Annotated in this window: 52 protein-coding genes and 1 pseudogene (1 of these 53 cut by a window edge); 36 read left to right on the top strand and 17 right to left on the bottom strand. The window is 66.8% G+C overall.

All coding sequences use genetic code 11. The features are described from left to right. A protein-coding gene (locus SB764_RS29675) for an MFS family transporter (protein ID WP_065059453.1) crosses the window boundary here: on the top strand, window positions 1–544 show its final stretch. The gene continues 761 nt to the left of window position 1, outside the view; the window shows 544 of its 1305 coding nt (coding positions 762–1305); its start codon lies beyond the left edge, outside the window; its stop codon occupies window positions 542–544. Between the two features lie 89 nt (window positions 545–633). On the opposite strand, the pseudogene SB764_RS29670 reads toward SB764_RS29675, so the two are convergent. Beyond that, a pseudogene (locus SB764_RS29670) lies at window positions 634–2104 on the bottom strand (PLP-dependent aminotransferase family protein). 173 nt (window positions 2105–2277) lie between these two features. Between SB764_RS29670 and SB764_RS29665 the strand changes: the two are divergent. From SB764_RS29665 to SB764_RS29650, 4 genes are all read left to right on the top strand, one after another. After that, window positions 2278–3192 (top strand): DMT family transporter, encoded by a 915-nt coding sequence (locus tag SB764_RS29665; protein ID WP_110328421.1) that lies wholly within the window; start codon window positions 2278–2280, stop codon window positions 3190–3192. A 94-nt stretch (window positions 3193–3286) separates the two neighbouring features. Next, window positions 3287–3886 carry an N-acetyltransferase family protein gene (locus SB764_RS29660; RefSeq protein ID WP_331715106.1) on the top strand — a complete coding sequence of 200 codons (600 nt, stop codon included), beginning with the start codon at window positions 3287–3289 and terminating at the stop codon, window positions 3884–3886. A 147-nt stretch (window positions 3887–4033) separates the two neighbouring features. Continuing rightward, window positions 4034–4858, top strand: a complete 825-nt coding sequence (gene tam / locus SB764_RS29655) for a trans-aconitate 2-methyltransferase (protein ID WP_183716622.1) — start codon at window positions 4034–4036, stop codon at window positions 4856–4858. Window positions 4859–5039: 181 nt separating this feature from the next. After that, window positions 5040–5936 (top strand): mechanosensitive ion channel family protein, encoded by an 897-nt coding sequence (locus SB764_RS29650; RefSeq protein ID WP_065059448.1) that lies wholly within the window; start codon window positions 5040–5042, stop codon window positions 5934–5936. A 36-nt stretch (window positions 5937–5972) separates the two neighbouring features. Here SB764_RS29650 and SB764_RS29645 read toward each other — a convergent pair whose 3' ends face one another. Continuing rightward, entirely contained in the window at window positions 5973–6524 is a 552-nt protein-coding gene (locus SB764_RS29645) for a putative glycolipid-binding domain-containing protein (RefSeq protein WP_410865851.1), read from the bottom strand. 236 nt (window positions 6525–6760) lie between these two features. Between SB764_RS29645 and SB764_RS29640 the strand changes: the two genes are divergently transcribed. The 11 genes from SB764_RS29640 (at window position 6761) to arsH (ending at window position 15351) form a co-directional block, all read left to right on the top strand. After that, the gene (locus SB764_RS29640) at window positions 6761–7747 is read left to right on the top strand and encodes an urea transporter (RefSeq protein ID WP_410865850.1); all 987 of its coding nucleotides are present in this window, start codon (window positions 6761–6763) and stop codon (window positions 7745–7747) included. A gap of 10 nt (window positions 7748–7757) precedes the next feature. Beyond that, complete coding sequence (locus SB764_RS29635; RefSeq protein ID WP_183039409.1) at window positions 7758–8534, top strand: class II aldolase/adducin family protein; 777 nt, start codon at window positions 7758–7760, stop codon at window positions 8532–8534. A 58-nt stretch (window positions 8535–8592) separates the two neighbouring features. Next, window positions 8593–8781, top strand: a complete 189-nt coding sequence (locus SB764_RS29630; RefSeq protein ID WP_065059444.1) for a 4-oxalocrotonate tautomerase — start codon at window positions 8593–8595, stop codon at window positions 8779–8781. Window positions 8782–9084: 303 nt separating this feature from the next. Next, window positions 9085–10536 carry a cytochrome ubiquinol oxidase subunit I gene (locus SB764_RS29625; RefSeq protein WP_410865849.1) on the top strand — a complete coding sequence of 484 codons (1452 nt, stop codon included), beginning with the start codon at window positions 9085–9087 and terminating at the stop codon, window positions 10534–10536. Between the two features lie 62 nt (window positions 10537–10598). Continuing rightward, complete coding sequence (cydB, locus tag SB764_RS29620) at window positions 10599–11603, top strand: cytochrome d ubiquinol oxidase subunit II (protein WP_065059442.1); 1005 nt, start codon at window positions 10599–10601, stop codon at window positions 11601–11603. Then, window positions 11578–11769, top strand: coding sequence for a hypothetical protein (locus SB764_RS29615; RefSeq protein WP_321866914.1), 192 nt, complete (start codon window positions 11578–11580; stop codon window positions 11767–11769). The genes cydB and SB764_RS29615 overlap by 26 nt, the downstream gene beginning before the upstream one ends. A 69-nt stretch (window positions 11770–11838) precedes the next feature. Further along, window positions 11839–12627 carry a hypothetical protein gene (locus SB764_RS29610; protein WP_074986694.1) on the top strand — a complete coding sequence of 263 codons (789 nt, stop codon included), beginning with the start codon at window positions 11839–11841 and terminating at the stop codon, window positions 12625–12627. Window positions 12628–12734: 107 nt separating this feature from the next. Further along, complete coding sequence (locus SB764_RS29605) at window positions 12735–13058, top strand: ArsR/SmtB family transcription factor (protein ID WP_065059439.1); 324 nt, start codon at window positions 12735–12737, stop codon at window positions 13056–13058. 52 nt (window positions 13059–13110) lie between these two features. Beyond that, window positions 13111–14181 (top strand): ACR3 family arsenite efflux transporter, encoded by a 1071-nt coding sequence (arsB, locus tag SB764_RS29600; RefSeq protein WP_065059438.1) that lies wholly within the window; start codon window positions 13111–13113, stop codon window positions 14179–14181. Window positions 14182–14201: 20 nt separating this feature from the next. Next, complete coding sequence (gene arsC, locus SB764_RS29595; protein ID WP_065059606.1) at window positions 14202–14636, top strand: arsenate reductase (glutaredoxin); 435 nt, start codon at window positions 14202–14204, stop codon at window positions 14634–14636. Next, window positions 14602–15351, top strand: a complete 750-nt coding sequence (arsH, locus tag SB764_RS29590; protein ID WP_410865883.1) for an arsenical resistance protein ArsH — start codon at window positions 14602–14604, stop codon at window positions 15349–15351. Before arsC ends, arsH begins: the two co-directional genes overlap by 35 nt. Before the next feature lie 51 nt (window positions 15352–15402). On the opposite strand, the gene SB764_RS29585 is transcribed toward arsH, so the two are convergent. Both SB764_RS29585 and SB764_RS29580 read right to left on the bottom strand, forming a co-directional pair. Beyond that, a complete protein-coding gene (locus SB764_RS29585; RefSeq protein ID WP_410865882.1) occupies window positions 15403–16080 on the bottom strand; it encodes a methyltransferase family protein in 678 nt (225 codons plus the stop codon). Between the two features lie 42 nt (window positions 16081–16122). Next, entirely contained in the window at window positions 16123–16998 is an 876-nt protein-coding gene (locus SB764_RS29580; RefSeq protein ID WP_410865848.1) for an arylamine N-acetyltransferase family protein, read from the bottom strand. 399 nt (window positions 16999–17397) lie between these two features. Here SB764_RS29580 and SB764_RS29575 point away from each other — a divergent pair, with 399 nt between their 5' ends. The 6 genes from SB764_RS29575 to SB764_RS29550 all read left to right on the top strand — a co-directional run bounded on the left by SB764_RS29575 (window position 17398) and on the right by SB764_RS29550 (window position 25337). Then, window positions 17398–18870 carry a carbohydrate porin gene (locus SB764_RS29575; RefSeq protein WP_065059435.1) on the top strand — a complete coding sequence of 491 codons (1473 nt, stop codon included), beginning with the start codon at window positions 17398–17400 and terminating at the stop codon, window positions 18868–18870. Window positions 18871–18970: 100 nt separating this feature from the next. Beyond that, window positions 18971–20137: a hypothetical protein gene (locus SB764_RS29570; protein ID WP_065059434.1), complete on the top strand. Its 1167-nt coding sequence runs from the start codon at window positions 18971–18973 to the stop codon at window positions 20135–20137. Window positions 20138–20139: 2 nt separating this feature from the next. Beyond that, window positions 20140–21447 (top strand): iron uptake transporter deferrochelatase/peroxidase subunit, encoded by a 1308-nt coding sequence (efeB, locus tag SB764_RS29565; protein WP_183039412.1) that lies wholly within the window; start codon window positions 20140–20142, stop codon window positions 21445–21447. A gap of 115 nt (window positions 21448–21562) precedes the next feature. Next, window positions 21563–22582 (top strand): iron ABC transporter substrate-binding protein, encoded by a 1020-nt coding sequence (locus SB764_RS29560; protein ID WP_065059432.1) that lies wholly within the window; start codon window positions 21563–21565, stop codon window positions 22580–22582. A 53-nt stretch (window positions 22583–22635) separates the two neighbouring features. Beyond that, window positions 22636–24273 carry an ABC transporter permease gene (locus SB764_RS29555; protein WP_410865881.1) on the top strand — a complete coding sequence of 546 codons (1638 nt, stop codon included), beginning with the start codon at window positions 22636–22638 and terminating at the stop codon, window positions 24271–24273. Beyond that, entirely contained in the window at window positions 24270–25337 is a 1068-nt protein-coding gene (locus SB764_RS29550) for an ABC transporter ATP-binding protein (protein WP_410865847.1), read from the top strand. Before SB764_RS29555 ends, SB764_RS29550 begins: the two co-directional genes overlap by 4 nt. Here the strand turns inward: SB764_RS29550 and SB764_RS29545 are convergent. After that, the gene (locus SB764_RS29545) at window positions 25325–26194 is read right to left on the bottom strand and encodes a LysR substrate-binding domain-containing protein (RefSeq protein ID WP_065059429.1); all 870 of its coding nucleotides are present in this window, start codon (window positions 26192–26194) and stop codon (window positions 25325–25327) included. The two genes, SB764_RS29550 and SB764_RS29545, sit on opposite strands and share 13 nt — an antisense overlap. A gap of 115 nt (window positions 26195–26309) precedes the next feature. On the opposite strand from SB764_RS29545, the gene SB764_RS29540 reads away from it, so the two are divergent. After that, window positions 26310–27254 (top strand): DMT family transporter, encoded by a 945-nt coding sequence (locus SB764_RS29540; protein WP_183039414.1) that lies wholly within the window; start codon window positions 26310–26312, stop codon window positions 27252–27254. 18 nt (window positions 27255–27272) lie between these two features. Here the strand turns inward: SB764_RS29540 and SB764_RS29535 are convergent, their stop codons facing one another. Beyond that, window positions 27273–28571 carry an MFS transporter gene (locus SB764_RS29535; protein WP_074986699.1) on the bottom strand — a complete coding sequence of 433 codons (1299 nt, stop codon included), beginning with the start codon at window positions 28569–28571 and terminating at the stop codon, window positions 27273–27275. A gap of 202 nt (window positions 28572–28773) precedes the next feature. Between SB764_RS29535 and SB764_RS29530 the strand changes: the two genes are divergently transcribed. Genes SB764_RS29530 through mdcH form a run of 8 tightly spaced genes read left to right on the top strand, consistent with a single transcriptional unit; the run spans window position 28774 to window position 35896 of the window. Next, window positions 28774–29598, top strand: coding sequence for a GntR family transcriptional regulator (locus SB764_RS29530; protein WP_410865880.1), 825 nt, complete (start codon window positions 28774–28776; stop codon window positions 29596–29598). Further along, complete coding sequence (gene mdcA, locus SB764_RS29525; protein WP_183039415.1) at window positions 29582–31264, top strand: malonate decarboxylase subunit alpha; 1683 nt, start codon at window positions 29582–29584, stop codon at window positions 31262–31264. Before SB764_RS29530 ends, mdcA begins: the two co-directional genes overlap by 17 nt. A 5-nt stretch (window positions 31265–31269) precedes the next feature. Further along, entirely contained in the window at window positions 31270–32247 is a 978-nt protein-coding gene (locus SB764_RS29520; RefSeq protein ID WP_321866912.1) for a triphosphoribosyl-dephospho-CoA synthase, read from the top strand. Continuing rightward, window positions 32235–32561: a malonate decarboxylase subunit delta gene (locus SB764_RS29515; protein WP_110328430.1), complete on the top strand. Its 327-nt coding sequence runs from the start codon at window positions 32235–32237 to the stop codon at window positions 32559–32561. The genes SB764_RS29520 and SB764_RS29515 overlap by 13 nt, the downstream gene beginning before the upstream one ends. A 2-nt stretch (window positions 32562–32563) precedes the next feature. Further along, window positions 32564–33439, top strand: a complete 876-nt coding sequence (locus SB764_RS29510) for a biotin-independent malonate decarboxylase subunit beta (protein WP_124261498.1) — start codon at window positions 32564–32566, stop codon at window positions 33437–33439. Then, on the top strand, window positions 33436–34260 hold the full coding sequence (gene mdcE / locus SB764_RS29505; protein ID WP_074986704.1) for a biotin-independent malonate decarboxylase subunit gamma: 825 nt from the start codon (window positions 33436–33438) through the stop codon (window positions 34258–34260). The genes SB764_RS29510 and mdcE overlap by 4 nt, the downstream gene beginning before the upstream one ends. Then, a complete protein-coding gene (locus SB764_RS29500; RefSeq protein ID WP_410865879.1) occupies window positions 34260–34964 on the top strand; it encodes a malonate decarboxylase holo-ACP synthase in 705 nt (234 codons plus the stop codon). The genes mdcE and SB764_RS29500 overlap by 1 nt, the downstream gene beginning before the upstream one ends. Then, window positions 34961–35896 carry a malonate decarboxylase subunit epsilon gene (gene mdcH, locus SB764_RS29495; protein WP_065059602.1) on the top strand — a complete coding sequence of 312 codons (936 nt, stop codon included), beginning with the start codon at window positions 34961–34963 and terminating at the stop codon, window positions 35894–35896. The genes SB764_RS29500 and mdcH overlap by 4 nt, the downstream gene beginning before the upstream one ends. Window positions 35897–36045: 149 nt before the next feature. Here mdcH and SB764_RS29490 read toward each other — a convergent pair whose 3' ends face one another. Both SB764_RS29490 and SB764_RS29485 read right to left on the bottom strand, forming a co-directional pair. Further along, the gene (locus tag SB764_RS29490) at window positions 36046–36660 is read right to left on the bottom strand and encodes an alpha-ketoglutarate-dependent dioxygenase AlkB family protein (RefSeq protein ID WP_065059421.1); all 615 of its coding nucleotides are present in this window, start codon (window positions 36658–36660) and stop codon (window positions 36046–36048) included. 95 nt (window positions 36661–36755) lie between these two features. Continuing rightward, window positions 36756–37079 (bottom strand): hypothetical protein, encoded by a 324-nt coding sequence (locus SB764_RS29485; protein WP_065059420.1) that lies wholly within the window; start codon window positions 37077–37079, stop codon window positions 36756–36758. Between the two features lie 432 nt (window positions 37080–37511). On the opposite strand from SB764_RS29485, the gene SB764_RS29480 reads away from it, so the two are divergent. Beyond that, on the top strand, window positions 37512–38675 hold the full coding sequence (locus SB764_RS29480) for a metallophosphoesterase (RefSeq protein WP_074986706.1): 1164 nt from the start codon (window positions 37512–37514) through the stop codon (window positions 38673–38675). Between the two features lie 138 nt (window positions 38676–38813). Continuing rightward, window positions 38814–39905: an AI-2E family transporter gene (locus SB764_RS29475; RefSeq protein ID WP_110328436.1), complete on the top strand. Its 1092-nt coding sequence runs from the start codon at window positions 38814–38816 to the stop codon at window positions 39903–39905. Window positions 39906–39960: 55 nt separating this feature from the next. On the opposite strand, the gene SB764_RS29470 is transcribed toward SB764_RS29475, so the two are convergent. The 6 genes from SB764_RS29470 to SB764_RS29445 all read right to left on the bottom strand — a co-directional run bounded on the left by SB764_RS29470 (window position 39961) and on the right by SB764_RS29445 (window position 49486). Next, window positions 39961–41421 (bottom strand): heavy metal sensor histidine kinase, encoded by a 1461-nt coding sequence (locus tag SB764_RS29470; RefSeq protein WP_080180691.1) that lies wholly within the window; start codon window positions 41419–41421, stop codon window positions 39961–39963. Then, a complete protein-coding gene (locus tag SB764_RS29465; RefSeq protein WP_065059417.1) occupies window positions 41418–42107 on the bottom strand; it encodes a heavy metal response regulator transcription factor in 690 nt (229 codons plus the stop codon). The genes SB764_RS29470 and SB764_RS29465 overlap by 4 nt, the downstream gene beginning before the upstream one ends. 91 nt (window positions 42108–42198) lie before the next feature. After that, complete coding sequence (locus tag SB764_RS29460) at window positions 42199–43674, bottom strand: efflux transporter outer membrane subunit (RefSeq protein ID WP_410865878.1); 1476 nt, start codon at window positions 43672–43674, stop codon at window positions 42199–42201. 38 nt (window positions 43675–43712) lie between these two features. After that, window positions 43713–44984, bottom strand: a complete 1272-nt coding sequence (locus tag SB764_RS29455) for an efflux RND transporter periplasmic adaptor subunit (protein WP_321902642.1) — start codon at window positions 44982–44984, stop codon at window positions 43713–43715. A 39-nt stretch (window positions 44985–45023) separates the two neighbouring features. Beyond that, window positions 45024–48221, bottom strand: coding sequence for an efflux RND transporter permease subunit (locus tag SB764_RS29450; RefSeq protein ID WP_336753801.1), 3198 nt, complete (start codon window positions 48219–48221; stop codon window positions 45024–45026). A gap of 257 nt (window positions 48222–48478) precedes the next feature. Next, window positions 48479–49486, bottom strand: a complete 1008-nt coding sequence (locus SB764_RS29445; protein WP_065059414.1) for a LysR family transcriptional regulator — start codon at window positions 49484–49486, stop codon at window positions 48479–48481. Between the two features lie 225 nt (window positions 49487–49711). On the opposite strand from SB764_RS29445, the gene SB764_RS29440 reads away from it, so the two are divergent. Continuing rightward, window positions 49712–50419, top strand: a complete 708-nt coding sequence (locus SB764_RS29440; protein ID WP_074986712.1) for an MgtC/SapB family protein — start codon at window positions 49712–49714, stop codon at window positions 50417–50419. Between the two features lie 197 nt (window positions 50420–50616). Further along, the gene (locus tag SB764_RS29435; RefSeq protein WP_065059412.1) at window positions 50617–50868 is read left to right on the top strand and encodes a GlsB/YeaQ/YmgE family stress response membrane protein; all 252 of its coding nucleotides are present in this window, start codon (window positions 50617–50619) and stop codon (window positions 50866–50868) included. Between the two features lie 107 nt (window positions 50869–50975). Here the strand turns inward: SB764_RS29435 and SB764_RS29430 are convergent, their stop codons facing one another. The 3 genes from SB764_RS29430 to SB764_RS29420 all read right to left on the bottom strand — a co-directional run bounded on the left by SB764_RS29430 (window position 50976) and on the right by SB764_RS29420 (window position 55297). Beyond that, window positions 50976–52502, bottom strand: coding sequence for an acetyl-CoA hydrolase/transferase family protein (locus SB764_RS29430; RefSeq protein WP_065059411.1), 1527 nt, complete (start codon window positions 52500–52502; stop codon window positions 50976–50978). A gap of 184 nt (window positions 52503–52686) precedes the next feature. Then, window positions 52687–52905, bottom strand: a complete 219-nt coding sequence (locus tag SB764_RS29425; protein ID WP_065059410.1) for a hypothetical protein — start codon at window positions 52903–52905, stop codon at window positions 52687–52689. A gap of 166 nt (window positions 52906–53071) precedes the next feature. Next, complete coding sequence (locus SB764_RS29420; protein ID WP_410865846.1) at window positions 53072–55297, bottom strand: FUSC family protein; 2226 nt, start codon at window positions 55295–55297, stop codon at window positions 53072–53074. Between the two features lie 257 nt (window positions 55298–55554). On the opposite strand from SB764_RS29420, the gene SB764_RS29415 reads away from it, so the two are divergent. Continuing rightward, window positions 55555–56556 carry a LysR family transcriptional regulator gene (locus SB764_RS29415; protein WP_065059408.1) on the top strand — a complete coding sequence of 334 codons (1002 nt, stop codon included), beginning with the start codon at window positions 55555–55557 and terminating at the stop codon, window positions 56554–56556. The last annotated feature ends 130 nt before the right edge of the window (window positions 56557–56686 follow it).

The raw sequence follows: 56686 nt of genomic DNA, 5'->3' as shown, positions 1-56686 counted from the left end.
GCTGATCTTCTACACGTTCACCACCTACATGCAGAAGTACCTGGTGAACACGGCGGGCATGCACGCGAAGACCGCCAGCAACGTGATGACGGGCGCGCTGTTCGTCTACATGCTGCTGCAACCGGTGTTCGGCGCGTTCTCCGACAAGATCGGCCGCCGCAACTCGATGCTGCTGTTCGGCGTGTTCTCGGTGCTCTGCACGGTGCCGCTCATGCACGCGCTCAAGGACGTGACGAACCCGTACGCGGCGTTCGCGATGATCGTGATCGCACTGGCGATCGTGAGCTTCTATACGTCGATCAGCGGTCTCATCAAGGCGGAAATGTTCCCGCCCGAAGTGCGTGCGATGGGCGTGGGCCTCTCGTATGCGGTGGCCAACGCGATCTTCGGCGGCTCGGCGGAATACGTCGCGCTGTGGTTCAAGTCGATCGGCAGCGAAAGCACGTTCTACTGGTACGTGACCGTGCTCTGCGCGATTTCGCTGCTCGTTTCGTGGCGCATGCGCGACCCGAGCAAGGAAGGGTATCTGCGTCACGAGCCGTGATCGCAACGTCATGCTGTGACGTCATGCAGCGAGGCATGACCTGATGTCATGACGAACGGCGCACGCCTCAAGCGTGCGCCGTTTTCGTTTCAGTCCACGCGCTCCCACGCCGATGGCGCGGCGGCCCGCTCCATCGCGCGCTGCAAGGTCTCGTAGACTTTGGGCCGGTTGCACTGCGACGCATTGAACCGTAGATACTCGCCCGCGCTGCGCGTCGCGCTGAACACGTTGCCCGGCGCGAGCACCACGCCGTCGGCGAGCGCCTCGCGCGCGACCTGCGCCGCATCGAGCCCGTCGGGCAAACGCGCCCACAACAGCATGCCCGCTTGCGGCCGCGTCCACACCGTGAGACCCGCCGCCGCGAGCCGGCGCAGCGTGTCGCCCATCGCGTCGGCGAGCCGCGTGCGCAAGCCTTCCAGATAGCGCCGATACGTGCCGTCCACGAGCAGACGGTGCACCAGATCGGCCGTCAGGTCGCCGTTGCCGAACGCCACCGCGAGCTTCAGATCGACAATCGGTTCGATCCAGTCCGCGCGCGCCGCGATATAGCCGCAGCGCGCGGCCGCCGTCATCGTCTTCGAAAAGCTGCCGATGGCGATCACGCGCGCGAGCCCGTCGAAAGCCGCGAGACGCGGCGCGGAATCGGTCTCGAAGTCGGCGAAGATGTCGTCTTCGATGATGGTGAGCCGATTCTCCTCGGCGAGCTTGAGCAGACGATGCGCGACCGCGGGCGCGAGCGTCGCGCCGGTCGGATTGTGGATCGCCGAGTTCGTCACGTACAGACGCGGCCGATGCTCGACGAGCGCGCGCTCGAACGCGGCCAGATCGGGACCGTTGGGCGTGTACGGCACGCCGACGACCTTCGCGCCATGCACGCGCAGCATCGCCTGAAAGTTGAAATAGCACGGGTCGTCGACGAGCACGGTGTCGCCGGGTTCGAGCAGGAAGCGGCACAGCAGGTCGAGCGCCTGGCTGCCGCTGTCGGTGAGCGCGATCTGGCCAGGCTCGGCGCCGATGCCGTGCTGCGCGAGCCGCCACGACAGATGCTGGCGCAGCGCCGGATGGCCGAGCGGCGTGGCGTAATCGGTCAGTTGCGCACGCGGATCGCGCGCCATCGCGCGCAGCGCGCGGCGCACCGCGTCCTGCGGCAGCCACGAAGCGGGCAGCCAGCCGCAGCCGGGACGCAACGCGCGCGCGTCGGTTTCGAGCGACTGGCGCGTGAGCCAGAGCGGATCGATTTCGCGATCCAGACGCGGTTGCGGCTGCGCGCCCGCGAGACCGCGCTCGCCCACGGCACCACTCGCCCACGGCACCACCCGCCCCGCCCGCCACGAAAAATCCCGAGCCGCGCCGCGCCACCAGCGCGCCTTCGGCCACGAGGCGCTCATAGGCCTCGACCACCGTCGATTTCGACACGCCGGACTGCTCGCTCATCGTGCGGATGGACGGCACGCGCGCACCCGCCGCCAGCGCCCGCGACGCGATGCGCTCGCGCACGATCCGCATGACCTGTTCGACACGCGTGAGCGCGCCGTCCGCTGTCCGCCGTGCGTCTTCCATCTGTCCTCCGCTGTCCACCGGCTGTCCCCTCGCGGTTCTCAACTGTACTGATCCGTACTCAGTACAGTTCATCGAAATTGTACTGATGCATAGCTTACCGGTTCGGGGGCGCGCGCGCATGATCGGCCGGATGGCTCAGGCACTTCGGCCAGGGCCGCCACGCTCTCTCCCGCATGCGCAAAACCCTCGACTCCACTACCGACGGCTGGCTCTGCGGCCTCGCCGGCGTGCTCATCTTCAGCGGCTCGCTGCCCGCCACGCGTGTGGCCGTGCTTGGCCTCGATCCGCTCTTTCTCACCGGCGGGCGCGCCACGCTCGCGGGCGTGCTCGGCGCGTTGCTGCTGATGCTGTTTCGCGCGGCGCGCCCGCAGCGCGCCGAAGTCTGGCCGCTCGTGATCGTGGCGCTCGGCGTGGTGGTGGGTTTTCCGCTGCTCACGGCGCTCGCGCTGCGCCATGTGAGTTCGGCGCACGCGATCGTCTTCATCGGGCTGCTGCCGCTCGCCACCGCGATCTTCGGCGTGATGCGCGCGGGCGAGCGCCCGCAGCCCGCGTTCTGGCTGTTCTCCGCGATCGGCAGCGGCGCGGTGGTTGCGTTCGCGCTGCGTCACGGCGCCGACGCCTCGCCGATCGGCGACGCGCTGATGCTCGCCGCAATCGTGGTCTGCGGCCTCGGCTACGCGGAGGGCGCGCGGCTCTCCCGGCGTCTCGGCGGCTGGCAGGTGATCTGCTGGGCGCTGGTGATTTCGCTGCCCGTGATGGCGCCGCTCGCCGCGTGGCGTCTGCCGGCCTCGTTCGCGGCAGTCGGCGCGGCGTCGTGGTGGGGATTCGCTTACGTCTCGCTGTTCAGCATGTTGATCGGCTTCGTGTTCTGGTATCGCGGACTCGCGCTCGGCGGCATCGCGGGCGTCGGCCAGTTGCAGTTGCTGCAGCCGTTCTTCGGCTTCCTGCTCGCCGCGCTGCTGCTTCACGAAGCGGTGCCGCCCGCGATGCTCGCCGTGACGGCCGTGGTGATCGGCTGCGTGGCCGGCGCGCGCCGCTTCGGACGCGGCCCCGCGCCGCAACGCACGGCGCAGGCGCAGCGCGGTTGACGCCGATTCGCGCGATCAACGCATCGATGCGCATCGCGTCGGGCGTCGTGCACCCTTTCTGACGCACTTCATTTCGACGCGCGCGCAAGGCATAGTGGAGGGATCGGCTGCCGCCGCGCGGCCCCCAACCCGAGCCCTTCGCCGCCCGCTCATGAACGCACCGCACGCCACCGCGCCCTCGCTGCGCGACGCCACGCCCGACGACTTCGCTTCCATTGCCGCGATCTACGCGCACCACGTGCTGCACGGCGCGGCCTCGTTCGAGGAAACGCCGCCTTCGCTCGACGAACTCCTGCGCCGCCACGCCGCCGTACGCGAACAGGGCCTGCCCTGGATCGTCGCCGAGATCGACGGCCAGGTCGCCGGCTATTGCTACGCCACGCCTTATCGCCCGCGCGCGGCGTATCGCTTCACTGTGGAAGATTCGATCTATATCGACGAAGCATTTCGCGGACGCGGCCTCGGCCGCGTGCTGCTCGACGCGCTGATCTCGCGCTGCGAGCAAGGTCCGTGGCGGCAGATGATCGCCGTGATCGCCGATCCGAAAGGCGGCTCGCTCGCGCTGCACACGAGCCTGGGTTTCGAACTCGTCGGCACGCTGCGCGCGGTGGGATTCAAGCACGGCGCGTGGCGCGACACCACGCTGATGCAGCGCGCGCTGAACGCGGGCGCAGCCAGTCCGCCCGACGCGTGATCGCCAATCATACGGATACCGAACTATTGAAATGCAGACCGCGTGACGCCGAGCGTTTGCGCCCGAGTGGATCCCATTTACTGATCGACCGTCCGCACCCAGAATAGGCGTATCCGGCTTGCACCATCCACGCGACAGGAGACGCCCATGCTGAACAACGCAGCGGACAAGACCACCACGCGCGACGGCTACGCGAAGCAATACGTGCAGTTCGAGGACGAGCGCACACGGCCCGTGCGCGACCTGCTCGCCGCCGTGCCGATCGCGCCCGAGCAAACGATTCGCACGGCCATCGATATCGGCTGCGGCCCGGCGAATTCCACCGGCATCCTGATGGCCCGCGTGCCCGGCGCGCAGGTGAGCGGCCTCGACGCGTCGGCGGACATGCTCGACGCGGCGCGCAAACGTCTGCCAAAACTGCAATTCGAACTCGCCGATATCGCCGAATGGAGCGCACGCGGCAGCGATGCGCCGCGTTACGACCTGATGCTCGCGAACGCCGTGCTGCAATGGCTGCCCGATCACGACACGCTGTTTCCGCGTCTCGTGCAGCGTCTCGCGCCCGGCGGCCATCTTGCGATCCAGATGCCCGACAATCTCGACGAACCCGCGCACACGCTGCTGCGCGAGATCGCCGCCGAAGCGCCGTGGGCGAGCCACCTCGCCGGCGTGGCGCGCACCGAGCGCTTCGACGCGCGCCATTACTACGCGCTGCTCAAGCCGCTGTGCGCGCGCGTGGATGTCTGGCGCACGACTTACTACCATCCGCTCGCGGGCGGAGCGGACGCCGTGGTCGAATGGTTCAAGGGCAGCGCGATGCGTCCGTTTCTCGCCGCGCTACGCAGCGACGACGAGCGCGCCGCGTTCACCGCGCGTTATCGCGAGGCCATCGCGCACGCGTATCCGGCGCTCGATGACGGCGTCGTGCTGCTGCCGTTCCCGCGCCTCTTCATCGTCGCGACGCGAGGCTGACGCGCGCACGCGGCCACCGCGCTGGCGTACCGTCCGCCGCACAATCCACAACGTTCACGAACGTAAAACGCAGCGATCAAATAAAGGTCAACGCGCGAATCCGATCGATTCGCCCCGTAAAATAGGCCCTCTTTGCGCGTCCGGTCACGCACCGGCGCGCCCGACTTCGAGGACGCCTCCCATGCAATCGCTACTCGTGCACGTTCACCCGTCCAACTGGAGTTTCCTGTGGGACGCGCTCTCCGCCCTCGCGCTGCGGCTGTGCGCCGCCGCCGTCATTCTGTGGGCGGGCTGGTGGATTTCCCGGCGCGTCGGCAAATGGCTCTCGGGCCAAAGCGGCATCGACCCCACGCTGCGCCCCATCGTGCGCGATTGCGCGCTGTGGGGCGTGCGCCTCGTTGCCATCGTCGGCGCGCTGTCGCAACTGGGCATCCAGACCGCGAGCATCGTGGCCGTGCTGGGCGCCGCCGGTCTCGCCATCGGCCTCGCGCTGCAAGGCACGCTGCAGAACATCGCGGCGGGCATCATGTTGCTGCTGCTGCGTCCGTTCAAGGTCGGCGACTATATCGACGGCGGCGGCGGCAACGTCGCGGGCACGGTCGAGGAAGTGAATCTCTTCACGACGCGCCTCACGAAACCCGACGGCATCTGCGAATACGTGCCGAACAGCGCGCTGTGGAGCAACTCGATCCGCAATTTCAGCCGCAATCCCACGCGCCGTCTCGACCTCGAAGTCGAAGTGTCCGTGCGCGACGACGTGAACCGCGCGATCGAGGCGCTGCGCGCGCTGGCCGCCGCCGATCCGCGCGTGCTGGCCGCGCCCGCGCCGCAAGTCATGGTGACGCGTTTCGACGACAGCACCGTCGTGCTCAATATCCGCGCGTGGTCCAACATCGATACCTTCTGGGACATGCGCTGGGCGCTCTCGCGCCAGGTGCGCCAGGCGCTCGCCGACGCGCATTGCGCGCTGCCGCTGCGCACGCGCGAACTGCATATCGTGCAGACGGGCGGCGCGCAAACAGAAGCACAAACGCAAAACGATTCCACGCAAGGCGCGACGCAACATCCCGCGCGCTAGATTCATGCGATTGCCGCGCGTGTTTCAGGACGCAATTCAGCGCGCTGGCACGCGCCGGAACAGCGTCGGATAATCGATCACGAGTCCGTCGTCATCGATACGCAGTTCCGCCGTGAAATGGCGAAAAATGCCTTCATAGCGATAGATTCGATCGGGCTCGATGCACGTGTAGGCCTGCGCGACGCGCGTGGCTTCGAGTTCTGGCGCGGCGATATAGGCAACGTCGATCGGACGCCGTTCGCCGCGCGCCAGACCGAGGCGGCGAATCGGCAAGGTGTTCGTGAATGGCGTCGCCGCGATGTCGATGTCGATGCAGCCTTCGATGGCGTCGAGCGCGCGGCCCGCGCCGTCGCGCCAGTGGCCGAGACCGTCGCCGTGCATCGCGAACGACGCGCCGCCCATCACGCGAAAGGCCGCGTAGGTCACGCGCCATTGCGCGTCGCAATGCACCGTGTAGCAGAGGCCGTAAGCCTTGCCGTAACGCTGCCCGACCACCACGCTTTCCACGCGGATCGCGCCGCCGCTCGCATCGAACGCCAGGTGCTCGATGCCTTCGCCTTCCTCCGAAGCCCAACGCACTTCACGCATCGCTCGTCTCCCGCCGCGCCGGGATGCGCGGCTGCGGCTATCGTAGCGCAGGCGCGGCGCCGCAAATAGCGACTATCAACGCGCGCGCATGCGCAACGGCCGCGGCATCGCCTATGCTCGCGATGCGCACCGGCCGACGCGGCGCTGGCGCCGTTCGCGCGTTGCTGACCGCATTACTGACTGCGCCGCGTTCCGCCTCGTTCCCTGTCGCCTCCACGCCTTGCCGCACGACCGCCATGCTGACTTCCGCGCCCGCTCCCGCTCACCCGGATGCCGCTTCCGCCCGGCTTGCCGCGCCTTTGCATACGCTTTTGCGCAGCCTGGGCCAGATCGTGTTGCAGCGCCACGCGGGCACCGGCGCGTGCGTGCTCGCGGCGCTCGCGCTCTGCGACGCGCGGCTCGTCTGCGCGGCGCTGATCGGCGCAACGGCGGCCAATGTCTGCGCGCTGCTCGGCGGCGCGCCGCTCGTCGAGATCGACGATGGTCTCGCGGGTTTCAACGGCGCGCTCGCCGCGCTCGCGGCCTTCACGTTCGCCAACGATCCCGCAACCGCGGTCGCCCTGGCGCTGCTCGCGGCCTGCGCGAGCGCCTGGCTGGGCGCGCCGCTCGCGCGTCGGCTCGGCGACGTGGGACTCGCGGTGTATTCGTCGCCGTGTCTGATTGCGACGTGGGTCTGGATGGCGTTGCGCACGGCGGCCCCGCCCAACATAAGCGGAATCAGCGACGCAAAAACCGCCCCCGCACCACAAGCCGTCGACCTCGCCGCCCACGCGCTGAGCGGCACATTCAGCGGCCTCGCGCAAACCGCCTTCGCGACCGGCGCGCTGCCGGGCCTCGTGCTGCTCGCGGGCATCGCGCTTTCGTCGCGGCGCGCGGCGGCGTTTGCGCTCGGCGGCGCGGCGCTCGCGAGCGGCATCGAATGGCTCGCGGGCGTGCCCGGCGCGAACTTCGACGCGGGCCTCTGCGGTTTCAACGGCGCGCTCGCGGCGCTCGCCGCCGGCACGCTCGGCGCACGCGCCGCAATCTGTGCGACGATGCTCGCGGCGGCGCTGCATCTCGTCGCGACCTGCCTCGGTTTGCCCGCGATGACCGCGCCGTTCGCGCTCGCGGGCTGGGCCGTGCATGGCGCGTGGCGGCTGTGCGGATTCACGCGCGCCGAGCCCGTCTCGCCTGCCGCCATCCGGCTCAACGACCGCCTCAACGACCGGCCTTACGACCGCTAGAGAACACGCCATGTCCTTCGCCCATCGCCCCACCGGCATTCGCGCCGACACCGCACCGCCTTCCGACGCCGAACGCCGGCTGCGCATCGACCTCGCCGCCGCCTACCGCCTGATCGCGCTGTACGGCTGGGACGATCTGATCTACACGCACGTCTCCGCCGCCATTCCCGATCAGCCCGGCCGCTTTCTGATCAATCCGTTCGGCCTCGCGTTCGACGAAGTGTGCGCGTCGAATCTCGTGAAGATCGACACCGAAGGACACATCGTCGGCGAGAGCGCGTATCGCGTGAACGCGACCGGCTTCGCGCTGCACGCCGCCGTGCATCTCGCGCGCCCCGACGCCGTCTGCGTGATGCATCTGCACAATACGGCGGGCATTGCGGTGTCGCTGCAACGCGACGGCCTGCTGCCCGCTTCGCAACACGCGCTGCGTTTCCACGAGCGCCTCGCGTGGCACGACTACGAAGGCCTCGCGTTCACGCCCGCCGAAGGCGCGCGCCTCACGGCGAATCTCGGTGCGAAGTTCGCGATGCTGTTGCGCAATCACGGCACGCTCACCACGGGCCGCACAGTCGCCGAAGCCTTCGTGCTGATGGCCACGCTCATCAAGGCCTGCGAAATTCAATTGCAGGCCCAGGCGGGCGGTGTGCCGCTCGTCGTGCCGCCGCCGGACGTCTGCGCGCGCACGGCGCTGCAACTCGACGACGGCGGCGCGATCGAAGGCGAACTCGAATGGCCCGCGCTGCTGCGCAAGCTCGATCGTCTCGATACTTCGTACCGCGATTGATCCGCATCGACAGCCAACGCTCAACAACACCCGAAGACACCCAACCAGGAGCCTCATCATGCCGACATTCCACATCGAAATGTTCGAAGGACGCAGCGTCGAACAGAAACGCGAACTCGCCGCCGCGCTGACCGAGACCACCTGCAAGGTGCTTGGCGTGGACGCCTCGTCCGTCGACATCATCTTTCACGACGTGAAGCCCGAAAACTGGGCGACGGCGGGCAAACTCTGGAGCGATCCGCGTTGAGCGCGCCGCGCACCTGGGCGAATTGACGCACAACGCGCGACGCCACTTGAACGCGATCCAAATTGACGCAAATTGACGCAGCGCGCGCACCTTGCGCCACATCAAAGCACAGCGAATCCTCTCGCTAAATTGATCCTTATCAACGCGTTAGCGCACGCTCTTTTCTCTTGACGATTGACTGCTGCGACATGCTGGCGCATGTCGCAGCGCAGCACGACGCGCGGGCTTCCCCTACGCTTACGTCCATTCGCACGCGGCAACGCATGCGTCACGCAAGCAAATACAGCCACGCAAGGCACGCATATGCAATCGTCCATCCCCGCTCTATCCGCATTCGATCTCGCCCGGCTACAGTTCGCCTTCACTGTCTCTTTTCACATCGTCTTTCCCGCGCTTTCCATCGGTCTCGCGAGCTTCATCGCGGTGCTCGAAGCGTGCTGGCTCAAGACGCGCAAACCGTTCTACAAAGACCTCTGCCTGTTCTGGTCGAAGATCTTCGCCGTGGCCTTCGGCATGGGCGTCGTCTCGGGCGTCGTGATGAGCTACGAGTTCGGCACCAACTGGGCCGGCTTCTCGTCGTTCGCCGGTCCGATCACCGGTCCGCTGCTCATGTACGAAGTCATGACGGCGTTCTTCCTCGAAGCCGGTTTCCTCGGCATCATGCTGTTCGGCTGGAACCGCGTGAGCGCGCGCGCCCACTTCGGCGCGACGCTGATGGTCGCTATCGGCACGCTCATTTCGACGTTCTGGATTCTCGCCTCGAATAGCTGGATGCAGACGCCGCAAGGCTTCAAGATCGTCGACGGCCACGTGGTGCCGACCGACTGGCTCAAGATCATCTTCAATCCGTCGTTCCCCTACCGACTCGCGCACATGGCGATCGCCGCGTTCATCGTGGCCGCGCTGGTGGTGGCCGCGACGGGCGCGTGGCATCTGCTCAAGGGCCGCCGCGACCCCGCCGTGAAGAAGATGTTCTCGATGGCGCTCGGCCTGCTGCTCGTGCTCGCGCCGGTGCAGGCTTTCGTCGGCGATGCGCACGGTCTGAATACGCGCGAATATCAACCCGCGAAGATCGCCGCGATCGAAGGGCTGTGGGACACCGAGCAAGGCGGCACCTCGCTCAACGTGTTCGGCATTCCCGACATGCAGGCGGAAACCACGCGCTACGCCGTGAAGATTCCGCACCTCGGCAGCCTGATCCTCACGCATAGCTGGGACGGCGAAATCAAGGGTCTCAAGTCGTTTCCGCCCGATCAGCGTCCGAACTCGACGCTCATCTTCTGGACCTTCCGCGTGATGGTCGGCCTCGGCATCCTGATGATCGTGCTGGCCGTCGCGGGCTGGTGGCTGCGCAAGCGCGGCACGCTGTACGAATCGCGCCTGTTCCAGCGCTGCGTGCTGGCGATGGGGCCGACCGGCTTCATCACGCTGCTCGCGGGCTGGATCACCACCGAAGCGGGCCGCCAGCCGTGGGTCGTCTACGGCGTGATGCGCACCTCGCAGGCCGTCTCGCCGCTCACCGCGCAGCAAGTGGGCATTTCGCTGATGGCGTTCATCGCGGTGTATTTCCTCGTGTTCGGCACCGGCATCTACTACCTGCTCAAGCTGATGCGCAAGGGTCCGGCGCTGCCTGGCGCCGATGACACGCACGGCACGCCGACGCCGGGCCACGCGAACGAAGCGCATCCCGCGCTCGCCGCAAACCAGACCGCGCGCCGCCCGATGTCCGCCGCCGATCAGCTGATCGACGCCTGACACCCGACACGCACTTTCATCCGCATCGCACAAACGCACAAACGCAACGAGGCAAGCCACTCATGGATGTCACCGTCATCTGGGCCGCGATCATCGCGCTCGGCCTTCTGCTCTATGTCGTGCTCGACGGCTTCGATCTGGGCATCGGCATCGTGTTTCCGTTCTTCCCCGATGAAGAAGAACGCGATCTGATGATGAACACCGTCGCGCCCGTCTGGGACGGCAACGAAACCTGGCTCGTGCTGGGCGGCGCCGGTCTGTTCGCCGTGTTCCCGATCGTCTATTCGACCGTGCTTTCGGCGCTCTATCTGCCGCTCGTTTTCATGCTCGCGTGCCTGATTTTCCGCGGCGTTTCGTTCGAGATCCGCGCCAAGGCGAACCGCACGAAGCATCTGTGGGACCTCGCCTTCATCGGCGGTTCGACGGGCGCGGCGTTCTTCCAGGGCATCGCGCTGGGCGCGTTCCTGCAAGGCATTCCGATGGCGAACGGCCAGTTCGCCGGCGATGCCTTCGGCTGGCTCACGCCGTTCACGCTGCTCTCGGGCTTCGGCCTCGTGGCGACCTATGCGCTGCTCGGCAGCTGCTGGCTCGTCGCCAAGACCGAAGGCGATCTGCAACGCCGCCTGCACAAGCTGGTCTGGCCGCTCACCGTGATGCTGCTCGGCTTCATCGGGCTCGTGAGTCTCTGGACGCCGATGCAGGACCCGACCATCGCCCACCGCTGGTTCCATTCGGGCCTGTTCTGGCGTCTCGCGCCGGTGCCGCTGCTGGTCGTGGCGTGCGCCGTGTGGATGCGCTGGGCCGTGCAGTCGCGCCATCACAAGACGCCGTTCGTCGCCGCGCTCGCGCTCGTGCTGCTCGGCTACGTGGGTCTGCTCGTGAGCCTGTGGCCGTTTGCGATTCCGCAGCAACTCACGCTCTGGCAAGCCGCCGCGCCGCGCGAAAGCCAGACCTTCACGCTGATCGGCGCATCGTTCATCCTGCCCATCATCCTCGCCTATACGGCGCTGGGTTACTGGGTCTTCCGAGGCAAGCTCCGCCATGGCGACACCCATCACTACCACTGAAAACGCGCTTCAATCCACGCCCCGATCCGCAGCCGGCGCGCGCGCGAGCAAGCTGCCGGGCTGGATCTGGTTCGTCCTGCTCTGGTGCGGCGGCGTGGGCGCGGCGGTCTCGCTCGGATTCGTCTTCAAGGTGTTCATGAATCTCACGCTGTTCGCCGTGAAATAACGCGCCAGCCCGTGCTGCCCCGCGGCGCGTTAGACTGTAGGCCATCTGTCAACTCTTACGACAAGACTCATGCAACAGATGACCTTCATGGAATGCGTCAAGCGCGCCTGGGGCAGCGCGCGCGAAGCCGTCACGCAGATGCCGGGGCTCGTGATCGGCACCTTCCTGATCTACGCGGTGCTCGGCTGGCTGGCGATGGCCGGACGGCCGGTGCCGGGCGAAGGCGACGATCCCTCGACGGGCCTGATTCTGGCGGCCAATATCGCCACGATCCTCAACGCGCTCGTCTATCTCTGGTTCACGCTCAAGATTTTCCGCTTCGTGCTGCTCGGCGAGCAGGCCACGCCCATCATGCCGGGCGGCGCGATGCCGCTGCTGCGCATGCTCGGCTACGGCCTCGTGCTGGTGATCGGCGGTGCGCTCGCCATGGCGCTGTTCTGGCTGGTGCTGCGTCCGCATCACGCAGGCGGCACGCTGTTTCTCTCGCTGGTGGTCGTCACGCTCTGGATGTGCGTGGCGGTGCGCCTGTGCCTGCTTTCTCCCGCGCTCGCCATTGGCGGACGTCTTGCATTCGGCGCAGCCTGGCGCGATAGCCGCGGCCACTTCTGGAGCCTCGCGGGCGTCGCGTTCATGGCGGCGTTGCCGGTGCTCGTCTGCGGCACGATCGTGATGGTCGGCCTCGTGTTCGCGGGCATCACGCCCGAGCGCGTGCAGACGCCCGCCGGGCTCGCCGTGCTGGCGCTCGGCCAGAGCGCCGCGAATATCGCCTTCGTGCTGGTGACGACCACGGCGCTCGCGTGGCTGCATCGACGCTATGCGAAGGAACTCGATCCGCGCCAGTCGCCAGGGAATTTCTGATTTTCGCGGACTGATTCGCCGCATCGGCATCGCGGGGCGCGCGCCGCCCCCGCGATAACCGCGAATCTCTTGTTGCCGCTCTTCCATATTTCGAATATATTGGAAATATGGAAGAAAAAGACATCGTGCGCGCCCTGGCCGCGCTCGCTCACGATCTGCGTCTGCGCGTGTTCCGGATGCTGGTCGTCACCGGCCCGGAAGGCCTCACGCCCGGCGCCATCGCGGCTCAACTCGACGTGCCCAATGCGACGCTCTCCTTTCACCTGAAGGAGTTGATGAACGCAGGGTTGGTCACGCAGGAGCGCGACGGGCGCACCTTGATCTATCGGGCGGCCTACGAACAGATGAACGCGGTCCTCGGCTTCCTGACCGAGAACTGCTGCCAGGGCCAGCCCTGCCTGAGCCCCGGCGCCGATTCGTGCCGATGCTGAACGAAACCGCGCGCCATCCGTGCCGCGCTAACGCCTTGTCCGCCCCCTCTCCATGAACACCCCCAACCTCGCCACTGCACGTCATGGCACACAGAAACCGGTCATCAGCTTCTTCGAGCGCTACCTGAGCGTCTGGGTGGCGTTGTGCATCGTCGCGGGCATTGGGCTCGGGCAGATGCTATCCGGCGTCTTTCAGGCGATCGGCCGCATGCAATACGCCCAGGTCAATCTGCCGGTCGGCGTGCTGATCTGGGTGATGATCGTGCCGATGCTGGTGAAGGTCGATTTCGGCTCGCTGCACGAGGTGCGGCAGCACATCAAGGGGATTGGCGTCACGCTCGTGGTCAACTGGCTCGTCAAGCCGTTCACGATGGCGTTGCTCGCGTGGCTCTTCATCAAGCACCTGTTCGCGCCGATGCTGCCCGCCGCGCAACTCGACAGCTATGTGGCCGGCCTGATCCTGCTGGCCGCCGCGCCCTGCACGGCCATGGTGTTCGTCTGGAGTCGCCTGACCGGCGGCGATCCGCTCTTCACGCTTTCGCAGGTCGCGCTCAACGACAGCATCATGGTGGTTGCCTTCGCGCCGCTCGTTGCGCTGCTGCTCGGCATTTCGGCGATCACGGTGCCGTGGGCGACGTTGCTCACCTCGGTCGCGCTCTACATCGTCATCCCCGTGATCCTCGCGCAGCTGCTGCGCAAGGTGCTGCTCTCGCGCGGCGACGCGGCGTTCGAAACCGCCATGGCGAAGATCGGCCCATGGTCGATCGCGGCGCTGCTTGCCACGCTGGTGCTGCTGTTCGCCTTCCAGGGCGAGGCGATCCTGAAGCAGCCGCTCGTGATCGTGCTGCTTGCCGTGCCGATCCTGATTCAGGTCTTTTTCAACGCGGGGCTGGCTTACTGGCTCAATCGCGCGGTCGGCGAAAAGCACAACATCGCCTGCCCGTCCGCGCTCATTGGCGCATCGAATTTTTTCGAACTGGCCGTCGCCACGGCAATCGGTCTGTTCGGTTTTCACTCCGGCGCGGCGCTCGCGACGGTCGTGGGCGTGCTGATCGAAGTGCCGGTCATGCTGCTCGTGGTGCGCATCGTGAACCGCTCGAAGAACTGGTACGAATGCGCGTGAACGTTACGGAAAACAAGGCAATGAGCGAAGTCACCATTTATCACAACCCGGACTGCGGCACCTCGCGCAACACGCTCGCGATGATCCGCAATGCAGGCATCGAACCTGTCGTCATCGAATATCTGCACAACCCGCCGTCGCGAGAGAAGCTCGTCGAATTGATCGCGCAAGCGGGCCTGAGCGTGCGCGAGGCGTTGCGCGAGAAAGGCACGCCCTACGCGGAATTGCAACTGGACAATCCGGCATTGACCGACGCCCAGTTGCTCGACGCCATGATGGCGCACCCTGTTCTTATCAACCGTCCGTTCGTGGCGACGTCGCTAGGCGTGCGCCTGTGCCGTCCGTCCGAAGTCGTGCTCGAGATCCTGCCGGGCGCGCAACATGGCGCGTTCACGAAGGAAGACGGCGAAGTCGTGATCGATACGGAGGGCAAGCGTGTCCGCTCCGGCAACTGATCTCGCGACCGCGCTGCCGCAAGTCGATGCGGCGCAGTTCCGCGTGCCCGATATCCAGCGCCTGCAGGCCACGAAGGCTTGCGCGCATGCGCCGCGTATCCTGCTGCTCTATGGCTCGCTGCGCGAGCGCTCGTTCAGCCGGCTGCTGAGCGAAGAGGCGGCGCGTCTGCTCACGGCGATGGGCGCGGAGGTGCGCACGTTCAACCCGAGCGGCTTGCCGCTCCCCGACGATGCGCCCGACACGCATCCCAAGGTCGCCGAACTGCGCGATCTGGTGCTCTGGTCGGAAGGCATGGTCTGGTGCTCGCCGGAGCGCCACGGCGCGATGACCGGCATCATGAAAGCGCAGATCGACTGGATTCCGCTTTCGGTTGGCGCGGTGCGCCCGACGCAGGGCAAAACGCTCGCGGTGATGCAGGTGAGCGGCGGCTCGCAGTCGTTCAATGCCGTGAACCAGATGCGCGTGCTCGGACGCTGGATGCGCATGCTGACCATCCCGAACCAGTCGTCGGTGGCGAAGGCGTTCATGGAATTCGATGAAGCCGGACGCATGAAGCCTTCGGCGTACTTCGATCGTGTCGTGGACGTGATGGAAGAACTGGTGAAGTTCACTCTGCTGACGCGCGATATCGGCCCGTATCTGGTCGACCGGTACAGCGAGCGCAAGGAAAGCGCGAAAGCGCTGATGAAGCGCGTGAATCAGACGCGTCTCTGACGCAGCTCTGACGCGCGAACGACCGGCGCGCGTGCCGGCCTTCCTGGCGCATCACCACACCCCCGGCACAAACCGGTACTTCACCCGCTCCAGATACGCGCGATAGCCCGGCAGTTCCGCAGCCAGCGTGCGCTCTTCGCGCACGGCGCGCCAGCCGATCGCCGCGACCATCGCCGGCACGCACGCCAATCCCCACCACGAGCCGAGCATCAGCGGCGTGCCCGCCAGCAGCAGAATCGCGAACGCGTACATCGGATGGCGCACATACGCGTACGGTCCGCTATCGCTCAGCGCATGGCCGCGCTCGCGCTGGATCTTCACGACGGGCGCCGCGTAGCGGTTCGCCGCGAACACGCCGCGCGTCGCATAGAGATCGACGAAAATCGCCACCGCGCCGCACGCACTGAGCCAGACCGGCACCTGCGACCAGCGATACCGCACGGCGTCGAGACCGATCAGGCACAGCCACGCGCACCAGCCCAGCGCGACCGACACCATGAACACGCGGTCCCATCGCTGCTGCTCGCGCTGCGCGAACGGCGCGAGCCGCTCGGCGAGCAGACCCGGATCGGTACGCGCGAGCCACAGGCCGATCCAGATACCGCACGCGGCCCATTCGAGCAGCCAGAGCCACGCGGCCGGCCACGCGAGCGTGCCCGCCGACGCAAACAGCAAGACGCCCTGCAACGCGAGCCAGATGAGCGTCTGCGTGAAAAGACGCACGATCAGCGGCTTCATGATGCCCTCCTTGCGCCGGCGCTCCCGCGAGGTTCAGCGCTTTTCGCCTCGTCCCTGCACGCGCGCGAAACTCGCCTGCATGTCGAAGCCCGACGTGTCGATGCCGAATTGCGTCGTCAGGCAATCGTCGAGTTCGCCCGCATTGGCGAGCGTGCGATGCGTCGCCTGCCCGGCGACGTCGCGCTCCGTGTAGCGGTCGTTGAAGAGAATCGCGCGACGGCCCTCGCGCGCGATGCACACGATCAGGCAGTCCGTGAAGAACGATTGCGGCGACGCCGACGTGTACCAGTTCGCCACCTCGTAATCGCACCAGAGCGCGGGCGCGTCTTCGAAGCGATACACATCGCCCCACGCGTCGCCGTCGAAGTGCTCGAGCGTCCATTCGCGCGCGCCCGTTGCGTTCTTGCCATTCGTCACGCTCGTCTCGTTCCTCGGCGTCAGGCGCGCGGGTTCGAGCGGCGTCGCCTGCTCGCCGCGTTGCGCGAACGCGAGCGGCGCGCTCAGCGACGCGCCGCCGAAGCCCACGTCGACGAGCCACGCCTCGCCTTCGGCCTGCACGCGCAGCAGCATGTGCGTGCGCGGCGAGGCGCTGTCCTTCGGCTGACCGAACAGCACGCGCGCCGCCAGCGGTTCCACCGCGAAGCCGAGTTGCATCAGCACATGGGCGAACAGCGTGTTGTGTTCGAAACAATAGCCGCCGCGCCGCGAGTCGACGAGCTTCGCGACGATATCGGGCAACGCGATCGACACGCCGCGCGCCGAAAACGGATTGAGGTTTTCGAACGGTATCGCGCACGGATGCAGACGATGCAGCGTGCGCAGCACGTCGAGCGTCTCGGCGCGCGGTCCGTCGTAGCCGATGCGGGCGAAATAACGATCGAGATCGAGCTTGAAATCCTGGTCGGACATGGAAACAGCCTGGCGTTAAAAATGAAAGGTATGAGGTCGGGGTGACGCGAGCGGCGCGCATTGCCATAGCGCATCGCTTTCGCACATTGCAGACACCCACGGCAAACGCGTTTTAAGTGCGCGAATTACGTCGATGATAAGCGACTTCTTTCGTCATACAGAATCGCCTTTTTTAACCTTTCTTTATCGCCCGAATTCACGTCGACAGGCAATCGTAAACACAGCCCTTACGCCCTGTAATCATCGTGAGAATCATTCTCATTTGTGTTGACCTTCAAGATATCGCTGAGTACGATGGCGGCGTCTTGGAGACTCTTGAAGACTCAGGAATTAAGGCGCCAACACCAGCGCATGCGCGACTCGATCCCTCGGCGAAGAATTAAATAATTAAGGAATACGATGAAACTCAACCGGACAGACGGTGCGTTCGGACGGCGTGCGCCCGCCTTGCGCGGACTCGCGCTGTGGGCGGCGTGCGCGACCTTCGCATGCGGTGCGGCGCAGGCGCAAACGAGCAGCAACCCCGACGCGCAACCCGAAGCGCCCGAGGCCGATCTCTCGATCAAGGCAGAACCGTCCACCTTCTTCACGGGCATCTGGTCGCGCGAAAATCTGCTCGGCGACATGGGCGGGCTGCGTCCGTGGCTCGGCAAATACGGCGTCACATTCGACCTGACCGAAACCAGCGAATATCTCGCGAACGTGCGCGGCGGTCTCAATCGCGGCGGCACCTATGACGGTCTCACCACCGCCACCTTGCAGCTCGATACGAGCAAGGCGCTCGGCATTCCGGGCGGCCTGTTCAACATCAGCGCATTGCAGATTCACGGCTCGAACCTGAGCGCGAACTATCTCGGCACGCTGAACACGGCGAGCGGGATCGAGGCGCAGGACACCACGCGTCTGTGGGAGATGTGGTATCAGCAGTCCTTCCTCGACAGGAAGCTCGACATCAAGGTCGGTCAGCAGAGTATCGATCAGGAATTCATCACGAGCCAGTACGCGGCGCTGTTCGTCAACACGATGTTCGGCTGGCCCGCGCTGCCTTCGTACGACATGCCCTCGGGCGGTCCCGCGTATCCGCTCGCCGGTCTCGGCGTGCGCGTGCGCGGCCAGATCACGCCGTCGCTCACGGGTTTGATCGGCGTATTCGACGGCGATCCGCTCGGCAACAACCCGAACAATCTGAGCGGCACGAATTTCAATCTGCACAACGGCGCGCTGGTGATCGGCGAATTGCAGTACTCGATCAATCAGCCGTCCGAAGGCGAACTCGTGAGCGCCGACAGTCAAGGATTGCCCGGCACCTACAAGATCGGCTTCTGGTACAACAGCAACGCGTTCGCCGACCAGCATTACGACAACTCCGGCCTCTCGCTCAACAACCCGGCGAGCACCGGCATCGCCGCCGAGCATCGCGGCAACTACAGCATCTACGCCGTCGCCGACCAGATGGTGTGGCGTCCCGATCCCGACGAACCGCGCAGCATCGGCGTGTTCGCGCGCGTGATGGGCGCGCCGGGCGACCGCAACCTCGTCGACTTCTCGGCCAACGCGGGCGTCGTGATGAAAGCGCCGTTCAAGGGCCGCGACAACGACAGCGTCGGTCTCGCCGTCACGTACATCAAGGTTAGCAACGCGGTGCACGATCTCGACATGGACTACCGCACGTTCAACACGGGACCGTACGGCGTGCGCACGCAGGAAACCACGCTCGAAGCGACCTATCAATACGAAGTCACACCGTGGTGGCAGATTCAGGCCGACGCGCAATACACGTTCAACGCGGGCGCGGGCCAGAACCCGAACGACGCGACCCAGCCGCTGCGCAACACCTTCGTGCTCGGCGTGCGCACCACCATCACGTTCTGATCCACGCCATTCGCACCATGTCTAACCCCAAGCCCTCACGCCACCCCGCCGCGCACGCCCGTGCGTGCGCGTGCTCGCGCGAGGCACGGAGAAATACACAATGAATCACGCCACGCGCAAGCTCCTGCTGTGCTCGGCTCACGCCACCCGCGCGGCGCTCGCGCTCGCCGCCACCGCGTTGCTCGGCGCGCCCCTCGTTCATGCGGGCGAGCCCGGCATGCTGGAGATCGTCAAGCACCAGACCACGCTCATCAACACCGTGCCCGATAACGGCGACCAGAATCCGTATGCGATCTTCGTCGCGCCGGTGAGCGCCGGCACCGTCAAACAGGGCGACGTGCTGATCGACAACTTCAACAACGCGTCGAACATGCAGGGCACGGGATCGACCATCGTCGACTATCACCCGGACACGAAGCAGATGACGCTGTTCGCCACCATTCCGCGCGACCTCAAGGAATGTCCCGGCGGCGTGGGCCTTTCGACCGCGATGACGATGCTGAAGTCGGGCTGGGTGATCGTCGGCAGCACGCCGAGCAACGACGGCACGACCAACACCAAGGGCGCGGGCTGCCTGATCGTGCTCGACAGCAACGGCAAGATCGCGAAGGCCATCAGCAGCCCGAACATCAACGACCCGTGGGGCAACATGGCCGTGATCGACAACGGCGATCGCGCCACGCTGTTCGTGAGCAACGCGGGCTTCGGCGTGGGCGGCACGGACCTCGGCCCGGACGGCGAGCCGCCGGTCTTCAAGCAGGCCACCGTGCTGCGCATGGAACTCGACATCCCGAACGGCCAGCCGCCCACGGTCAAGAGCGAAACGGTGATTGCGAGCGGCTTCGGCGCGCGCGCCGACCGCGGCGTGTTCCTCGTCGGTCCGACCGGCCTTGCGCTGTCCGCGGACAACAAGCTGCTCTATGTGTCCGACGCGATCGGCAACCGCATCAACGTGATCGAAGACCCGACCACGCGCGACACGAGCGCGGGCGTGGGCCGTCAACTGACTGCGGACGGCCTGCTGCACCGCCCGCTCGCGATGATCACCACGCCGCAGGGCCACCTGCTCGTGACCAACGCGCTCAACGGCCAGGTCGTCGAGATCGACCCGGTCGCGGCGAAGCAACTCTACGCACGCTGGATCGACACCGACAAGGCACAGACGCCCCCGGGCAACGGCGACCTGTTCGGCATTGCGATGACACCGGCGGGCGACGGCTTCTACTACGTGGAAGACGACGTGAACACTCTCGTGCTGGCGAAATAATCATGTCCTCCGACGACAACCCCAACCGCCCGCAGCGTCCCGCGCGGCGCGGCTTTCTCAAGGCCGGCGGCGCGGCCGTGGCCGCTGGCGCGTCGCTTGGCGCAAGCGGCCTGACGCAGGCCGCCGAAGCGAAGCATCGCGCGCCGCCGGCCGTCGATCCGATGAGCGCGGTCGAGCCGTTTTACGCCGCGCATCAAGGCGGCATCGTCACGCCGCAGCAGGCGCATACCTATGTGGCGGCCTTCGATCTCGCGACCACTTCGCGCGACGACGTGATCGCGCTGCTGCGCCAGTGGACCGACATGGCCGCGCGCATGACGCAAGGCCAGTCGGCGGCCTCGCTCGACAACGGCAAGGACGATGCGCCCGCACCCGATTCCGGCGACGTGCTCGGCCTCGGCCCGGCCGCGCTCACGGTGACGTTCGGCTTCGGTCCCGGCCTCTTCATGTCGGAAGGCAAGGACCGTTACGGCCTCGCGCATCTGCGCCCCGCCGCGCTCGTCGATCTGCCGCGCTTCAACGGCGATCAGCTGGTGGCCGAGAAAACCGGCGGCGACCTCTACGTGCAGGCCTGCGCGAACGACGCGCAAGTGGCCTTCCACGCGGTGCGCCAGCTCGCGCGCCAGGGTTACGGCAAGCTGCACATGCGCTGGGGCCAGGCGGGCTTTCTGTCCGGTCCGCGCAATCAGACGCCGCGCAATCTGATGGGCTTCAAGGACGGCACCAACAATCCGCCGACCTCGGACCCGAAGGCGATGAACGAGTTCGTCTGGGCCACCGCCGCCGACGCGCCGTGGATGCAAGGCGGCACCTACACGGTCGTGCGCCGCATCCGCATCACGATCGAGCACTGGGACCAGATGGAACTCGGCTTCCAGGAGCAGGTGTTCGGCCGTCACAAGTACAGCGGCGCGCCCATCGGCCAGGCGAAGGAATTCGACACGGTCGATCTCACGGCGAACGACAAGGACGGCAATCCGCTGATTCCGGAAAACTCGCACGTGCGCCTTTCGAATCGCGCGTCGAACAACGGTGCGCAGATCCTGCGCCGCTCGTACTCGTACAACGACGGCACGAACTTCTATATCGAGCGCTGGCCGCCGTGGCGTCAGGAAACCGAATATGACGCGGGCCTCATCTTCATCGCGCACCAGGCCGACCCGCGCACGGGCTTCATTCCGATCAACGAGAAGCTCGCGAAGTTCGACATGATGAACCAGTTCACCACGCACGTCGGCAGCGCCGTGTTCGCATGCCCGCCGGGCGCGAAACCCGGCTCGTACATCGGCGCGCAACTGTTCGAGGCATGACGCAATCCGGCGGGCGCATCGACGCGCGCCGGACCGCGGCACGGCATCAAGCAGCACGCCACAAGGCAGCATCACGGATTCATTCGACAACAAGCAACAACGACAGACGACCAACATGAAGACGATCCTTTCCGGTGCGCCGCTGCGCGCCGCCACCCTCGCACTCGCCGTGGCGGGGATGTTGCCGCTGGGCGCGCACGCCGCCTCGATCACGCTCTACAACGCCCAGCACGAGCAGGTCGTGAACCAGCTCGCGAAGGACTTCGAGCAGCAGACCGGCATCGACGTGAAGATCCGCAGCGGCGAAGGTCCGGCGCTGGCCGCGCAACTCGTGGCCGAAGGCGACAGGACGCCCGCCGACGTCTACTTCACCGAGAACTCGCCAGAACTGATGCTGCTGGAAGAGAAAGGCCTGCTCGCGCCGGTGCAGCCGTCGACGCTCGCCGAAGTGCCCGCGCACTACAACTCGCCGGCCGGACAGTGGGTCGGCGTGACCGCGCGCGAAAACGTGCTGACGTACAACACGGCGAAGCTGCCGGCCGCGCAACTGCCGCAATCGATCTTCGATCTCGCGAAGCCCGAGTGGAAGGGCAAGGTCGGCATCGCGCCGAGCGACGCCGACTTCCTGCCGCTCGTCGACGCCGTGCTCGCCGCCAAAGGCGAAGCGGCCACGCTCGAATGGCTCAAGGGCCTGAAAGCCAACGCGCAGATTTTCGACGACGACGAAGGCGTGGTCGCGGCGGTCAATCGCGGCGCGGTCGCGACCGGCATCATCAACAACTACTACTGGGACCGTCTGCACGCGGAACTCGGCGACAAGAAAACGCGCAGCGCCGTCGCGCATTTCGCCAACGGCGATGTGGGCGCGCTCGTGAACGTCTCCGGCGCCGCCGCGATGAAGTCGGCGCACAACCCGGACGGCGCGCAGAAGTTTCTCGCCTACCTCGTGAGCGAGCGCGCGCAGAAGCTGATGGCGCAAGGCCACATCAGCTTCGAATATCCGCTGCGTCCGGGCGTGCAGGGCGATCCGATCAACAAACCGTTCGATCAGTTGCATCCGCCCGCGCTGACGATCCAGCAACTCGGCGACGACAGCCAGGCGGGCCGTCTGCTGCGTCAGGCGGGCCTGCTGTAATTCGTAAGGATGGCGAAGCGATCGTGAGTGAAGCCCTTACCTCGGCGCGCGCGATGCCGGATCAGGCCGATGCCGATCTCGACCGGACCAGCATCGCGGCGCGGGCCGTCACGCGCCGCCGCGCGCCGCGCGCGCTGTTTCTCGCCGCCGCGCTCGGGCCGATGCTGGTCCTGCTGCCGCTCGCGCTGACGTTCTGGCGCGCGCTGTCGTTCGGTTTCGCCGACGCGGCCGAGCTGATCTTCCGTCCGCTCGTCGGCGAACTGCTCGTCAACACGCTCAGCATCACCGCCAGCGCGACGCTGGCGTCGGCCGTGCTCGGCACCGCCGTCGCGTGGTTCGTCGAGCGCACCGATCTGCCGGGACGGCGCGCGTTCGCGCTGCTCGCCGCCGCGCCGCTCGCCATGCCCGCGTTCATCACGAGCTATGCGTGGGTGTCGTTGAGCCTCGATTTGCAGGACTTTCTCGGCGCGTTCATCGTCATCACGACCGCGTATTTTCCGCTCGTCTATCTGCCGGTGGCGGCGGCGCTGCGCGGGCTCGATCCCGCGCTCGAAGAATGCGCGCGCGCACTCGGCTGCAACCGCTGGGCGATTTTCGTGCGCGTGGTGCTGCCGCAATTGCGCCCTGCCCTGCTCGGCTCGATGCTGCTGGTCGCGCTCGGCGTGCTGTCCGAATTCGGCGCGTTCACGCTGCTGCGCTTTCGCACGTTCACGACCGAGATCTACGCCGAATATCGCACCAGCTTCGACGGCGGCGGCGCCTCGCTGCTCGCCTGCGTGCTGATCCTGCTGTGCCTCGTGTGTCTCGTGTTCGAATTCCGCGTGCGGGGCCGCGCGCGTTACGAACGCGTCGATCGCGGCGCGCGGCGCGCGGCCGGCCGTCTCGCGCTGGGCCGCTGGCGCTGGCCGGTCGCGCTCGCGTTCGTCGCGCTCAACGTGGGCACGCTCGGCGTGCCGCTGGCGATGATCGGCTACTGGCTGACCCAGCCGGGCGCCGCCGCGATCACGCCCGCCGACGTCTCGACCGAATTGCTGCTCTCCACCACGCTCGCCTCGCTGCGGCTCGGCCTGCTGGCCGCCGTCTTCACGACGCTGCTCGCGCTGCCGCTCGCGTATCTGCTCGCGCGCTATCCGGGCCGCGCGGCGACGTTTCTCGAACGCACGGCGTTCATCGCGCAAGGCGTGCCGGGACTCGTCATCGCGCTGGCGATCGTGTCGCTCGCGGTGCGCGCGCTCGAACCGCTCTATCAGAGCACCACGCTGCTGATCGTGGTCTACGCGATCCTGTTTCTGCCGCTCGCGCTCGTGAGCGTGCGCGCGGCGCTGTTGCAGGCGCAGCAGCGTCTCGAAGAGACGGCGCGCGCGCTCGGCCTCGGCTGGTTCGCGACGCTGCGGCGCGTGGTGCTGCCGCTCGCGGGACCGGGTCTGGGCGCGGCGGCGTCGATGGTCTTCATCTCGGTCGTCACCGAACTGAACGCCACGCTGCTGCTCGCGCCCATCGGCACGCACACGCTCGCCACCCAGGTCTGGTCCAATACCTCGACGCTCGCGTTCGCCGCCGCCGCGCCCTACGCGGCGCTGCTCACGGCGCTCGCGCTCGCGGCCTCGGGCCTGCTGTTCGCCTTCGCGGGCAAGTCGGCGCTCGCCGCGCAGGCCGGCCCGCCCTCTTCATCCGATTCCTCGCGCCCATGAGCACACTTCGCATTGCCGGCGTTTCCAAGGCCTTCGACGGCCATCCCGTGCTGCACGACGTGCATCTCACGGTGCAGTCCGGCTCGCTGCTCGCGCTGCTCGGCCCCTCGGGCAGCGGCAAGACCACGCTGCTGCGCCTGCTGTGCGGCTTCGAGCGCGCCGACGCGGGCAGCATCGAGATCGGCGGACGGCGCGTGGCGGACGACACGCTGCATCTGCCCGCCGAACAGCGTCGGATTGGCTACGTGCCCCAGGAAGGCGCGCTGTTTCCGCATCTCTCGGTCGCGGACAACATCGTGTTCGGCCTGCCGCGCGCGCAGCGGCGCACGCGCCATCGCGTGTCGGAGCTGCTCGAACTCGTCGGGCTTCCCGAGTCCTGCGCCCATCGCGCGCCGCAGCAGTTATCGGGCGGACAGCAGCAGCGCGTGGCGCTGGCTCGCGCACTCGCGCCCGCGCCCGGTCTCGTGATGCTCGACGAACCGTTTTCGTCGCTCGATTCGGCGTTGCGCGTGGAAACCCGCGCCGCCGTGGCACGCGCACTCGCGGCGGCGGGCGCGACGGCCGTGCTGGTCACGCACGATCAGGCGGAAGCGCTTTCGCTCGGTCATGAGGTTGCGGTGCTGTTGAATGGGCGGCTCGTGCAGACGGCCGCGCCGCAGACGCTGTACCGCCGGCCTGTCACGCGCGAACTCGCGGCCTTCGTCGGCGAAGCGGTGTTGCTGCCGGGGCGCGTCAGCGCGGGATTCGCGCATTGCGCGCTCGGCGCGTTGCCGCTCGCGCAGGACACGCCGGCCACGCCCGGCAATGTCGACGTCGACGTGATGCTGCGCCCCGAACAGATCGACGTCCTGCCGCACGATGCGATGCGCCCCGGCGCGCTCGACGCGCGCGTGCGCGACGTCACGTTCCAGGGCCAGGACGCCGCGCTCACGCTGGAATTGCAGCTCGATCCGGCTCAAGCGCCCACGCCGATCCGCGCGCGCGTGCCGGGCTTTCGCACGCCGCAGCCGGGCGAGCGCGTGCGCGTGGCGGTGGGCGGCGAAGTCAGCGTCTATCCGCGCTGACGACGCACCGAGAGATCCTGAACCATCTGCTCAACGAAGTAATCGCAGGTCGGCCGGTTCGACTTCACGCTGCGCGCCACGACGATGTCGAGCGGCTCGATCGTCGGCAGCCCCTGCGCCTCGCCCAGCACCGCGAAGCGCGCAGGCACGCTGCAACGCGTGAGCGCCACCACGGCGATGCCCGCCTCCACCGTCGCCATCAATCCCGTGAGGCTCGCGCTGCTGAACGCGGCGCGATAGCGGATGCGCGCCGCGTCGAGCGCCGCCACCGTATGCGCGCGCGCGACGCTGCCGTGCTCGTAGAGCCCCACCGGCAGCGGCGACATCGCAAGCGGCGCCGGATCGTCGGGCGAACCGACCCACACCATGTCCTCGCTACGCACGAATTCGCCGCGAATCTGCTTGTCGCGCGTCACGAAGGCCACGTCGATCTTGTTGTCCGCCAGCATCGGCCCGAGCGCCACGCTCTGCGCGCAGACGATCTCGATCTCCACATGCGGGTACAGCGTCGAAAAGCGCCTTAACACCGGCGACAGCAGCGCCGCCATGTAATCGTCGGGCGCGCCGAGCACCACGCGCCCCGTCACCTCGGGCCGCACCAACGCCGACCACGCCTCCTCCTGCAGATCGAGCGCGCGCCGCGCATATTCGAGCAGCGTGTTGCCGGGCCGCGTGAGCGCCAGATTGCGCGTGTCGCGCGTGAACAGCGTGGTGCCGAGCATCAGTTCCAGCCGCTTGATCTGCATGCTCACGGCCGCCTGCGAACGATGCACCGACACGGCGGCCTTCGTGAAACTGCCCGCGTCCGCGACGGCCACGAAGCTGCGCAAGAGATCGAGATCGAACTCGGGGTTCATGATTCATCAGCCAGATTGATGGAATTGTTCAATTTAATTCGTTTGCCGATACCCTGCAACTCGCGAATACTGAAACGGTTTTCAACCTGCTTTCGCTTTCAAGCGTTTTCTGCCGATGTCGTCCGCGCAAACCGATCTTCACAACAGCCGCCAGGGCGTCGCCATGCTCGCGGGCGGCGGCCTGCTGATGGGCACCATCGGCGTGTTCGTCGAAGAGGCGCATCTCGGCGCGCTCACGCTGGTGTTCTTCCGCTGCCTGTTCGGCATGCTCGCGCTCGCCGCGTACTGCGCGTGCAAAGGCTGGCTCGCGCCGCGCCAACTGGCACGCCAATTCACGCGCCGCACCTTCGCGCTCGCGTTCATCTCGGGCGTGCTGATGGTGACGCAGTGGGTCGGCTTTTTCGATTCGATCCATCGCACCAGCATCGCGGTCGCGACGGTCGTGTTCCATGTGCAGCCGTTCTGGGTCGTGCTGATCGGCGCGGCGATCTTTCACGAGCGCCTCGGCGCAGACCGGCTCGGCTGGATCGCGATTGCGTTCGTGGGACTCGTGCTCGCCTCGGGCGTGCTCGCGGAAAGCCAGGTGGCCGATCATCCGCGCTATCTGATTGGTCTGGCCGAAGCGCTCGGCGGATCGGTGCTCTATGCGAGCGTCACGCTGATCGCGAAGAGTCTGCGCGAACTGCGTCCGCATCTGTTCACGCTGACGCAATGCGCGGTGGGCGCGCTGTGTCTGCCGCTGATCGCGCCGTTCGTCGCGCCGCTCGAACTCACGCACATTTCGGCGCCGCAATGGGGCTGGCTCGTGGGCATGGGCGTGCTGCACACGGGGCTGTCGTACGTGCTGATTTACGGCGCGCTGCCGAAGCTCACGACGCCCGTGATCGCCGTACTGCTGTTCGTGTATCCGCTCACGGCCATCGCCGTCGATGCGATCGTCTACGGCCGCGCGCTGAGCGTGCCGCAACTCGCGGGCATGGTGCTGATCGTCACGGCGAGCCTCGGCGTCAATCTCGGCTGGCGTCTGTTGCCGCCGAGGCTCGCGTTCAAACGGCGTTGACCCCTAAGGGCCACGCGCTCAGCCCGGCAACACTTCGCCCTTCGTTTCGGGTGCGAACGGAATGATCAGCAGGCCGACCACGAACGCGATCGCCGTGAGCGCGACCGGCACGCCGAGCGTGTGCATATGCAGCACCGCCGCGCCCAGCAGGAAGTTCACGCCCGCGCCCACGAACCGTCCGAACGACGTGCAGAACGCGAACGCCGTGGCGCGCACGCGCGTGCCGAACTGCTCGGGCAGCCACAGGCTGAACAGCGCGAAATTGCCGCCGAAAAAGCCCAGCACGAACAGAATGGCGATGAACGGCACGAGCCCGTTTTCGAGGTAATAGGCCCAGCCGAAGCTCGCCGCGATCGTCACCGCCATGCCCGCGAAGTAAATCGCCAGCGTCCATTTGCGGCCGATGCGTTCGGCCATCGGCGGCAGCGCGAGACAGCCCAGAATCGTGCCGATCGACAGAATGCCCGTGGCGATCGACGCCGTGCGAATCGCCTCGGCCTTGCTCGCGCCCGCCCGCGTGGCGAGCTGGATCACCGCCGACGGCTCATACACCGCGCCCGCCCACAAACCGATGATCGCAATCGTCAGCAGCGCGCACGCGACCACGGTGCGGCGGCGATAACCGGCGCTGAAAATCTCGCGCAGCGGATGGCCGTGATGCACCTGGCTCGCGTCCGACTTCTGCCACTTGTCCGGCTCCTCCACGCGCGTGAGCACGAGAATGGCGACCACCACCGGAATCGCGCCCGTCAGGAACATCGCGCGCCAGCCGAAATGCACGCCGACCGTGTAGTTCAGCGCCGCCGCGATAAAGAAACCCGCGTAATACCCGGTCTGAAGATAACCCGCGCCCATCTTGCGCCGGTCCTCGGGCCAGGATTCGGCCACGTAGGTGCCCGCGAGCGCCCATTCGCCGCCGATGCCCACGCCCGCGAGAAAGCGGTAGATGCCGAGCGCCCACACGCTTTGCGCGGTCGCCGACAAGCCCGTGAAGATCGCAAACATGAAGATGGTGCCCGCGAGCACGCGCGTGCGGCCGAAGCGGTCCGCCAGCGGCCCCCAGATGAACGACAGTCCCCAGCCGACGAGGAACAGCGCGAACAGGATCGAGCCCGCGAGACCGATGTTCGGCGCGGTCGCGGCATAGCCCGAATGCGGCAGCAATTCGGTGAGCGCGGGCGTGAGCACGAGCGCGTAGATGAACGAGTCCATGCCGTCGAGCGTCCAACCGGCCCAGGCGCCCCAGAAACCGGCGATCTGCGAGCGGTTCAGCGGCGTCTTGTGAGCACGCCGGGCGGGCTCGGTAATCGAATTCATGATGCTCCTCTCTCCTGTGATGCCGCGCGCCCTGAATGCTGATTGAAAGCGCGGCGCGGAACGCGAACCGGACTGTGGCCGGCTCTCTTCAAGAACTCCCTGTGAGCCCCCGATTGCTGCTTTCCCCGTCTATTCTGTATTGCGCGTTTTGCGGGTTTGCGAGGCTTTCGCCCTTATCGTTTTATATATAATATTTGATCTCATGAGCGACGCAACGAATGGTTTTCCCCTGGATGGCAGCGCGACGGAGGGGGCGGCAAACGGATTGCCGACGCTCGCGGCGCCTCGCACCAGCACTTCGCGCATGATCGCGGACGCCCTGCGCACCGCCATCGTCGAAGGCACGCTCGCGCCGGACGCGCCGCTGCGCCAGGACGCGATCGCGCGGCATTTCTCGGTCAGCGCCATTCCCGTGCGCGAGGCGCTGCGCCAGCTGGCGAGCGAAGGCTGGGCGCGCATCGAAGTGAACAAGGGCGCGAGCGTCGCCTCGCTGTCGCGCGACGAGGCCCGCGAGATCTACGAGATCCGCTCGGCGCTCGAAAGCCTCGCGCTGGGCCTCGCGATTCCGAATCACACGGCCGCCTCGCTGCGCGACGTGAGCGCGCTGGCCGCCGCCGCGAAGCGCGAGCGCGATCCGTCGCTATATGTGGCGCGCAACGAGGACTTCCATATGAGCCTCTACGCGCCCGCGGGCCGCCCGCAACTGATGGACATGCTTGTCACGCTGCATCGGCGCGGCGAGCGTTATCTGCGGCTCAAATTCGGCTTTCCCGCCTACAAGGGCGAGTCCGATGCAGAACACGCCGAAATTCTCGCTGCCGTGAAGCGCCGCGACGTCGCTGCCGCGCAGGCGCTCGTGGCCGCGCATCTGCTCGGCACCGGCGAGCTGATCTACCAATTTCTGACCGATCGACAGGCCGAACGCGCCGCGGCGCAGCCCGCCGCGAAGAAAGCGCGCGCGCCCTCTCCTGCGTCTCCCGCATCCTCCCGCTCACGGAGCCGAACTCCCGATGAAGCCTCAAGCTGACACCTCCGCCTCGCCCGCTCACGCCAGCCCGGCGCCGCGCTCGTGGACCACGCGCCGCGACGAGAAAGCGCGCCGCCTCGCCGCCATTTCCGGCTGGCTCGAAGACGGCGTGCTGCCCGCCTCGCGCATGACCGACGCGCTCGAACTGCTGATCCGCCCCGGCGACCGCGTGGCGCTCGAAGGCGACAACCAGAAGCAGGCCGACTTCCTCTCGCGCTCGCTCGCCAAAACCGATCCCGCGAAGCTCAACAACATTCATCTGCTGATTTCGAGCATCAGCCGCCCCGAACACCTCACGCTGTTCGAGCGCGGCATCGCGCATCGCGTCGACTTCGCGTTCGCGGGGCCGCAGAGCCTGCGCGTGGCGCAACTGCTCGAAGACGGTCAGCTCGAAGTGGGCGCGATCCACACGTACGTGGAGCTGTACGCGCGCATGTTCGTCGATCTGATTCCGCAGGTCGCGCTGCTCTGCGCGGAAAAGGCCGACCGCCACGGCAATCTCTACACCGGCCCGAACACCGAAGACACGCCCACGATCGCCGAAGCCGCCGCGTTCAGCCAGGGCATCGTGATCGTTCAGGTCAACGAAATCGTCGATGAACTGCCGCGCGTCGATATTCCGGGCTCGTGGGTGGACGTGGTCGTGCAGGCCGATCGCCCGTTCGCGGTCGAGCCGCTGTTCACGCGCGACCCGCGCCATATCGGCGACCTGCAGGTGCTGACGGCGATGATGGTCATCAAGGGCATTTACGCGCCCTACGGCATCACCGCGCTCAATCACGGCATCGGTTTCGACACGGCCGCGATCGAACTGCTGCTGCCGACCTACGGCGAACAGCTCGGCCTCAAGGGCAAGATCTGCCGCAACTGGACGCTCAATCCGCATCCCACGCTGATCCCCGCCATCGAATCGGGCTGGGTGGACAGCGTGCATTGCTTCGGCAGCGAAGTGGGCATGGAGGCGTACATCGCCGCGCGCCCCGACGTGTTCTTCACCGGCAGCGACGGCAGCCTGCGCTCGAACCGCGTGCTGTGCCAGCTCGCCGGGCAATATGCGGTCGATCTCTTCATCGGCTCCACGCTGCAGATCGACGCCGATGCGAATTCGTCGACCGTCACGCGCGGGCGTCTCGCCGGTTTCGGCGGCGCGCCGAACATGGGCCACGATCCGCGCGGCCGCCGTCATGCAAGCGAAGCGTGGCTCAAGCTGCTCAAGGACACGGGCCCGGTGTCGCGCGGCCACAAACTCGTGGTGCAGCTCGCGGAAACGTGGAAGAAAGGCGGCGAGCCGACCTTCGTCGACGAACTGGACGCGATCGCCGTGGGCGAGAAAAGCGGCATGCCGGTCGCGCCCGTGATGATCTACGGCGACGACGTGAGCCACGTGGTCACCGAGGAAGGCATCGCGCATCTGCATCGCGCGGAAGGCATCGAGGAGCGGCGCGCGTCGCTCGCGGCCGTCGCGGGCGTGACCCCGATCGGCCTGCGCGCGAAGCCCGAAAAGACCGAGGAATTGCGCCGTCGCGGCATCGTGCAGTTCCCCGAGGATCTCGGCATTCGTCGCGGCGAGGCCAAGCGTTCGCTGCTCGCCGCGCGCAGCATCGACGATCTGGTGACGTGGTCGGGCGGTCTGTACACGCCGCCCGCGCGCTTTCGCAGCTGGTGAGCGCGATGCGCACGCAATCGAATCCGTCGCCGGCTGTTGTTGCGCCGCTTGCTGAGAGCGCGCCTTATACGGCATCCGAAGCGGTACACGAAGGCGCTCACGCAAGCGCGCTGCGTCCCGACGCGCAACTGGCGCGCTTCGCCCGCGACGCGCTGATCGATGAAGCGCGGCTCACGCCGAAGCCCGCGCTCGTCGATGCACGCGGCAGCGGCGCGCACGTCGACCTCGACCTGGCGATCATGCTGCGCTCCGCGCACGCGCTCGAACCGACCTTCGCCGCGCTCGCGCGCGCTTCGTCCGGCGCACGGCCCGGCACCGCGCTGCGCACCGACCTCGCGCGCATCGGCCGCGCGGGCGAAGCGGCGATGATGCGCGCGACCGCCGGCAGCAACGCGCATCGCGGCGCGATCTGGATCGTGGGCCTGCTGGTCGCGGGCGCGGCGATCGTGCACACGCCCGCCGCCGACGACAGTGCGTATGCACACGCCACCCGCATCGGCGAAACCGCCGCGCATATCGCGCGCTTCGACGACCTGCTCGCGCAGCCCGCCCGCAGCAACGGCGAGCGCGTGCGCGAGCGCTACAACGTGGGCGGCGCGCGCGGCGAAGCGCAAAACGGCTTCCCGCACGTGCTGCGCGTCGGCCTGCCCGCGCTGCACGACGCGCGTGCGCGCGGCGACGACGAAGCCGCCGCGCGCGTCGACGCCCTGCTCGCCATCATGGCCTCGCTCGACGACACCTGCGTGCTGCATCGCGCGGGCCTCGCCGGACGCGAAGCCGCGCAAGCCGGCGCGCAGCGCGTGCGCGACGCGGGCGGCATCGCCACGCGCGCGGGCCGACACGCGTTCGACGCGCTCGAACGCGCGCTGCTCGCGCTCAACGCATCGCCAGGCGGCGCGGCCGATCTGCTCGCCGCGACGCTCTTCATCGACAGACTGGTTCAGCACCGCATCGGCGGGAGGACGGTTTCATGGAACAACTGACATTCGACTATCCGGCGCAGCGCGCCGTGACCACGCGCGCACATGTGGGCGTGGTGGGTTCGGGCGATCTCGAAGTGCTGCTGCAGCCCGCCGCCGACATGCAGGCGCGCGTGGTCGTGCACACGAGCGTGGACGGCTACAGCCACATCTGGAAGAGCGTGCTCGACCGCTTCTTCACACGCTACGACGGCGCGGCGCTCATCGAGATCAACGACTTCGGCGCGACGCCCGGCGTCGTGGCGCTGCGGCTCGCGGAAGCCGTCGAAGCCGCGCAGGACGGTGCGCAAAACGGCGCGCAAGGAGCGAAATCGTGAGCATGGCGAATCAATCCGCGCTGCTGCGCGACAGCTTCATCGAGCTGAGCGCGCGCGAACGCGCCGCCGCCGTGCTCGACGCCGGCACGTTCCGCGAACTGCTCGGACCGTTCGACCGCCTCGAATCGCCGTGGCTGCCGCTGCAAGGCATCGTCTGCCAGGCCGACGACGGCGCGGTGATCGCGCGCGGCACCATCGACGGCCAGCCCGCCGTGGTCGCCGCGATCGAGTCGGCGTTTCAGGGGGGCAGCATCGGCGAAGTCTCGGGCAGCAAGATCGCGGCGGCGCTCGAACTCGCGCTCGCCGACTGCGAGCGCGGCAAGATCGTGCGCCCCGTCGTGCTGTTCGAAACCGGCGGCGTACGGCTCCAGGAAGCGAACCTCGGCCTCGCCGTGATCGCCGAAATCCAGTCGGCCATCGTCGCGCTGCGCCGTCACGTGCCGGTCGTCGGCGTGATCGCGGGCATGGTGGGCTGCTTCGGCGGCATGTCGCTCGCGGCCGGTCTGTGCTCGTATCTCGTGATGACGAAGCAAGGCCGCCTCGGCATGAACGGCCCCGAAGTGATCGAGCAGGAAGCAGGCATCGAGGAACTCGACGCCAGCGACCGCCGCCGCGTATGGCAACTGATCGGCGGCGAGCAGCGCGCACGCACCGGCTTTGCGGACGCGCTCGTGGAAGATGCCGTCGACGATGTGCGCGAAGCCGTGCGCGCTGCGTTCGCGCAGGGCGTGCCGGCGGCGCATCGCACCGGGCAGGTCGCGGCCACGCTCGCGAAGCTCGCGCAGATCGATCCCGCCGCCGTGACGCCCGACACGATGCGCGCCGTCTTCGGCCCGTCGCCCTTGAACGCCTCGCGCACGCACGGAGAAACCGCATGAGCGAATCGACCTTGAATCGCGGCGCACGCTGGCTGCGCGCGCTCGCGGGCCAGCAGCCGGACGGCGTGAACGGCGCGTGCGTGCAGTACGCCGACGCGCCGCTCGGCGGCGAGACCGCGCGCTTCATCACCGTCGCGCCGGATGCGAACAACCGTTTTCCGCGCGCGCGCGACAACGTGGTCGGGCTCGAACAGGGCTGGCGTCTTGCGCAAGCCGTGCGCGACGTCATCGACGCGGACAAGGCGAGCGGCACGCGCCGCCCGATCGTGGCGATCGTCGACGTGAAGAGTCAGGCGTATGGTTATCGCGAGGAAATGCTCGGCATTCATCTCGCGTGCGCCGCCGCCGTCGATGCTTATGCGAGCGCGCGGCAGGCCGGTCATCCCGTGGTCGCGTTGATCGTTGGGCCCGCGATGTCGGGCGCATTTCTCGCGCACGGCTATCAGGCCAACCGCATCGTCGCACTCGACGCGCCCGGCACGATGGTGCACGCGATGGGCAAGGAAGCGGCGGCGCGCGTCACGCGGCGCAGCGTCGAAGACCTCGACGCGCTCGGCGAAAAGATCGTGCCGATGTCGTATTCGATGGCCTCGTTCGCGAAGCTCGGCCTGCTCGACGAACTGATCGGCGACGTCGATGCCGACGCGCCCAGCGACGCGCAAATCGCCCGCGTGCGCGACGTGCTCGCGCAGAAGGTGCACGAAGCGCGCGGCGACACGAGCGGTCTCGCACATCGTCTGCAAGGCGAGGCGGCGCAGCGCACGCGCGCGGCGTCGATCGAAGTGCGCAAGCGGCTTGCGCAACAGTGGGACGCGAACTGATGCGCGTGTGCGCCGCGCCGCCGTTCGCCGCCAGCGCAGTGCGCGCGAGCGTGGGTGCAAGCGATGCGCGTTGGCGCGCGCATGATCTGCTGCGGCTCAAGCGGCTCGCCGAATCCGACGACGAACCGGCGTGGGTCCGCGCGGCGTTCGCGCGCGCGCCGTTCGCGGTCGTGCGCCGCGCCGAGGCGGCGACGGGTTTTGTCGCGGCGGGCGTGCGCGGCGCGACGCGCGCCGAGCGCTACGGCACGTGGATTTCTGTTCAGGATATCGAAGCATCTGTTTCACCCGAAGCGCTACTCGATTGCGACCCTGCGCCGGAACGCGCCGCCCTGCCCGCGTTCGTCGCGCTCGCCGCCTTGCGCGCGCATGAGGCGCTGAGCGGCTACGTGTGGGGGCCGGCGGGCAGCGTCGGCTTCGAACTCGCCACGCAGACGCCGACGATCACCGCATCGAGCGATCTCGACGTGCTGATCCGTGTACCGCAGCGCGGCGATCCCGCCAGCCTGCATGCGCTCGCGGACGCGCTCGCCGAGGCCGCGCGTCTTGCGGGCACGCGCGTCGATGCGCAACTGGAAACGCCCGCAGGCGGCGTCGCACTGGCCGAACTCACGATGGGTAAAGCGCGCGTGCTTTTGCGCGCGCGCGACGGCGCGCGGCTCGTCGCCGATCCGTGGCACGCGGCGTCATCGGCAAGCTCTCTATGACGCTCGCCTGCCTGTTTCCCGGCCAGGGCGCGCAAAGCCCCGGCTTTCTGCATCAGCTACCCGAACACGACGTCGTGCGCGCGACGCTCGACGAAGCCTCGTCGGTGCTCGGCAGCGACGTGCTCGCGCTCGACAGCGCCGAGGCGCTGCAATCGACGGTCGCCGTGCAGATCGGGCTCACGGTCGCGGGCGTCGCCCAGGCGCGCGCGCTCGCGCATGCGGGACTGACGCCGCAGTTCAGCGCGGGCCTGTCGGTGGGCGCGTATCCGGCGGCCGTGTGTTGCGGCGCGCTCGCATTCGCCGACGCGCTGCGCATGGTGCGCAAGCGCGCCGAACTCATGGAAGCCGCGTGGCCTTCGGGTTATGGCCTCAGCGCTGTCTCCGGCCTGAGCGAAACGCAAGTCGAGCAACTCGCGCAGACGCTCGCCGCGCAAACCGGCGAACGCGTCTACGTCGCGAATGTGAATGCGCCGCGCCAGATCGTCGTCGCGGGCGCGGATGCCGCGCTCGAATCGTTTGCCACGCGCGCGCTCGCGGCAGGCGCGCGCAAGGCGCAACGCCTCGCGGTGTCCGTTCCTTCGCATTGCGAACTATTGACCGACGCGGCGGACGCGCTCGTGGCGTGGTCGCGCGAGATTCCGTTCCGTGCGCCCGAAGGCGTCTACATCGACAATCGCGGCGGCCGTCCGCTCTATAGCGGCGATGCGATCCGTGCGGATCTCGCCACCAATATGCGCCACACGGTGCGCTGGTTCGATGCGCTCACGGTCATGATCGAGTCGGGCGCGACGGTGCTGGTCGAAGCGCCGCCGGGCCAGGTGCTCACCGATATCGCGCGCGAGCAGGTTCCGGACGTGACCGCGCTCAGCGCCGCGAGCTTGCCGCTCGACCGGCTTGTCGCGACGATCAGGCGGCGGCTGGGCGAGGAATAGCGGTCGCTACACAACTGCGTACACGACCGCGCGCCGACGTGCAATCGCGCTTATAAAAAATTTATGCGCATAAAGTCATATTTGATTTTTAGCGCGAATGACGACGCATGCGTGGCGAAGTCGCGAAATCCCCTCGATCTCGCCGCGATCTACCCTCGATCGCCTGACTTCTTGCGCAATTCCGGCATCACGACCCGAAACGTCAGATTCACGCGCTCGCCGCTCACCGACGGCTCTTTGGGCACGCGATGCCGCCATTGCGCCTGCGTCTGCCCGCGCATCACCAGCAAACTGCCGCTCGACAAGGGAAACGAGCGCGTCACGCCGCTCGCGGCATGGCGCAGGTCGAAGCGCCGCGTGGCGCCGAAGCTCAGCGAGGCGATCACCGGTTCGGGGCCGAGTTCGGGTTCGTGATCGGCGTGCCAGCCCATGCTGTCGCTGCCGCCGCGATAGCGGTTGAGCAGCACGCTGTTGAAGCGCACGCCGCATTGCGCGGTCACGGCGTCGCGCAGTTCGGCGACGGCCGTCGTCCACGGCTGCGGGACGTTGCGAATGCCCGAGTAGATATAGACCGCGCCCGGATCGCCCTGCCACGCGGTCAGGCGCGGCTGGTCGACCCAGCCGCCCGGCGTGCGGATGCGCTCCTGACGCCAGTCCGTTTCGACGACGATGCGCGCCAGATAATCGGCCGCCGCCGCGGGCGCGAGCCAGGCGGGATGCCAGTCGACATCGGGTTGGGGCGTATCGTCGAAGAGATCGAACATCGGGTCGGAAAACGCATGCAAAGCGGAAAGCAGAGCGCGCAGTGTCGCACGGCGCGGCGCGCCCCGTCACACGACATCGGCCCGCTTGCTGCGCTTCAGACGAACAGCGCGAGATAGAACACGGCCGCGCCGATCAACGCCCCGATGAAGCAGAAGCCCTCGGCCGGCTCCTCGGTGGTTCGCGAGCGCAGCCACGCGCCGGCCACGCCGAAGAAGCCCGCGATGCCGAGCGCCACGAACACCATCACAACATCGAATAGCGCGCTGCGCCCGATCTCGAGCATGTCGATATGCTTGAGCGCGAAGTACAACACCACCGCCATGATCGAGAGGACAACGAGCGGCAGCATCACATGACTGCCCTCGCGCCCTACGTGACGACCATGAAGCCCTTGCACGACCGGCCTGGTAATTTTCATGACCCGTCTCCCCCAGAGTGCCCGAAAAAACGCGTGGACCTCGATTCGAGCATAGTCCATCGATCAGTCCGATTCAATGAACGTTTAATAGCGCTATGCAGCATGCGCGGCCCGCATAAAAATCTTGCGACGCCGCCGCGCGCCTGACAATCCAGGGTTATGCCGCACTGCGCAAGCGGCGCCGCGGCGCCGTTTGCCGGACGCCCGTCCGCACGCGGCACGATCCGTGCTGCGCCGGTAGAATGCATCGCAGCGCAAGCGCTTGCGCACGCGCGCCGATGCCGGGTTCGCCGTCCGCGCTGATGTTTGCATCGCGTGTGTGCATCGCGTTCGCATCGAGTCTGCATCGCGCTTGCTCCGCGCGCCCGACCGCGCCTGACCGCAGCCGAAGTTCCCCGCCACCGTTCCGATTCCGCACCGACCGCGCCCGCCATGCCTCGACTCTCGTTCCTGGTCCGCTTCATCGCCATCGGCATCCTGCTGCACGCCTATGTCGGCTTTCGCCTGATCCCCGATCTGCCCGTGCCCGCCGCCGTCAAATGGCTCGCGGTGCTCTGGCTCGTGCTGTCGGTGCTCGTGATTCCGCCCGGCATGCTCGCGCGGCGCTTCAAGCGCCAGCCGCTCGGCGACCGGCTCGCCTGGACCGGCATGCTGTTCATGGGCTTTTTCTCGTCGCTGCTGATGCTGACGATCGTGCGCGATCTCGTGCTCGCCTCGCTGATGACCGTCGCCGCGATCTGGCCGCACGCCGCCGATCTCGCGCGCTGGCGTACCGGCAGCGCGGCGGCGGTGGTCGTGCTGGCGTTCGCCTCGACGGCCTTCGGCTTCTTCAACGCGCGGCGGCGCGCGCGCGTGCGCAACGTCGACGTGCCGATCCGCAATCTGCCCGCCGAACTCGACGGCTTCACGATCGTGCAGTTGAGCGACATCCACGTCGGTCCGACGATCAAGCACGATTACGTCGAGCGCATCGTGCGCGCCGTGAATCAGCTCGACGCCGACGTGGTGGCGATCACCGGCGACGTGGTCGACGGCAGCGTTCAGCATCTCGCCGATCACACCGCGCCGCTCGGGCGGCTCGCCGCGCAGCACGGCGTCTATCTGGTGACGGGCAACCACGAGTACTACTCGGGCGCCGATGCGTGGGTGGCCGAGTTCCGCCGTATCGGCCTCACGGTGCTGATGAATCAGCACGTGGTGATCGAGCATGGCGGCGCGCGGCTCGTGCTCGCGGGCGTGACCGATTACACGGGCGGCCATTTCGATCCCGCGCACCGCAGCGATCCGCAAGGCGCACTGCGCGGCGCGCCCGACGACGTGAACACGCGCGTGCTGCTCGCGCATCAGCCGCGCAGCGCGCACGCGGCCGCCGACGCGGGCTACACGCTGCAACTGTCCGGCCACACGCACGGCGGCCAGATCTTTCCGTGGAATTTCCTCGTGCGGTTGCAGCAGCCGTTCACGGCGGGGCTGGAAAAGCTCGGCAGCCTGTGGGTCTACACGAGCCGCGGCACCGGCTACTGGGGGCCGCCGAAGCGTCTGGGCGCGCCTTCGGAGATCACGCGCGTGCGGCTCGTGGGCGCCCGCCCGGTCTGAGGTCGCGGCGGCAGCACCAATCAATCTGCGCGACAGACACCCCGCGAGCACACCGCGCGGGGCGCGCCCAACAAGCCGGTATCATGACCGGCAAGCTCCTCGACTGGCCTTGCCCGCCCCAACTGGAATCCCACGCTCATGGACGGCAACAAGCACCTCCACCAGACCGCCTTCTACCTGCTGCTGTTCGTCGTTTCCATCGCGCTGTGCTTCGTGCTCGCGCCGTTTTTCAGCACCGTGCTGTGGGGCGCCATTCTCGCGCTGATCTTCCAGCCCGTGCAGCGCCGCCTCGTCGCGCGCCTCGGACGCCGGCGCAATCTCGCCGCGCTCATCACGCTGCTGTTCTGTCTCGTGATCGTGATCTTCCCGCTCACGCTGGTCGCCGGCACGTTGATCCAGCAGGTCGGCTTCGCCTATGCGCAGGTGCGCGCGGGCAGTCTCGACTTCGGCGCGTTCTTCAGCCAGATCGTGCATGCGCTGCCGCAGTCGGTGCAGAACGTGCTCGCGCGCTACGACCTCATGGATCTGCCCGGCCTGCAGCAGCGACTGACGGCAGGCGCGGCGCAGATCAGCCAGTTCGTCGCCACGCGCGCGCTGAGCCTCGGGCAGAACACGCTGCAATTCATGGTGAGCTTCTGCGTGATGCTCTATCTGTTCTTCTTTCTGGTACGCGACGGCCGCGAAATCTCGCGCCTCGTGCGCGACGCCATTCCGCTCGACGAACAGCACAAGCTGCATCTGATCCGCAAGTTCACGACCGTGATCCGCGCGACGGTCAAGGGCAACGTGGTGGTCGCCGTCGTGCAGGGCACGCTCGGCGGCATCGCGCTGTGGGTCTGCGGCATTCAGGGCGCGCTGCTGTGGGGTTTCGTGATGATGCTGCTGTCGCTGCTGCCCGCCGTGGGCGCGGCGCTCGTATGGCTGCCGATCGCCATTTATTTCATCTCGACGGGCGATCTCGTGCGCGGCGTCGGGCTCGCGCTGTTCGGCGCGCTCGTCATCGGCACCGTCGACAACGTGCTGCGCCCGGTGCTGGTCGGCAAGGACACGCGCCTGCCCGACTGGGTCGTGCTGATCTCGACGCTCGGCGGCATTTCGCTCATCGGCATCAACGGCTTCGTGATCGGGCCGCTGATCGCCGCGCTGTTCATCAGTTGCTGGGACCTGCTGCGCCGCGACCAGCACAATCAGGGCGCGACGGCCGCCGCCGAGGACGACGAACTGGTCTAGCGCGACCCGGTCTAGCGCGACCCGGTCTCGCGCGACCCAGACTGTTGCGAAGCGTTCAGGATGACACGTGCAGCGGCACGCCCGCGCGCCCCTGACGCGGCGCATTCGACTCCACCGGCCCGGTCGCCGGATTCGGTCGCGCCGCCGTCCCGCCGTCCTGCGCGGCCACCGAAAAACCGAACGTATTGATGCCGTTGGCGCTGCGCACGAACACCGTGCCGCCGTGCATTTCCGCGACCGCCTTCACGATCGACAATCCGAGGCCGTGATTCTCGTGGCTGTTCGAGCGCGCTTCCTGAATGCGATAGAAACGGTCGAAGATATGCTCGCGCACGAACGGATCGAGCGGTTCGCCCGGATTCGACACGGCGATTTCCACGTGCCCGTCCTGCGGCGCGATGGTGGCCTGCAACACGGTGCCCGGCGGCGAGTGCTGAATCGCGTTGACGAACAGATTGCTCACCGCGCGCCCGATCAACGACGTATTCACCCACGCGCGCGCGTCGCCCTGCACTTGCACGCTCAGTTGCGCTTCTTCGAGCGGCATATCGAGGAATTCGAGCATGCGCTCAACCTCGCCGCGCAGCGAGACTTCCGTGAGTTCGGTCGCACGTTCGCCGCGATCGCTGCGCGAGAGGAACAGCATGTCGTTGACGATCACGCGCAATCGTTCGAATTCCTCAAGATTCGATTGCATCGTCTGCTGCAACTGCTCCACCGAGCGATCGCGCGTGAGCGCGACCTGCGTCTGCCCGATCAGGATGCTCACCGGCGTGCGCAGTTCGTGCGCGACATCCGCGTTGAACGATTCGAGCCGTTCGTAGGCCTTGTCGAGACGTTCGAGCGCGCCGTTGAACGAGGTCGCCAGTTCGTGCAATTCCTCCGGCAACTCGCCCGAATGCAGCCGCTGCCGCCGGTTCGACGGGCTCAGTTGCGCGGCCTCGCGCGACAGCCGCGTAAGCGGCGCGAGACCGAAACGCGTGACCGCGCGGCTCAGCAGCGCGACCGCGATGGTCGAGAGCGCGATCAGCACGCCGAGCGCGATACCGAAGCGCCGCAGCATGCTTTCCGTGCGCACGCAGTCGCTGCCCACCACGAGTTTCACTTCGGGACGATCGCCGCTCGCGGGCACCGTCATGCTCGTGACGATGATGTCGTAGGTGCAGCCCGGCGGTCGCACGAGCTGATGATTGTTGCCCGCGTCGCCCGTGATCGTGCCGACGATGGGCGTGCCGAAACGAAAGCGCGGATCGGGGCCTTCGACGTAGTAATGCATGCGGCTGTCGGCGGGCGAGAGATCGCGCAGCTTTTCCTGCACCGAAGCCCACTTCTTTTCGTCGGGCGCGTGCGAAACGATCAGGCTCGCGATGCGCGCGCGCGTGTCCAGCGTCTCGCGCAACTCGTTGATCAACTGGCGCTGCATCAGCAGAAACAGGCCCGTTCCCGTGAGCGTGAAGACGATCAGCGAGACCGCCGCGAACATCGCCGACAGCCGCAGCGAGATCGAGCGCTTCATGACAGCTGGCCTCCGTCCTCGCGCACTTCGAGCACGTAGCCCATGCCGCGGATCGTGTGCAGCAGCTTCGACGCGTGCGGTCCGTCGAGCTTCGCGCGCAGCCGCTTGATGGCGGTTTCCACGACGTTCGCGTTGCTTTCGAAGTTCACGTCCCAGACGAGCTCGGTGATGAGCGTCTTCGAGAGAATTTCGCCGCGCCGCCGCGCGAGCACCGACAGCAACTGAAACTCCTTCGCCGTGAGATCGAGACGCACGCCGTCGCGCGTCGCGCGGCGGCTGATCAGATCGACCTGCAGATCGCCCACCGAAATGAGCGTGGATTCCTGCGCGCGGGCGCGCCGCGTGAGCGCGCGCAGCCGCTCGACCAGTTCGAGAAACGAAAACGGCTTGGTCAGATAGTCGTCGGCGCCGTCGCGCAGACCGTGCACGCGGTCGTCCACGCGGTCGCGCGCGGTCAGCATGATGACCGGCGTGTCCTTTTTCGCGCGCACCGCGCGCAGCACGCCGAAGCCGTCGAGCTTCGGCAGCATCACGTCGAGCACGATCACGTCGAAATCGTATTCGGTGGCCATCCACGCGCCCTCTTCGCCGTCCATCGCCACGTCGACGATCCAGCCTTGCTCGCTCAACCCGCTGCGCAAATAATCGACGACCTTGCGCTCGTCTTCGATAACCAGAACTTTCATGCTTGCCCTCCGCTTCGTGCGCGGCCTCCTGGGCCGCGTCGAATGATCTTGTGTTGCTGCACGCGTGACGTTGCACGCGAGCATTGTGAGCCTATCCCTTGCCGGCGGCCGCGCCCGGCGCGGGCGTCTCGCGGCAGGTGCCCATGCTGCAGGCGAGCGCGCGGTCGTCCGCGCTCCAGCCGCCGCCCAGCGCCTTCGCCAGATATACCACCGTGGCGGCCTGTTGTCCGTGAATCTGCACTTCCTGGCGCTCGCTGGCAAGCAGTTGCTGCTCGGCGTTGAGCACGTCGATGAAGGCGACGAGGCCGCCCTGGTAGCGATCGTTGGCGAGTTCGAACGACTGGCGGGCGTCGTCGACGGCGGACTGGCCGTCGGTGGACGCGCGTTCGAGCACGGACAGCCCCGTTACCGCATTCTGCACCTCCTGGAACGCCGTGAGCACGGTCTGACGATACGAGGCCTGCGCCGACTCGTAGCCGGCCTGCGCGTAATCCACGCCCGCCGCGCGCTTGCCGCCGTCGAACAGCACTTCGCCCGCGCTCGCACCGAGCGACCACATCAGGCTCGGCACCGAAAAGAGGTTGCTGAAGCGCGTCGATTCCCAGCCCAGCGTGGGCGAGAGCGTGAGGTCCGGAAAATACGCCGAACGCGCCACGCCGATCTGCGCATTGGCCGCCGCCATCGCGCGCTCGGCCGACGCCACGTCGGGCCGCCGCTGCAACAGCTCGCTCGGCAGGCCGGTTGGCAGCGCGGGCGTGGGCAGCGGCGTCACTTTCGGCGCGAGCACGAACTCGGGCGCGGGCTTGCCGATCAGCACCGCAATCGCATTCTGATCCTGCTGACGCTGGTTTTCGAGCAGATGCACCTGGGTTTTCGTGGCGTCGAGCTGCGCCTTCTGCTGAAGCAGATCAAGGCCCGAGACCGCGCCCAGATCGTGTTGCGCGCTCACGAAATCGAGCGCTTTTTGCTGCAACGCGATCGAGCGGTTCACGACGTCGATTTCATCGTCGAGTTCGCGCATCGCGAAGTAATCGGTCGCGAGTTCGGCGGTGAGCACGAGGCGCGCGTTCGCGAGATCGTCGCCGGCTTCCTGCGCGGACGCCTGCGCCGACTCCACCATGCGCCGGATGCGCCCGAACAGATCCAGCTCGTAGCTGATGGTCGGGCCGACCTGGATATCGTTCTGCACGGTCGACATGTTCGGCGTGACGTAAGTCGTCTGTGGCCGGTTCGCGGAGATGCGTTCGCGCGCGATGCCCGCGCCGAGCGACACCTGCGGGGCCTGTTGCGACGACACCGAACCGAGCGTCGCGCGCGCCTGCGCGTAGTGCGCGACGGCCACGCGCAGCGTCTGGTTTTCGGCGAGCGCGGCGTCTTCGAGACCATCCAGCTCCGGATTGCCGAACGCCGCCCACCAGCGCGGATCGAGCGGCGCGTGCGCAGGCTGCGCGGCGTGCCAGTAGGCGTCGGCGGGATCGACACGCCACGCGGCCGGACTCGCCGTCTGCGGCTTCTGATAGTCCGGGCCGACCGTGCAGGCCGCGAGTCCCGCCACGCCGATCAGCATCAGCAGCGCGCGCGCCTTCGAAGGGAAGCTCGTTGCGCTCACGTCGTGCTCCGCTTCGCGCTGTCGTTCGTGCCGCTCGCACCGCCTGCACCGCTTGCACCGCTCGCATGCGGCGCGACCACGACGACGCTGTCGCCATCGGCGATCGAATCGCTCGGATTGAGCACGACACGATCGGTCGGCTCGATGCCGCGTCCGATTTCGAGCGTCTGGCCGAGATCCTGCGCGATCTCCACGGGCTTGAGGCGGATCTTGCCGTCCGCATCGACGACCGCGAGGCGCGGGCCTTCCGCGCGGAACAGCAGCGCGTTGCCCGGCACGGTCAGGCGTCCGTGCGAATCGGTTTGCAGCGCCGCCTGCACGTAAGCGCCCGGCAGCAGCTTGCCGTCGTGATTGGGCAGCGTGATTTCGACCTGCAACGTGCGCGTGGCGACGTCGATCGCCTGCGACGTATGCGTGACCGTGCCGTCGAAGGTCACGCCGGGCATCTCCTGCTGCGTCACGCTCACGTGCTGGCCGAGCGCGACGTGCGGCGCATCGCTTTGCGGCACGTCGAGATACAGCCGCAGCGGATCGGACTGCGCGATCGCGAACAGCGCATGCCCCGCGCCGCCGTTGCCCGAATTCACGAGGTCGCCGATATCGACATTGCGCTGCGTAATCACGCCCGTAATCGGCGCGACGATACGCTGGAACGACTTGGTCTGTTGCAGGCGGCGCACGTTGGCGTCGGCGGCGGCCAGATTGGCGACGTCCTGGTTGTACGCGCCCTGGCGGTCGTCGAGTTCCTGCTGCGAGACCGCATCGCGCTGACGCAACTGCTGCGCGCGCTCGAACGAGGTCTTCGCGAGCGAGAGCGTCGACGCCGACTGATCGCGCTGCGCCTGCGCCTGCGCGAGTTCCTGGTCGATCTCGGGCGTGTCGATTTCCGCGAGCAACTGGCCCTGCTGCACATGCGCGCCGATATCGGCGTACCACTTCAGCACGTAGCCGCTCGCGCGCGAATAGATCGGCGCTTCCACGTAGCCGCGCAGCGTGCCGGGCAGCACGATGCGCCCGTCCGCGCCCGCAGCCTTCGGCAGCACGACGCTCACGTACTGCTGCGCGTTCTGCTTCGTCACGTCGGCGAGATGATGCGCGTTCATCACGTTGGAGACGATCGTGCGCGCGGCGCCCGCCGCCAGCAGCACGCCGACCACGATCACCGCGATACGCGCGCGCTTGCCGGCCTGGCCGCGCGCGGGCAGGTCCATGCCCTGCTCGCCGCCCACGGCGATGTCGAGGGAAGAATGGTGGTGAGGTTCGTTCATGTCATCGGCCAGAATATGCGGTTGTCGAGCGTCCTTGCATCACGTGCGGCGGCGTTGCGCCTCGCGTTCGCGCCGGGCTTCGGCGCGATGCGCGAGTCGCGAATGCACCGTCGCGAACATGAGCGGAACGAAGAGCAGCGTCGAAACGGTGGCGAACAGCAGCCCGCCGATCACGGCGCGGCCGAGCGGCGCGTTCTGCTCCGCGCCTTCGCCGAGACCGAGCGCCATCGGCACCATGCCGATCATCATCGCGAACGCGGTCATCAGCACGGGGCGAATCCGCGTCGCGCCCGCTTCGAGCGCGGCGGCCAGCGGCGTCGCGCCCGCGGAAAGACGCTGGCGCGCGAACGACACCACCAGAATGCTGTTCGCGGTCGCCACGCCCACGGTCATGATCGCGCCCGTCAACGCGGGCACGCTCAGATGCGTGCCGGTGATGAACAGCATCCACGCGATGCCCGCGAGCGCGGCGGGCAAGGCGCTGACGATGATGAGCGGATCGGCCCACGACTGGAAGTTCACGACGATCAGCAGATAGACGAGCACCACGGCCATCGCAATGCCCACGCCCAGGCCGATGAACGACGAGCGCATCGTGCCGATCTGCCCGCGCATCGTGACCGTGGTGCCGCGCGGCGCGTGCGCCTGCACGTTGCGGATCAGCGCGTCGATATGCGCGCCCACCGAACCGAGGTCGCTGCCTTCCACGCTCACGAGCACGTCGATCACCGGACGGATGTTGTAGTGCGTGACGAGCGCCGGGCCGTCGTGCGGCTTGAGCTGCACGAGATTGCTCACGAGTTGCAGCGGTGCGTTCGCCGTGCTCGCGTGCGCCGAAACCGGCGTGTTCATCACTTCGTTGACCGACGCTTCGCGATATTGCGGCGTCTGCACCGCGAGCGGATATTCCACGCCGTTCTGCGGACTGACCCAGAATGCGGGCGATGTCTGCGAACTGCCCGAAAGCGCGATCAGCACATCCTGGGCCACGATTTGCGGGCTCAAATTCAGTTGCTGCATGCGCGAGCGGTCCATCGCGAGCATCAGCGCGGGCTCGTCGTTGCGCTGCGCGATATGCGCATCGACCGCGCCCGGCAACTGGCGCACCTGCTTGAGCAGCGTGCTCGCGAGCGCCATGTCCTTGTCCAGATCGGAACCCACGACCTGCACGTCGATGGCGGCGGGCTGACCGAAGTTGAGAATCTGCGTGATGATGTCGGCGGGCTGGAAGAAGAATTCGATGCCCGGAAAACGCTGCGGCAACAGCGTGCGCAACTTGTCGATATAGATGCGCGAAGGATCGTGATCGGGCGTCAGCGCGATCTGGATTTCGCCGTCGAGCGTGCCCATCGTGCCTGAATTGCTGTACGAAAGATTGATACCGCTATACGGCAAACCGAGGTTGTCGACGATGGTCGCGAGTTGATCGGGCGGCACGACGGTACGGATCGTTTTCTCGACTTCATCGGCCAGACGCGCGGTTTCCTCGATGCGATAGCCGGTGGGCGCGCGCATATGCAAACGGATATTGCCCGCGTCGACGGACGGAAAAAAATCGCGGCCGAGAAAGAACACGAGTCCGAGCGAGAGCACGCAGAACGCGAGAAACGTGCTGCCGAACAGGCGTCGGCGCGCGAGCAGCAGACTGAGCAGCGCGATGTAATTCGCGCGCACGCGTTCGAAGTAATGATTGAAGCGCAGATGCACGCGCGTGAAGCCGGAAACGCGCGCGCCGGGCTGCGCATGCGCGGTCGGATCGTGACCCGCGAACAGCAGCATCGCGAGCGTCGGCACCAGCGTACGCGAGAGAATGTACGACGCGATCATCGCGAACACCACGGCTTCCGCGAGCGGCACGAACAGGAAGCGCGCCACGCCCGTGAGGAAGAACATCGGCACGAACACGATGCAGATGCAGAGCGTGGACACCAGCGCCGGCACCGCGATTTCGCCCGCGCCTTCGAGAATGCCGGTGTGCAGATCGCTGCCTGAATGCAGGTGCCGTTCGATGTTTTCGATCGTCACCGTGGCGTCGTCGACGAGAATGCCGACCGCGAGCGCGAGCCCGCCCAGCGTCATGATGTTGATGGTTTCGCCGAGCGCGTAGAGCGCGATGATCGAGGCGAGAATCGACAGCGGAATCGACACCGCGATGATCAGCGTGCTGCGCCAGTTGCCGAGGAACAGCAGGATCATCGCGGCCGTGAGCGCGGCGGCGATCAGCGCTTCGCGCACCACGCCCTGCACCGCCGCCGACACGAAGATCGACTGATCGAACAGCGGCTGGATCACGAGATCGGCGGGCAGCGTGTCGCGCACTTTCGGCAGCAGATCCTTGAGCGCGCCCACCACTTGCAGCGTGGAGGCGTCGCCGCTCTTGAGGATCGACATCAGCACGCCGCGCTGGCCGTCCTGGCGCACGATGTTGGTCTGCGGCGTGAAGCCGTCACGTACGTGCGCGACGTCGCCGAGATAGGTGGTCGCGCCGTTCACGGTCTGCACGGGAATGCGGTTCAGGCCCGCGATCGTGTCCGGCGAGGCGTTGGTATCGACGCGGAATTCGGTCTGGCCGAGCTTCGCGGTGCCGGTCGGCAGAATCAGGTTCTGCGTGTTGACCGCATTGACGATGTCGGCGGGCGTGAGACCTTTGGCGATCAGCGCGCGCGTGTCGATGTCCACCGAAATCACGCGCGTCTTGCCGCCGTACGGATACGGCACCTGCGCGCCCGGAATCGTGATGAGCTGCGGGCGCAGGAAGTTCATCGCGATATCGGCGAGCGCCTGTTCGCTCATCGACTTGCTCGACAGCCCGAGCTGGATCACCGGAATGCTCGACGCCGAATAGCTGATCACGAGCGGCGGCGTGGCGCCCGGCGGCATCTGCTTGAGCTGCGCCTGCTCCGACGCCACGGCCTGCGCGATCGCGGTCTGCAGGCTCGCGCCCGGTTGCAGAAAGAGCTTGATGATGGCGATGCCGGGCAGCGACTGCGACTCGATGTGCTCGATGTTGCTCACCGTGGTCGTCAGGCTGCGCTCGTTGACCGAGGTGATGCGCTGCGCCATGTCCTGCGCGGAAAAACCCGTGTACGACCAGATGATGCTGATGACGGGGATGTTGATGTTCGGCAGCACGTCGGTGGCCATCGACATGAGCACGAACGGCGTGGCCAGCACGATCAGGATGGCCATCACGATAAACGTGTAGGGCCGCTTCAGCGCGAGATTGACGATCCACATGGGGCAGGTTGTGCGAGCGGTGGTGACGGCACGGACGAGGCGAACGGCGCTGCGGGCGTCGTCCGGCCGGGCTTCATATCGGGTTCGGACCGGATGCAGATCCGGCTCTGGCGGGTCCGCATCATAGGCAATCGCGGTGGCGCATGCGTGGCGCGAAGATGGCGCGTTTGACAGTCACGCACCGCCCCGCGCCCGCGCTTGCCGCGCAGCGGCATCGAGCGTCCCGGCGGCGCGCCTCGTGCGGCGAGGCGCGGGCTTCAGTTCACGAGGCGCAGACGGTCGGGCTCGCGCACCTTGCGCGCATGCGCGGTCGCGCGGCGACTCGACGCGGGCGCGTCGCAGCCCGCGAGCGCCGCTTCCTGCTCGGCGAGCACGAGCGGCACCTTCTCGCGCAGAAACTCCACGAACGTGCGGATCTTCGCGTCCAGATAACGGCGCGAGGCGTAGAGCGCGAAGATGTTCAGCTTTTGCAGACGATGCGAAGGCAGCACGCGCACGAGCGAGCCGTCGGCGAGTCCGGGCAGCGCCACCGGCACCGGCAGCGGCCCGATGCCCATGCCCTCGCGAATGGCGAGCGCGAGCGCCTCGGGGTTGTTCACCTGGAACGGCGTCACGCCGGTGTGGCGAAACGTCTCGCCTAGCGGCCCTTCGGACACCCACTGGCCGGCGGTCAGGCTCGCATCGGTGAGATGCAGGCAGGTGTGCGCTTCGAGATCGTCGAACGAGCGCGGCACGCCGCGCGCGCGCAGATAGTCGGGCGAGGCGCACAGAATGGCGGCGGTGCTGCCCAGATGCTGCGAGATCAGCGCGGAATCCTCGAGTTCGGCGGCCACCACCACGGCCACGTCGAAGCCTTCCTCGATGATGTCGGGCATCTGCTGCGCGATCGTCAAGTCGACCGAAACATCAGGCAAATGCTGCTGATAGCGCGCGATCAGCGGCATCACGTAATGCTGGCCGAAACTGGTGCCGCCGTAGACGCGCAGCTTGCCGGCCGGATTCGCGTGCGCGGCGGCGGCCTCGGCTTCGGCCTGATCGATGTCGGCGAGAATGCGCTTGCAGCTTTGCAGATAGCGCTCGCCCGCCTCGGTCAGCGACATGCGCCGCGTCGTGCGGTTGAGCAACCGCGTGCGCAGCCGCGACTCCAGGTCCGTGACGGCGCGCGAGACCTGCGCCGTCGTCATCGTTTCGTTCGAGGCGGCGCGCGTGAAGCTGCCCGACTCCACCACCCTCACGAAAATCCGCATGTTGCGCAGCGTGTCCATCAGCGACTCCTCTCCATCGTCTTGCTCTTTCTGGCTTGATTCATTGTGAATGGCGCCAGTCTCGCCTGGCGGCCGTGGCTGGACGCTGACCTGTAAATGACAGCCGCGCCAGCTTGGCTAGCCGGGCGCGCCCGCGTATGATCCACGGCGCTACCGCAGCGCGGATCGCAAGGGCGCGCAGCCGCCCGGCAACGCATCCCGCGCGCCGTTTTTCATGACAGAACGATGACTTACGAATTCGCCTTGCGCCTTCTCGCGGCGTTCGCCTGCGGCGTCGCCATCGGACTGGAACGCCAGATGCGTCAGCGCACGGCGGGCCTGCGCACCATCACGCTCGTCGCCAGCGGCGCGTGCCTGTTCGTCACGCTCGGCGTGCTCACGGGCAACGGGTCGAGCGGCGTCACGCAGATCGCGGCCTACGTGGTGTCCGGCGTCGGCTTTCTCGGCGGCGGCGTGATCATGCGCGACAAGGGCTCGATTCAGGGCATCAACACGGCCGCCACGCTCTGGTGCTCAGCCGCCGTGGGCGTGCTGTGCGGCGCGGGGCATTACGTGCCGGCCGTCGCGGGCACGGCGGTCGTGCTGCTCACCAACACGGTGCTGCGCGAGGTGAGCCGCATCATCAACCAGTCGCCGGTGTCGAACGCCGATCTCGTGAGCGTCTACGTACTGACGGTGGTGTGCCGCGAGGAGGACGAGATCCACATTCGCACGGTGCTCTCGAATTCGATGTACTCGACGCCGCTGTCGTTTCAGAGCCTCACGAGCGAGGACGTGGACGGCCAGCCGCAACGTCTGCGCGTGACCGCCACGCTGCGCCTGCATCCGAAATACCAGCCCAAGCTCGAACAGATGGCGAGCCGGCTGAGCATGGAAAAAAGTGTCTCCAGCGTGAGCTGGACGGCGGCGGAAACCGAGGCTGCGCCCGAATAAGCCTCTGCGCTCGCAATACATACGGATTCCTCACGAAATCCTTACTATCGCATTGCTGTTTTGTTTCACTTTCTGAAACACGCCCCGGCAGATTTCAAGAACTGTCAATTCTGGCCCGCTTTCGTGGACGCGCTTTCGACCCTCGGCTAAGCTCGATACACCGTGACTTCGTTCACGCCAACAAGGGGGAATCCAATATGCAACACGGCATCATCGGCTGGCTCATCATCGGCGCAATCGCGGGCTGGCTCGCGGGTCTGCTCGTCAAGGGCGGCGGCTTCGGATTGATCGTCGATATCATCGTCGGCATCGTGGGCGCGTTCATTGGCGGCTGGCTCGCGGGCGTCCTGCACATCAACATCGGCGGCGGCATGATCAGCTCGATCATCACCGCCATCGTCGGCGCGGTCATCCTGCTGTTCGTGATCCGGCTGGTCCGGCGAGCGTAGCGCGGCAGCCTCGCCCAAAAGAAAACGGGAGCACCTTCGCAGGTGCTCCCGTTTTTTTATGCGCGTGTTTTAAATACGTCGCTTACGCGCGGCTTGTTTCGCCATGCTTACGCATTCGCGACGAGACCCTCGCCCACTTCCGGCAGCATCGAGCCCGTTTCGTTGTAGCGCAGATGCATCTCGTACGCCTTCGCGAGATTGTGCGGCGTCTGACCGCCGTGCTTCAGCGCGTCGCGATAGTAGTCGCGCAGCAGGTCGCGATAGAGCGGATGCGCGCAGCGGTCGATGATCAGCGCGGCACGCTCGCGCGGCGCGAGGCCACGCAGGTCGGCGAGACCTTGCTCGGTCACGATCACATCGACGTCGTGCTCGTTGTGATCGACGTGCGGCACCATCGGCACGATGCTCGAAATCTTGCCGTCCTTGGCGATGGCCTTGGTCGCGAAGATCGCGCACGAGGCGTTGCGCGCGAAGTCGCCCGAGCCGCCGATGCCGTTCATCATGTGCGTGCCGCCCACGTGCGTGGAATTCACGTTGCCGTAGATGTCGCATTCGAGCGCGGTGTTCAGCGCGATCAGACCGAGACGGCGGATCACTTCCGGATGGTTGCTCACCTCTTGCGGACGCAGCACGAGCTTGTCGCGATAGCGGTCGAGTTCGGCGAGCACCTGTGCCTGGCGCGGCGCGGAGAGCGTCATGGAAGCGCCCGATGCGAACACCATCTTGCCCGAGTCGATCAGGTCGAAGGTCGAGTCCTGGAGCACTTCCGAATACATCGTGAGCGCTTCGAACGGCGAATCCACGAAGCCCGACAGCACCGCGTTCGCGATCGTGCCGATGCCCGCCTGCAGCGGCGGCAGTTGCGCGCTCATGCGGCCATGCTTCACTTCGTGCTGCAGGAAGTCGATCAGGTGGCCGGCGATGCGCGCGGTTTCCTCATCGGCGGGCAGCACGGTCGAGGGGCTGTCCGGCTCGTTCGTGATGACGATGGCCGCGATCTTCTCCGGCGGAATCTCGATGGCCTGCGTGCCCACGCGATCGTCCACGCGCACGATGGGCAGCGGATCGCGATGCGGGCGGCGGCCCGGAATCCAGACGTCGTGCAGACCTTCGAGACCGAGCGGCTGCGCGAGATTGATTTCGACGATCACCTTCTCCGCGAGAATCGCGAAGCTCGCCGAATTGCCGACCGAAGTCGTGGGGATGATGGCGCCGGTTTCGGTGATGGCCGCGGCCTCGATGATCGCGAGGTCGAGCTTGCCCAGCAGATTCGCGCGCAGCATCTCGACGGTCTCCGAGAGATGCTGGTCGACGAACATCACTTCGCCGCGATTGATGGCCTTGCGCAGCGTGGTGTCCACCTGGAACGGCAGACGGCGTTCGAGCACGCCCGCTTCGGTCAGCATGCGGTCCACGTCGTGGCCGAGCGAGGCGCCGGTCATGAGCGTGATACGCAGCGGCTCTTTCTCTTCACGCGCGCGGCGCGCCAGCTCGATCGGCACGGCCTTCGTGTCGCCGGCGCGGGTAAAGCCGCTGGCGCCCACGCGCATGCCATTGCGCACGAGTTGAGCCGCTTCGGCGGCCGAGGTAATCTTCCCGCGCAAGGCGGCACAACGGATACGGTCTTCGTACATCAAAGTCTCCACAAACTCTCTGATCGCCAAGTGCCCTTTTCAGGTCTCGCTTCGGCGGTTTGCATTTACGGATTGTGCAAAACAGTTTTGCAGCCGGAAATGCGCAAAGCCGCAGGACCCATACGCAGGCGCCGCGGCAAGAATCTCAAGCGTGCGCCAGCACATCGCGGGCGGTTACTCGATCTCAGCTACCAAAATAAATGTTGCAGAAGCTGACCGGTCCGACGCATTCGTCTTTGACGGCCGACTTCGCGACTTCGCGCGCGGGCGCTTGCGCGGCCGATTGAACCGCGCCTTGTGCGACCTGCTGAGGGACGCTCGCTGCCGGTGCTTCGCTCTGTGCATAAGCAGCGGCGGCGGCAAACAGCGAACAGGCAACAACAGCGATCTTCAGGGACTTCATTTCACTCTCCAGTGCTAACGGGTACTGCCGAAGCAGTGATGTGACTATATGACTCACGCCTGGATAAATTAAGAAGCCCGGCTGGAAGGCATTCTTCCAAGCCACGCGAGGATCGCGCGCGGGTCAAACGTTAAAGCACATTGAAGCGTTCGTTCAATGCGACAGATCAATGAGAGTTCGAATGCGATCGCGGCCAGAACGGCCGGCCGCGCGCGGCGCGGCGCGCGAGGGCGCCAAGGGGCGCATCGCGGTCGATCAGCGCGCTGCGAATGAAGTGCAGATGGCTCAGGATGCGTTGCACGTCGTGACGGCGCTCACGGTCGTGCTGGACGGACGGCAGCGCCTCCTGGGCGATCCATGTGGCCCCGCGCAGGGCGCTCAGCGTGCGGTCGAGCTGCGCCGCGTCGGGGTGCTCGAACAGGCCCGAGATATCGTCGAGCAGATGCCCGAAGCTCACGCGCCAGCGCGGATTGACGAGATCGAGCCACGCGGCATGCTCCACCTCGCTGCGCAGGTCGATCACGGCATGCCCCACTTCGAGCGTCACGAGCATCCAGCGCAGCGCGCGCCGATGCGCCTGCTTGCGGCCGTTGAGCAGCAGACGCAACTGGTGCATCAGATCGTGCGCGCCGGACTGGAACTGCTGGTTCAGGCCCGCCAGTTCGCCCCGGCACGCGATCACGACCTGACCGCGCAGCGCGACGCACATACGCGCCACGAGCCAGTTCATGTGAGGCGGGAACACCACGGCGAACGCAAGCGCGGCCACCACCATCGCCGCCACGACGGCGAGACCGTTGTTGACCAGCAGATCGGGCGTGTACGAGATGACGTTGTCCGGCCCGGCGAGCAGACACAGGAACACCGAGAAGCCCACGCCGAAGCCCGCGATGCGCGGCCGCGTCGCGAGGAACGCGCCCAGCGCGAGCAAGGGCGCGAGCGCCGCGCACAACAGCGGAAATCCATCGACGTTCGGATAGACGTAGCACATCAGCCAATAGCCGACGACGGCGGCGCAGCCCGCGCCCGCAGCCATCTGAAACGCCATGCGCGTGGCACGCGGCGCCGACGAGGTGAGCGCGCACGTGAGCGCCCCGGCGATCATCGCGAGACCGCCGCTCGGCCAGTCGGTTTCCACCCAGAACCAGCCCAGCGCGGCGACCACCACGGCCGTGCGCATGAAGGTGAACGCGACCACATACCAGCTCGTCCGCGGCACATAGCGCGTGACGCGCGGCTCGGGCGGCAGCCCGGCCTGCGTGAGCGACGCCCACGTCCGGCTGTAACGCGCGATCTCCGACGTGAAGCGATAGATCAGCTCCGCCGTGGTATCGAAGTCCTGCAGCACGTCGGGCGCATTCGTTTCGAGCGGACGGCGCGTCTCGCGCACGTGACGCGGCAGCGTACGCTGAAAGGCTTCAAGACTTTCAGCGAGACGCAGCGCATACGTTCGATCGGTCTCGCCCTGGCGCGGACGCTGCGCGAGCGCTCCCGCAAGTTCGCTGAAATATGGCGCGAGCGGCGCGATGGCCTCGTCGGTCCAGCGCAGCCGCTTCTTCAACTGGCGCAGCGCGTGCAGGCGGGCGCACACGTCCATGAACTCGCCGTTGAGGCGCGCGAGCAACTGGCTACGCGCGCGCATCGTCGGATCTTCGAAAAATGAGAAAGCGCGCGTGGCTTCGAAACCGACGATCTCGTCGACAAGGCGCGCGAATCGTCCTTCGAATGCGCCCCTTTCAAGACCGCCTGACAACACGCCAGCAGCGAACTGAGTAAAATCGAGATAACGAGTGCGCAAGGTGCGCTCAAGCACCGAGCCCGTTTGACGGGGCACGATGACGGCGCTGACCACCCCGGAGCACAAGATGCCCACGGCCACTTCCGCCCCGCGTCCGAGCGCGGCGAGAAAGAGGCCATTGGGCTGCATCACGAGCGGGATGCCGATCAGCGCCGCGGTATAGCCGGCCAGCACGAACGCGTACCAACGAAAATGCCGATTCCGCATGGCAGCCGCCGTACAGGCGGCGACCCACACCGTCATCCCCGCGATGTAGAGCTCGGGCTGCTGGATAAACACGGCCCCGAGGACCACCGCCGCCACCATCCCGACCGCCGTGCCGACGATGCGGTACACGCTCTTCGCGAACACCATGCCGGAGAGCGGCTGCATCAGCACGAACACCGTCGTCATCGCGATACGCGGCTGCGGGAGATCGAGCAGCATCGCAATGCCCATCGCCAGCAAACCCGCCGTGACCGTTTTCAGCAGGTGCAGCCAGATCGCGCCATGGCCGGCTCGCCATTCGCGCAGGCCGCGCCGCGCCGCGCGCCAAAGAATTTCAGCGCGCCGACGCGAGTCGATCGCTCGATGTATCGCTGGCTGGCGGTTCATGGACTGCGGACTACGCTCGGAATGATACGAAGAATGCCGCTGCTTACGCAGGGCAGAACAACGTGGTTGCACGGGGCCGGAGCGTGCGGTGATCGCGAATCCACTCTGGCCGACAGGCGCCGATTGTAGGAGCCTCACTGGAGCGAATTAACGGGAGGGACGGGGAACGTCCGTTCCAGATCGCTCAACAATGTGAGGGTCTGCAAGGCGGACAATATCGTTTTCGCACCGAACAAGAACGTTCAGAAGAAGGTCTGATGGATACGCTACAAAATATGCGGGTGTTTGTCCGCGTCGTCGAAGCCGGCAGTTTTACTGCCGCGGCTCAATCGCTCGATTCGACGACGGGTGCGATGTCTCGCGCAGTCTCGGAACTCGAGGCGCATTTGCGCACGCGTCTGCTCAATCGCTCGACGCGACGGCTCGCGCTGACGCCTGCGGGCGAGCGCTATCTCAAGCGCTGCAAGCAGATTCTCTCCGACGTCGACAGCGCCGAAGAAGAAGCGAGCTGCGCGCATGAACGCCCCGCAGGCGCGTTGCGCATGCACAGTTTCGCGAGTATCGGCCAGCAATATGTGCTGCCCGCGATCTCGCGTTATCGCGCGCTGCATCCGGAAGTGACGTGCGAACTCACGCTCTCGCAGCGTCTGCCCGATCTGTTCGAGGGCAGCAGTGACGTCTCGGTGATTACGGCGGCTTCGTTGCCGAACTCGGATCTGGTCTCGCACCAGTTGGGTTCGACGTGCAGCATTCTGTGTGCGTCGCCCGGCTATGTGCATACGCACGGCGCGCCGCGCACGCCCGCCGATCTCGCGCATCACGACTGCCTGATTCTCAAGACGCCGACGTCGCCCGCGCACGAATGGACGCTTGAAGGTCCGGAAGGCGGCGTGGAAATGCACGTCGACGGGCCGGTGCAGGTGAATATCGCCGAGTCGCTCGCGGTTGCGATTCGCGAAGGCATGGGTATCGGCATGCTGCCGGTCTATGCGGCCATCGAAGGGCTGCGCAATGGCACGCTCGTGCGTGTGCTTCCGCAACACATTCTGCAGAAAGTTAACGTGTACGCGCTGTATCCGTCGCGCAAATTCGTCGATGCGAAGACGAAGACGTGGGTGGAATTTTTGCGCGCGCATCTCCCGCAGGTGATTGCCCGCGATATGGCGCTGCTCGAGGAGCTGACGCAGGAACAACTCGTCGATGCCGCGTCGATCACGACGCCTGATGCCCTGACTGCGGCTCAGAAGACCGAGGATTAAATCTGCGTGATTAGATGGCGAAGGCAAAACGGCCGTCCCTTGGGACGGCCGTTTGCCAGCAAACTGGCTAAGCCGCGAGGTTTACGAACGAGACGGATTTTGGCGACGCGTATTTCCCACGCCCAAACGC

Origin of the sequence: Paraburkholderia sp. SIMBA_027 (assembly GCF_046535315.1) — a bacterium.
Classification (GTDB): Bacteria; Pseudomonadota; Gammaproteobacteria; order Burkholderiales; family Burkholderiaceae; genus Paraburkholderia; species Paraburkholderia tropica.
This window is presented reverse-complemented; position numbering and strand designations above follow the sequence as displayed.

Coding starts and splice junctions, on each gene's coding strand:
- SB764_RS29665 (WP_110328421.1), top strand. CDS start 2,278: ATGCGCAAAACCCTCGACTCCACTACCGACGGCTGGCTCTGCGGCCTC.
- tam (WP_183716622.1), top strand. CDS start 4,034: ATGCTGAACAACGCAGCGGACAAGACCACCACGCGCGACGGCTACGCG.
- SB764_RS29650 (WP_065059448.1), top strand. CDS start 5,040: ATGCAATCGCTACTCGTGCACGTTCACCCGTCCAACTGGAGTTTCCTG.
- SB764_RS29645 (WP_410865851.1), bottom strand. CDS start 6,524: ATGCGTGAAGTGCGTTGGGCTTCGGAGGAAGGCGAAGGCATCGAGCAC.
- SB764_RS29640 (WP_410865850.1), top strand. CDS start 6,761: ATGCTGACTTCCGCGCCCGCTCCCGCTCACCCGGATGCCGCTTCCGCC.
- SB764_RS29635 (WP_183039409.1), top strand. CDS start 7,758: ATGTCCTTCGCCCATCGCCCCACCGGCATTCGCGCCGACACCGCACCG.
- SB764_RS29630 (WP_065059444.1), top strand. CDS start 8,593: ATGCCGACATTCCACATCGAAATGTTCGAAGGACGCAGCGTCGAACAG.
- SB764_RS29625 (WP_410865849.1), top strand. CDS start 9,085: ATGCAATCGTCCATCCCCGCTCTATCCGCATTCGATCTCGCCCGGCTA.
- cydB (WP_065059442.1), top strand. CDS start 10,599: ATGGATGTCACCGTCATCTGGGCCGCGATCATCGCGCTCGGCCTTCTG.
- SB764_RS29615 (WP_321866914.1), top strand. CDS start 11,578: ATGGCGACACCCATCACTACCACTGAAAACGCGCTTCAATCCACGCCC.
- SB764_RS29610 (WP_074986694.1), top strand. CDS start 11,839: ATGCAACAGATGACCTTCATGGAATGCGTCAAGCGCGCCTGGGGCAGC.
- SB764_RS29605 (WP_065059439.1), top strand. CDS start 12,735: ATGGAAGAAAAAGACATCGTGCGCGCCCTGGCCGCGCTCGCTCACGAT.
- arsB (WP_065059438.1), top strand. CDS start 13,111: ATGAACACCCCCAACCTCGCCACTGCACGTCATGGCACACAGAAACCG.
- arsC (WP_065059606.1), top strand. CDS start 14,202: ATGAGCGAAGTCACCATTTATCACAACCCGGACTGCGGCACCTCGCGC.
- SB764_RS29580 (WP_410865848.1), bottom strand. CDS start 16,998: ATGTCCGACCAGGATTTCAAGCTCGATCTCGATCGTTATTTCGCCCGC.
- SB764_RS29575 (WP_065059435.1), top strand. CDS start 17,398: ATGAAACTCAACCGGACAGACGGTGCGTTCGGACGGCGTGCGCCCGCC.
- SB764_RS29570 (WP_065059434.1), top strand. CDS start 18,971: ATGAATCACGCCACGCGCAAGCTCCTGCTGTGCTCGGCTCACGCCACC.
- efeB (WP_183039412.1), top strand. CDS start 20,140: ATGTCCTCCGACGACAACCCCAACCGCCCGCAGCGTCCCGCGCGGCGC.
- SB764_RS29560 (WP_065059432.1), top strand. CDS start 21,563: ATGAAGACGATCCTTTCCGGTGCGCCGCTGCGCGCCGCCACCCTCGCA.
- SB764_RS29555 (WP_410865881.1), top strand. CDS start 22,636: ATGCCGGATCAGGCCGATGCCGATCTCGACCGGACCAGCATCGCGGCG.
- SB764_RS29550 (WP_410865847.1), top strand. CDS start 24,270: ATGAGCACACTTCGCATTGCCGGCGTTTCCAAGGCCTTCGACGGCCAT.
- SB764_RS29545 (WP_065059429.1), bottom strand. CDS start 26,194: ATGAACCCCGAGTTCGATCTCGATCTCTTGCGCAGCTTCGTGGCCGTC.
- SB764_RS29540 (WP_183039414.1), top strand. CDS start 26,310: ATGTCGTCCGCGCAAACCGATCTTCACAACAGCCGCCAGGGCGTCGCC.
- SB764_RS29535 (WP_074986699.1), bottom strand. CDS start 28,571: ATGAATTCGATTACCGAGCCCGCCCGGCGTGCTCACAAGACGCCGCTG.
- SB764_RS29530 (WP_410865880.1), top strand. CDS start 28,774: ATGAGCGACGCAACGAATGGTTTTCCCCTGGATGGCAGCGCGACGGAG.
- mdcA (WP_183039415.1), top strand. CDS start 29,582: ATGAAGCCTCAAGCTGACACCTCCGCCTCGCCCGCTCACGCCAGCCCG.
- SB764_RS29520 (WP_321866912.1), top strand. CDS start 31,270: ATGCGCACGCAATCGAATCCGTCGCCGGCTGTTGTTGCGCCGCTTGCT.
- SB764_RS29515 (WP_110328430.1), top strand. CDS start 32,235: ATGGAACAACTGACATTCGACTATCCGGCGCAGCGCGCCGTGACCACG.
- SB764_RS29510 (WP_124261498.1), top strand. CDS start 32,564: ATGGCGAATCAATCCGCGCTGCTGCGCGACAGCTTCATCGAGCTGAGC.
- mdcE (WP_074986704.1), top strand. CDS start 33,436: ATGAGCGAATCGACCTTGAATCGCGGCGCACGCTGGCTGCGCGCGCTC.
- SB764_RS29500 (WP_410865879.1), top strand. CDS start 34,260: ATGCGCGTGTGCGCCGCGCCGCCGTTCGCCGCCAGCGCAGTGCGCGCG.
- mdcH (WP_065059602.1), top strand. CDS start 34,961: ATGACGCTCGCCTGCCTGTTTCCCGGCCAGGGCGCGCAAAGCCCCGGC.
- SB764_RS29490 (WP_065059421.1), bottom strand. CDS start 36,660: ATGTTCGATCTCTTCGACGATACGCCCCAACCCGATGTCGACTGGCAT.
- SB764_RS29485 (WP_065059420.1), bottom strand. CDS start 37,079: ATGAAAATTACCAGGCCGGTCGTGCAAGGGCTTCATGGTCGTCACGTA.
- SB764_RS29480 (WP_074986706.1), top strand. CDS start 37,512: ATGCCTCGACTCTCGTTCCTGGTCCGCTTCATCGCCATCGGCATCCTG.
- SB764_RS29475 (WP_110328436.1), top strand. CDS start 38,814: ATGGACGGCAACAAGCACCTCCACCAGACCGCCTTCTACCTGCTGCTG.
- SB764_RS29470 (WP_080180691.1), bottom strand. CDS start 41,421: ATGAAGCGCTCGATCTCGCTGCGGCTGTCGGCGATGTTCGCGGCGGTC.
- SB764_RS29465 (WP_065059417.1), bottom strand. CDS start 42,107: ATGAAAGTTCTGGTTATCGAAGACGAGCGCAAGGTCGTCGATTATTTG.
- SB764_RS29460 (WP_410865878.1), bottom strand. CDS start 43,674: ATGCTGATCGGCGTGGCGGGACTCGCGGCCTGCACGGTCGGCCCGGAC.
- SB764_RS29455 (WP_321902642.1), bottom strand. CDS start 44,984: ATGAACGAACCTCACCACCATTCTTCCCTCGACATCGCCGTGGGCGGC.
- SB764_RS29450 (WP_336753801.1), bottom strand. CDS start 48,221: ATGTGGATCGTCAATCTCGCGCTGAAGCGGCCCTACACGTTTATCGTG.
- SB764_RS29445 (WP_065059414.1), bottom strand. CDS start 49,486: ATGGACACGCTGCGCAACATGCGGATTTTCGTGAGGGTGGTGGAGTCG.
- SB764_RS29440 (WP_074986712.1), top strand. CDS start 49,712: ATGACTTACGAATTCGCCTTGCGCCTTCTCGCGGCGTTCGCCTGCGGC.
- SB764_RS29435 (WP_065059412.1), top strand. CDS start 50,617: ATGCAACACGGCATCATCGGCTGGCTCATCATCGGCGCAATCGCGGGC.
- SB764_RS29430 (WP_065059411.1), bottom strand. CDS start 52,502: ATGTACGAAGACCGTATCCGTTGTGCCGCCTTGCGCGGGAAGATTACC.
- SB764_RS29425 (WP_065059410.1), bottom strand. CDS start 52,905: ATGAAGTCCCTGAAGATCGCTGTTGTTGCCTGTTCGCTGTTTGCCGCC.
- SB764_RS29420 (WP_410865846.1), bottom strand. CDS start 55,297: ATGAACCGCCAGCCAGCGATACATCGAGCGATCGACTCGCGTCGGCGC.
- SB764_RS29415 (WP_065059408.1), top strand. CDS start 55,555: ATGGATACGCTACAAAATATGCGGGTGTTTGTCCGCGTCGTCGAAGCC.